The sequence below is a fragment of the Gordonia sputi NBRC 100414 genome (genome assembly GCF_000248055.1).
In the GTDB taxonomy this organism is placed as follows: Bacteria; Actinomycetota; Actinomycetes; order Mycobacteriales; family Mycobacteriaceae; genus Gordonia; species Gordonia sputi.
Window position 1 is genome coordinate 56873 of the sequence record NZ_BAFC01000123.1, and the last position, 45404, is coordinate 102276.

Here is a 45404-nt window from a genome sequence, read left to right on the forward strand (position 1 = left end):
TCCCTACGCCGTACTTGAACATCTTGTCGACGAACGCTTCCGTGATCGCGTGACGGTCGTCGTCTTGAAGAATGTGGATCGACGGATCGTAGGAGAGTGTGTGCCCAGCTGCGATGAGCCGAAGGACCAGGTCCGACTCTTCGCCCGCGCCGCGAAGTCCGGGTGAACCGACTCCGATGCTCTCGTCGAATGGGGCGCGCGAAGGCAGCGTCGCCGTGCGGAGGAAAATCGTGCTCGCGATACTTGTGCGTGGAAAATTCAGTCGCGACACGGTCGTTGGTCGTCGCAACCAGCGTTGCATTGACGGCCGCCCATCGGCGGTGACCTGCATACCACTTACTCCGGCAAGTTCAGTGTCGGTCTCGAGGAGCCGCGTCGCCGCTTCCAGCGTGTCCGGTCTGTACCAGCAGTTGTCGTCCGGATAGGCCACGATCGGCGCGGTGACCAATCGCGTACCCGCGTTGCGCCCGGTCGAGGCGCCGCGTCCACTCCGAGTGGCTTTGACGGGGCCGGGCAGCTCTGCTGACGTCACCAGGGCCGCACACTGCTGGTCGTCGCTTTGATCGACGACGATGAACTCGACGTGTTCTGCAATCGATGAAGCGGCGACCGAATCGAGTAGTCGACGGAACTCACTGGGTCGACCGATGGTGGTGCATACGAGTGAAATTCGAGGTGAGGTCATTGCGGATCAGGCCGAATCTGCTGTAGCAACTTCACGCCGGACACCTGCGGGAACATCGGCTGACTCGCCTGCGCCGTTTTGGTCGGTGTCGGTGTCGGTGTTGGTGTCGGTGTCGGTGTATTGAGTGTTGTCGCCCCGAGCGCTTTCTTGGCGGTCGTCGTCGGTCACACTCGGCGCATGCTCGGGTTCGATGACGGCCGACTGCGACTCGCGCGGCTGCTCCGTCTCCTTGCTATTCGCCAGCGCCAGCCGCCACTGCTTACGTGTCACAGCAATGAAGCCCGATTCGGGTACGGGCAACAAGTTCAACGTGGACGTGAGGGCGGGCAGGCGATCAACATACTGCTGCGCAACGACAACAACGTAGTCGGCATGTCTGAGGTGGTCAGCGAGATCAGGGTCGACGCCGAGTGATAGGCACTCGACAACTTGCACGGCGTCGTGATGTGCGGATGCTCCCGCGATTAGTTCGCCCACGCGACGTGTTCCTGATTCCGGGGATGCTCCCACGACGACGATCGTGCCGCTGTCTGGAGAGCCCAGTTGCGCGAAAAAGCTTCTGGCCGCAGCTTTTTCGGACTCAGAAGGGAAACTGCCGGGTCGGCCGATGGCAAGGGTCGGGGTGAAGGTCTTGGCGATATCGCTGACGTCAGACGAAGAGGTGATGAATCGCTTGCGATTGCGCCAGACGACTGCGCCACCGAGCGCGACGAGCGCGCCTACCACGGCGCCGATGATCGCGGTAACTCCCCAGTTCGACGAAGATCCCGAAGTCGGGGTCGCAGGCTGTACAACGATGGCTGGTGCGCCGGCCGCTGTCTGCAATTGCAATGCCGAGGCCTGCGTGCGTAGTTCTTGGACGCCAGCGCCCCGGCCGGTGCTTTGCTGCTGGGTAATCAGATTGTTGATCGAATTCAGGGCGGCAGTGTTTCGATCCCGCAACTCCCCCGACGAGTGATCCAAGTACGTCGTTATCGCAGTTTCGACGATGCGTTTCGCCTCGATCTCTGTGGGCGCAGTCGCCGAGATCGTCACCACTGCGGAATTGCTGTTCTGTACCGCGCTGATCGACGGATCGGTTTCTGAGCCCAACGTCGATTTCACGCTCTCTCGGAAACCTGAACCCGAGAGGTACGCGATCTCGCCACTGACATAACTCTGCAGCTCGTCGGTCGATGTCGGTTGGCCACTCAACACGGCAGACACGCTGGCGGGCTGCTCGAGCCGCACCATCGCCTCGGCTGAGTGCGCGCTGTTACCCGTTTGCGTCAGTGCTCCGGCCAGGCCCCCCAGGACAGCGCACAACAGTGTGACCGGCCACAGCGCAACCACCCCACGGGTCAGCTGGGCACGATTTAGTACGTGCATCAAAAGAACTCCCCCTATTTACTCGCTGCTACCTTATCCGAGATCGCCAACTTTGCTGAAAAATATCGCCTCAGGCGACGAAACTCACATGAATTCCTCACAGTTCGGTCGGATTTGCGTAGACCCCCCGCGCGTGGGTTGCCGGTGGATGCAACCCCACGATGCGACACGGGAATGCACAAGGTCAGCTGAAGCGTTCCCGCAGGGCGTGTCGGTCGACCTTGCCCGGGCCGCGTAGCGGGAGCTCGTTGAGCTCGATCACCTCGCGCGGCGCGGCGTAGCGGTCGAGTCGTTCGACGACGGCGCTTCGGATGCGGTCGGCGTCGAATCTGGTTCTGCCCGAGGGCACCACGAAGGCGACGACCTTCTCGCCGAGCCGGTCGTCTGGCAGTCCGACGACGGCGCACTCGCGTACGGAATCGTCGTCGAGGATGACGGCCTCGACCACCTGCGGTACCACTGTGAGTCCGCCGGTGGTGATGGCTTCGTCGGCGCGGCCGATGATGCTCAGGACGCCGTGGTCGAGGCGGCCGAGGTCGTCGGTGACGAAGGTCCCGGGAGTTGCGAATGCGGGATGCTCCGGCAGATGACGGTAGCCATGCGCGACCATCGGGCCCGAGAGTGCCACGCGCCCAACACCTTCGGGATTGGGGTCGAGGAGGGTGACGGTGACGCCGTCGAGCGGGATGCCGTCGTAGACGCAGCCGCCGCCGGTCTCACTCATGCCGTAGGTCCGGATGATGGGCAGTCCGGCGTCGAGTGCGCGACGTAGCAGGGGTGTGGGAGTCGCCGCACCGCCGACGAGGAGGGCGTCGGTGCTGCGGAGTGCTGCGGTGGCACGCGGGGAGTCGAGGACTTTGATCAGTTGCGTCGGCACCAGCGAGGTGTAGCGACGCGGACCGTCGAGTGCGTCGAGGGCGTCGGCGAAGGCGTCGGGTTCGAAGCCGGACGAGACGTCGAGGACGCCTGGCGTGAACCCGGCAGCCAGTGCGCGGAGGAGAACCTGGAGTCCGGCGATGTGGTGCGGGGCGAGCGCGAGGAGCCAATTGCCCGGTCCGCCAAGGTATTTGTGCGTCGCGGCCGCTGACGCGGTGAGGGTGTGGGGCGTGTGTTGCGCGCCCTTGGGGGTGCCGGTGGTGCCCGAGGTGGAGATGACGAGCGAGATGACGTCGTCGATGGGGGCGTCGGCGGCCAGGGCGTCGGCGAGGCGCGCCGCGTGCGCGGGGTCGGCGGCCGGGGTGGGCAGGGCGGCCGGGGTGGTCTCGACAAGCTCGACCAGCGGTTGGGGCTCGACCAGCGGAATGGGGGGCGTGGTCTCGACAAGCTCGACCAGCGGTTGGGGCTCGACCAGCGGTTGGGGCTCGACCAGCGGTTGGGGCTCGACCAGCGAGGCGGGCCTGAGCGGCGGTTGGGGAGTGACCATCGCGAGCAGGGTGTCGCGGAGGTCGAGGACCGTCGAGTCGGCAGGCAGGGGGAGTGGTCGCAGGATGCGGGTCACCGCAGCAAAACTACTCCGGCTCGGCGCCGTCGGACGGTGGCGGGTCGAGGGGGTGGTCGTCGAACGGCCAGCCGCGTGACTCGAGGTAGGTGCGGACGCGTTCGATGTCGGCCTCGTGGGGGAGCTCATGGGTGACCTTGGAGATCTTCACCCCGGCGTCGATCTTGGAGATCGGCTCGGGCGGCGGCGCCGACTCGCGGATGAGCTCGCCAGAGACCTCGTCGACTTCGTCCTCACTGAGTTGTCGACGCAGGAGTGCGACGAGGGGGATGTAGTCATCGGTGGGTACGCCGTCGGGATACCCGGCGCGCAACCAGTCGATGATCTTCTTCAGAAATTGCGGCCGATCGGCCACGCCGTCCCCCTCTCGCACACACAGACGCCTTACGCGTTCTGGTCTGCGATTCTAAGCGGTCCGCGCCTGCTCGTGGCAGGCGCGGACCGGATACTCGTGATGGCTGAGGAGTCTCAGCTCACCGTGATCTCAGCTCGGTGAGCTCAGATCCTCGGCGTCGTGTTCAGAACTCTTGGTCTCCGCCGCCAACGGCCACCCGACCGCGGCGAGCCGAGATGCCACCTGGTTGACCTCGTACTCGGTCGGCGGTTGGTCGGAGACCTTGGTGATCGCGCCCGCGATCTGCTCCTCGGTGAGTGGGGTTCCGATTCCCTGCTCGGCGGCGAGTTCCATGCACACGCGCATGATCTGGTCGTCGTCGAGCACCTTGGTCAGCAGAGCGAGCAGCGGCGGGAAGTCGGTGGGTGGGACCCCTTCGGGGTAGCCCTTGCGAATCCAGTTGACGGCGGATTCGAACAGCGACGTGGTGGCCATGATGCCTTTCGGTTCGAAATCGAAATGTCGAGTGGCGCTTGGGTTTACTTGTATGCCCAGGAGGGGAAGAGCTTGATGTCGAAGTAGTAGTTGAGCGTCTGGCGGCAGATCCACAGCAGGCCGATGACGATCACTGCCGCGACGATCGCGAACAAGACGTAGCCCAGCGCGCGCAGCGCGGGATTGGGTGCCGAGGTGGTGCCGTCGGCGTTGAGTCCGCCTTCACCGCGCGCCTCGCAGACCATGCCTACCGCGAACAGTGCGGGCAGACCTGCGCCGAGAACCAGACCGATTGCGAAAACCTTGAGAATCGATTCGAGGATGTCCATGAGATTCAGCTTTTCCTTTAGTCGTCCGTCGTCGTCTCTGGTTGCCTACGTCATCGCTGTCGGATCGGGGACCTGACGCGGACCGTCCTGCGCACTCGGCGGGATGATCGAGTTGGTCTCGTCGTCCCATTCGTCGTTGACGTTGTTGGAATCGACCTTGTTCTGCTGTGCACGCCAGTACATGTATGCCGACGCCGCGACCAGTAGGACGAAGATGACGACAGCGCCGGCGACGTCGCCGAGCAGGTGGCCGAGGCCGTAGCAGACAGCGCCGACGATGCCCGCTGCGGGAAGCGTTGTGACCCAGGCGATGACCATGCGGCCTGCGACGGCCCAGCGGACCTGGGCGCCCTTCTTGCCGACGCCGGAGCCGAGGATCGAGCCGGTGGCGACCTGCGTCGTCGACAGTGCCATGCCGGCTGCCGAGCTGGTCAGGATGATGGCGGCGGAGCTGGCTTCAGCGGCCATGCCCTGCGGGGAGCTGATCTCGACGAGGCCCTTGCCGAGCGTGCGGATGATGCGCCATCCGCCGAGGTAGGTGCCGAGGGCGATGGCTCCGGCGCAGCTGACGACGATCCAGACCGGCAGGCCGTGCTTGACCGACGATGCGCTGAGGTGACCGGTGCAGATCAGGGCGAGTGCGATGACGCCCATCGTCTTCTGTGCGTCGCCGGTGCCGTGAGCAAGGGAGACCAGCGATGCGGTGACGATCTGTCCGCTGCGGAAGCCCTTCTCCTGCTTGGAGACCAGGATCTTTGCGGTGATCTTGAAGATCAACCAGGTGCCGACCGCGGCGACGGCGCAGGCGATGAAGGGCGAGGCGAGCGCGGGGATGATGACCTTCGACAGCACGCCGTGCCAGTCGATGCCGCTCGCGCCCAGCGCGGCGATACCCGAACCGATGAGTCCGCCGAACAGAGCGTGGCTCGAGCTCGACGGCAGACCGAAGAGCCAGGTGAAGAGGTTCCAGAGGATGCCACCGACTAGGCCGGCGAAGATGATCAGTAGAGCTTCGTTGGCGTCGATGCCGGAGATCAGGGCTCCGGACTTGTCTTGTAGGTGAAGGATGTTCTTGGTGATTGTCGCCGCGACCTCGACCGAGAGGAACGCGCCGACGAGGTTGAGGATGGCCGCGATCGTGACCGCGACCTTGGGCTTGAGTGCGCCCGTGGCGATGGATGTCGCCATGGCGTTTCCGGTGTCGTGAAATCCGTTGGTGAAGTCGAAGCCAAGTGCTGTGATGACCAGCAACACGAGGACAAGCATCTCTCCGCTCATGGGCAATATCATGCTGCCCGGATTAAGGTTTCGCCTAAATTAAGTTCGACTGCCGTATGTTTGTGACCTGCGAGTTTGCCTATCTGCACACGGTGTTCACCTAGTGTTCACCGAACTGACCGTGGGCGGACACCGTTTGCGCAGCTAATGTCCGATTTGTGTGCGTGGGGGTCTCGACAAGCTCGACCAGCGGGCGGGGCGCTCGACCAGCGGGCGGAGCTCGACCAGCAGTGGGGGCGAGCGAGCGCTCGGGCGGGTCTCGACAAGCGGTGGGGGCGCTGTGGAAGAATCCGAAACCATGACCGCTTCTGCCATCAAGCTCGGTATGCCCATCAATTACGCCGGTGATTTTCGCGAGACGATCGACAACCTCGTCGACTTCGAGTCGGCGGGTGTCGCTCGAATCGCGGTGCCCGAGGCATACAGCTTCGACGCCGTGAGCCAGCTCGGCTACATCGCAGCGCGCACCGAGAAGATGGAGCTGCAGTCGGCGATCCTGCCGATGTACTCGCGCACACCGTCGAACTTGGCGATGACCGCGGCGGGGCTCGACTTCATCAGTGGTGGTCGCTTCGTGCTGGGTATCGGAGCGTCGGGGCCGCAGGTGATCGAGGGCTTCCACGGTGTGAAGTACGACTACCCGGTGGGGCGCGCGCGTGAGAACGCCGACATCTGTCGACTGATCTGGCGTCGGGAGAAGACGGAGTACCGAGGCAAGCACTACACACTGCCGTTCACCAAGGAGGACGGCGGCACAGGGCTTGGCAAGCCGCTGAAGATCATCAATCATCCTGTCCGCGAGAACATTCCGATGTTGCTCGCTGCTATCGGTCCGAAGAACACCGAACTCGCGGCCGAGATGTTCGAAGAGTTCCAGCCCTTCCTGTTCCACCCCGAGCACGTCGACGTCGCGTTCGGTGAACCGCTGGCAGCGGGCAAGGCGAAGCGCGATCCTTCGCTGCCCGAGCTGGGAATTGTGGTGCAGGCAACCGCACGGGTGACCGAGGACGCCGAGCAGATCGAGAACGCGTCGCAGATGGTTCGGCACCAGGCGGCGCTCTACATCGGCGGAATGGGCGCGCGCGGGAAGAACTTCTACAACCAGCTCACCGTCCGTTACGGCTACGCCGACGCGGCCAAGGAGATCCAGGACCTCTACCTCGACGGCAAGAAGGTCGAGGCTGCCGCGGCGGTTCCCGCAGATCTGGTCGAAGCGATGAGCCTGATCGGTCCGCGTTCACTGGTGACCGAGCGCGTCGCGGCGTTCCGCGCGGCGGGTGTCACGTGCATCCTCGCTGCTCCGGTGGCGCCGACGCATAAGGAGCGGGTCGAAGACATGGCTCAGCTCGCGGAGATCTTCGCGAGCTGAGCCAGCCTTCGTCCGCATTCAGCGGTCAGTTGGTTTTCGTTGATGTGCCCGCCGAGCTCTTGGTTGCGGTTGCTGCTGCCGTTTGTGTAGCGGTCGGCGTTGCCGTTGCCGTCACCTTGGGTGTCGCCGTTGCCGTGGGTGTCGCGGTTGCCGTGGCTGTTGCTGTTGGCGTTGCAGTAGCCGTAACTGTCGGTGTTGCGGTTGGCTTGGACGTTGCAGTCGCAGTCGCCGTGGGTGTTGCAGTTGCAGTAGCCGTGGGCGTTGCGGTTGCACTCGGCGACGCGGTGGTCTTTGTCGTCGACGGACTTGCCGCGGTCGGTGTTGCCGTCGCGGTCGGTGTTGCCGTCGCGGTCGGAGTTGCGGCGGCCGCCGAGGTGGTCGTCGGGGTGGCCGTCGGCGCGGCGGTTGTTGTCGCCGTGGTTGTTGTCGCCGGGACCGTCTCGCTACTTGCTTGTGCGGCAAGCTTTGTGACGGTCGTGGTCGTGGCGGCGTTAGTGCCGTACGCATTGCCCAGCGCTGCCGCCAAGTCGTTCAGCATCTGCTGGAACTGGGCGGCCAGTGCGGCCATCATCTGCTGCAGAGCATCGTTGAGCGCTGTCGACGGGTCCGTGGTTCCGCCGCCCGTATTCCCGCCGCCCGTATTTCCGCCGCCGGTGTTGCCGCCGCCGGTCGACGGTGTACCCGGATTCGATCCGGATGCATACTTCGCGATGAGTTCCGCCAAGACCTGAGCCGCTGGTTTCGCTGTCCAGTCGGTGTGGAAGAGTCCGAAATTGTCTTCAGTGGTGCCGTCTCCGGTCTTGGTGTCACGCGTCTCGTAAATGTAGATCGGTCCGGCGCCGGTCTGCTTCTGCCAGGTCTCGATGAAGTCCTGGATGAAGGCTGCCTGCTGGGCTTCGGTGTACGCGCCGGAGGTCGGTTGGCCGTACTCGGTGATCCAGATCTTCTTCGCGGAGTCGCCATACTGCGTCATCAGCGCTCGGATGGCCGCGATCTGCAGAGAGGGCGCGTCCGGATGGTCGTTCGTCGAGTACGACGCGTCGTACTGGTACGGGTGGTACGAGAGGGCGTTGAAGTATCCCGCCGCGCCTGCCGCGTACATCTGAGAGATGAAGTCGATGGGGTTCAACGTGTTGCCGCTCGTCACGGCAGCGCCGACGACGCCGGCGATCACGACGGCGTCAGGGTCCGCGGCCTTGATGGCGGCGTAGGCGGCCTTGAGCATTGCCGTGTAAGCGGCAGGATCGATTGGGTTGTAGAAGAGGGTTGAGTTGGGCTCGTTCCACACTTCGTACCCTGAAATCTTGCCCTTGTAACGCGTTGCGACCGCAGTCGTGAAACCTGCGTACACGGCTGGATCAGTGTGACCATTGATGATGTTGCCTGCCCACCACGGTGTTGCGGCGATCGTCGCCACCAGGCTGATCCCTCGTGACTGTGCAGCGTTGACAAGCTGGTCGAGTTGGGTCCAGTCGTACACGCCCTGACGATTTTCGACGCTGGCCCACGGGATGAGCACCCGCACGCTGGTCACGCCGAGTGATTGGATCTTGTCGAGGGTCGTGTTCATGTCGGCACTGCTCAACGAGTACAGCGACGAGTCGGCTATGCCGATGGTGGTTGATGATTCATCGATAACCGCCGCCATGGTGTAGGGCAGGGTTACGGTGCGGATCTGAGAAACCGAAGACTTGCCCGCCGGAGAGACGGCAGGGAAGTCGATGGCAACCAGACCGGTGCCGAGAAGTGCTGCAGCGCAGAGCGTTAAAGACCTGGTACGAAGACGTGATGCGGGCATCGGGCAGATTCCTGTCAGTTGCCCCCCTTGACTACAGAGTAGATACAAAAATCGATTCGGGTGAGTTAATTGGGGGTTACTGAACGGTTCGGAGCGGATTCGACTGCGGATTTGTGGATGGGTTTCATGTTGCGGGTTCACAGAAGGGTTTCAGGTTGTCCCGGTTTCAGGTGGGGAGTCGCGCCACAACGCAAAGATGCCCCCGCCGGTGAAGGCGGGGGCATCTGAGGTGGTGCAGCAGGTGGAGCCGAGTGGCGACCGACGTGTCGGGCGGCGTGCTGTCAGATGGCGACGGCTTGGCTGGGCGACTCGATGGAGACGTCTGACTCCACCATCATCCGGACCAGCGACTTGAAGTCGACGCGAGGTTTCCAGCCAAGCTTCTCGTGCGCCTTGGTGGAGTCACCGATGAGGAGGTCGACCTCTGCGGGGCGGAAGAACGCAGGGTCGGTCTCGACGTACCGCTCCCAGTCATCGATTCCGACGGTCTCGAAAGCGACGTCGAGCAACTCGCGAATCGTGTGCGTCTCCCCGGTCGAGATGACATAGTCGTCGGCCTCGTCCTGCTGGAGCATCCTCCACATCGCGTCGACGTAGTCTCCGGCGAAGCCCCAGTCGCGCTTCGCGTCCAAGTTGCCCAGAACCAGCTTGTCCTGGAGGCCCAGACTGATGCGTGCCACGGCCTGTGAGACCTTTCTGGTCACGAATTCAGGCCCGCGCCGCGGGGATTCGTGGTTGAACAGAATGCCCGAGCTCGCATGCATGCCGTACGACTCGCGATAGTTGATCGTCATGTAGTGCCCGTAGACCTTGGCGACGCCGTAGGGCGAGCGCGGCCAGAGCAGCGTCGACTCACGCTGAGGGACGTCTTGCACCTTGCCGAACATCTCCGAGCTCGACGCTTGGTAGAAGCGCACAGCCTTGCCGGAGTCGTCGGAGTAGAAGCGTACGGCCTCGAGCATATTGAGAACGCCGAGACCTGTTACTGCACTTGTCAATTCGGCGTTGTCCCAGGAGTATGCGACAAACGACACCGCACCGAGGTTGTACACCTCGTCGGGCTGAGCCTTTGCCAGTGCCCTGATGAGGCTCGCCAGGTCGAGAAGATTGCCGCTGAGGATCTTCACGTACGGGTGACTGCGTCGCAGTGCCGGCAGCTTGGGGTTGTTCTGCCCACGGATCAGTCCGTAGACCTCGTAACCCTTCTCATGCAGCAATTCGGAGAGATAGAGCCCGTCCTGGCCGGTCACGCCCGTGATCAGTGCGGTTTTCAACGTGTGTTCACCTCAATGCTTGCCAGCAGCCGTGTAGATCCGGCGTCTGAGTGTTTGGACTAAGCAGGAGCAACAACAGAGTCTGCATAGTGTGCGCGCTTGAATTACAACTGATTTCTGCCACCCCGGCAACCGTAGTGGCAGTAGTCACAGACGATGGCAAAACTGTATCAGGAAATATGAAACATTCGCGCGTTCAGCAGCGATATGAACTCAATGCCTACGATCCGTTTCACTCAAACTCACAGGAAACCTGCGGTATCGGGAGGACTGCATAGGAATTGCTTGTCACTCCAATGTCGATCTGACCCCAGGCAGCCAGGCGTGACGCACTGCAGATGTTCCCTTCTGTTCACTCAATGGAAACACGGGATTAGCTGGGGCGAAACGCAACGTGACGTCGACATTCGTCGATGTCAGCGCTAAACGTGATGGTCCGCACATGGCTGTAACGACCGCGATTCGTCGGTCGAATGGTGTGATAGACACGTGGAGACGGTGACAATGTCCGATTCTGTCGTCTGCGCGCGTCAAGCATCTCGGCTGCCAGATTTTAATGTCGGAGCCGCTCGCTGGAAGGAATACTCTCCGCGACTGGGTTACGCTTGCGCGGTGTGTAACGGGAGATGATCTTCGGATTCAACGATGAACCGAGCAGAACACTGTGTATTGCCCTCTTGAGTCAACGTCCACGAATGGCGGTTTCTAAGAAATCATGCGCCTCGCAATAGCTCATGACTACCTCACGCAAAGGGGTGGCGCCGAGAAGGTCGTCTTGGCACTGGCAAAAGCGTTCCCCGACGCGCCCATCTACACCACCCTCTTCGATGCGGACGGTACGTATCCCGAGTTCTCCTCCATGGACATTCGGCCCAGCTTTCTCAACCATGTGGGCCCCCTGCGTCGAAACCATCGGGCGGCACTCCTCGCGCTACCGCCTGCGGCACGGTCGGTGAAGATCGACGCAGATGTCGTGATCGCGAGTTCGAGCGGCTGGTCACACGGGTTTCAGACGACCGGGCGCAAGATCGTCTACTGCTACTCGCCTGCCCGATGGCTCTACCAGACCGATGCGTATCTCGGTGACGGGGCCGGACTGGCCAAGCGGGTCACGCTGGCACTCATGGCGCCATCACTACGTCGCTGGGACCGTAGAGCAGCAGCGCAATGTGATCAGTACCTCGCCATCTCACGCGCCGTCGCAGGCAGAATCAACGACGTGTACGGCCTCGACGCGGCCGTGCTGCCGGCGCCGGTCACACTCACCGCACTGCCGGATTCCGCGATGGAGACTGTCCGCGAGATCGAGCCACTTGTGCGAGAAGGGGACTCGTTCTACCTGTGCGTTTCTCGATTGTTGGCCTACAAGAACGTAGACAAGGTGCTCGACGCTTTCGCCGGCAGTGGACGCAAGCTCGTCGTGGTCGGGCGTGGACCCGAGCGCGATGCGCTTGTGGCAAAGAACCTTCCGAATGTGACCTTCCTCCAGGATCTTTCGGACGCGCAGATGTCGTGGCTCTATCGGCACTGTCGTGCAGTGGTCGCGGCCAGTCTGGAGGACTACGGCCTCACTCCTCTCGAGGGCGCGATCTACGGGAAGCCCTGCGCCGTGCTGCGTTGGGGTGGCTTCTTGGACACAGTCGTCGAAGGTGTGACTGGGGTCTACTTCGACAATCCCGATCCGCGCTCGATTGCTCAGGCGGTGTCCTCGTTGGAGGAGATCGAATGGGATCCACGCGTGATCGCCAACCACACGTCCCAGTTCAGTGAAGAGATGTTCAGTTCGCAGATGCGCCACCACGTCGACAAGCTGGTGCAGTACGCATGAGCGCGTCAGCGCCGATAGCGCTCATCACAGGTGTCGAGGGCCAGGACGGCTGGTATCTGAGCCAGTTGCTGAAGTCCCAGGGTTACGAAGTGCACGGTACGGTTCACCGCAAGCCGAGCATCGGGGACGAGACCGTCGAACAACTGATCGCGAACAGAGTGGGCATCCACGTCGCTGATGTGGTCGATGCCGACAGAATGCGAATGCTGTTCGACGCTGTGCGGCCCGATCACGTCTTCCACCTCGCAGGCGTGTCATCGGTTGCGCGGTCGTGGGAAGACCCGGTCGGCACGACTCGCACCAACTCCATGGGCACAGCTGTGGCGGTCGCCGAGGCCCTTCGGTTTCAGAGCGTGTCCGGTAAACCCGTCACGTTCGTCAACGCGTCGAGCGCAGAGGTGTTCGCGGGATCTGGCCGCGTTCCGATCGACGAGACGGCACCGATCGCACCGATCACTCCGTATGGCGCGTCCAAAGCGCTCGGTCACACGCTGTGTGTTGCCTACCGGGCCAAGGGCCTCGCCGCGTCGAATGTGATCTTGTTCAACCACGAATCGCCGAAGCGGCCCAACACCTTTGTGACCGGTCGGATCGCGGAAACAGTTGCGCGGATCGCGGCAGGGAGCTCCGAGACACTCTCGCTGGGCAACTTGAGCGCGCAGCGTGACTGGGGGTGGGCACCCGACTACGTCGATGCGATGCGTCGGATCGCACTGACCGGACGCGGCGAGGACTACGTCGTCGCTACCGGAACGCTGCACTCTGTCGCCGATTTCGTTGCCGCGGCGTTCGCATCCGTCGGTATCGAGGATTGGGCGCAGCGAGTCGAGGTGGCAGATCACCTCGGGCGACCCAACGACGCCGCGGTGCTCGTCGGCGACTCGACGCGGTTGCGTACCGAGTTGAACTGGGCACCGACGCGGACGTTCGAACAGATCGCAGAGTCCATGGTCAATCACTATGCGCAGAAAGAGATGGCATGACGGTGGAAAGCGCCCGGCAGGATGAAACGGGTTCTGAGCAGAGCGAGCCGACGATCACGCTGCCGCAGCGAGACGACTTCACGCCGCGCTACGACTTCAACGACATCAGTAAGTTGGGCAAGGCGCGCAACAGGATCGGCATCCTGCTGTACAACTCGTTGATCACGCACATCCCGTCGCACACTGTGCGGCAGGGGTTTCTGCGAGCCTTTGGCGCGAAGATCGGGAAGGGCACATCGATTCTTCGTGGCTGCCTCTTCTTCGACATCGACCAGGTGCGGATCGGCGACTACTGCTCCATCGGATTCCGATGCCTGTTCGACGCTCGATCGGGCATTCTGATCGGCGACAACGTGGTGATCGCATCGGACACACAGATCATCGCCGGGCACCACGACCCCAACAGTCCAACCTTTGCGCCGATTCTCAATCCGGTGCGGATCGGTGACTACGTGTGGCTGGCAAGTCGGTCGACCGTGCTCGCGAACGTCGACATCGGTCGAGGTGCGGTGGTTGGTGCGTGCGCACTGGTGACGAAGCCGGTGCACGACCTCGAGATGGTTGCCGGTGTGCCTGCGAAGGTTCGCTCCATGCGAGACCCTGATGCGTTGCAGTATCGGCCGTTCTATCGGCCGCTGCTGTACTGACGATCAGAACCCGGAGAGGCGATCGGAACACGGAGAGGATGCCGCTGCTGTGAATGCAGGATCGGTGAATGCAGGATTACGAGTGATCTACGTTGCGCCCGAGGCTGCCGCGGGTGGCGTCGGTGCATTTGCTGACCTCTTGCTGCCTGCAATCCGTGACCTGGTCGGCGACGTCGTCGAGATCCGCCACGGTAAGCCGGGATCGGACACTGTTGCGCAACTGCGTGCGCGTCGTGCTCAGGTCACCGAGGCGATCGCCGGTGCAGGTGGTCGCGACGTGATCGTGCACAGCGAACTGTCCGGCGGTTCGGTCGAATCTCTGTGGCCGACTGCGCGTCTGGGCGTTCGGTCGACGGCAGTGGTACATGACCCACCCAATCTGGTGTGGTGGCCATTTCGGACCAAGTTCTTGGCGGACCGCCGGGTACTCAACCACGGCCTGCATTTCGGTGCGCGCCCGGTGTCACATCAGGTCGAGAAGTACCTCGGTGCCCGACGTGAGTACTTTGCGCTCAGTGAGATCGGCGCCGAGTCGATTCGCCGCCGATTCCCCGGGGCCACCGTGAAGCGGACCTACCACCCGACCACCACGAGCGTCGAGCTGCCAGAGCCCTCGTTGCGGCCGCGTGCAGTGGGACTCTTCGGGATCGTGTACCGGGGCAAGGGTTTTGAGCACATTGCCCGAATCCGTGAGGTGCTGCCCGACGACATCGAGATCCGCATCGCAGGTCGCGGGACGGAGTCGATTCCGTCATCGCCGGGCGTCACCGTCCTCGGCACGCTCGACGAGGAGCAGCTCGCGGAGTTCTTCGGCTCGATCCAAGCGCTGCTGATGCCGTACGGGCGACGCAGCCCGTACGGGATCGCATACCCGGCGTCAGCGGTTGCGGCGCAAAGCATTTCCCATCAAACGCCCTACATTGCGACCGATCACGGAGCGCTCGGTGAGCTTGGCGCCGAGGGCGGAGCCATCGTCGTGCCGGGCGAAGCGGACGACCTCGCGGGACTCCTGGCCGCGCAGGCGACACAGTTGCTCGACGATCCGGCCCGCATCGGAACCCTCCACGACGAACTCGTGCGCATGTGTAAGGAACGCACACCCAAGCAGGTTGCGGAAGTGCTCGTAGAAACGTGGTCACGGTGAGCCCGTTCGCGGCGGCTCGCGATCTGGCACAGTCGCATTCGCACATCACGAAGGCAGTCGTCGCGGCCATGTGGACGTATGGCGGACGTGGGATCGGGCTGCTGTGGACGCTGATCCTGATCGCCAAGCTCGGCATCGGTGGCTACGGGCAGTACGCCATGGCGTTCGCCCTTGCCGCCATCGCAGCGGCTCCCGTCGACAACCCGTTCAGTGTTCGCGCCATTCGGGAGAGCGAGTCCCGCTTTCTCTCGGAACGATCGGGTCGCGTTCTGGTCGGTCTGACGGCAATGGTCGCCGGAGTGGCGCTCATCGGAGTCAACTACCTCGCATGGTTCGCGTTGCTCGTCGGCGGCGGCGAGGTGGTCTTCAATGCCTACAAGAGCCGTGCCTTCCGCGACGGCGACCCACACCGCGTCATGCGGATGGACACGATCAGGCAAACGACCAGTATCGCGCTGGGTACTGGCTACCTCATGCTGGCGCCGCAGCCAAGCCTTGTCGGTGCCAGTTTGCTCTATGCCGCACCGTATCTGGTGATCGCGTGCGCCTCTGTTCGGATGGTCTGGGGTGTCGCGCCGAAGGCTCCCGGCACACCGCGCATCATCGCGATTCTGTTCACCGAGCACCTTGCCAACGCGGTCTACATCCAGGGCGACATCCTGCTGCTGGGATTCCTCACGAACAGTGACGTGGCCGGCTACTACTCGGTGGCGAGCACATTCGCGTGGGCGGTCGCACAGATCGGTCAATCGTTTGGTGTGACCTACCACGAGAAGCTACGGGCAGCGGGAGGTCACGCGTCCGCCGGGCCTCCGAAGAAGCACGTGTTCATCGTCGCGACGGGTGCGTCGCTAGCGCTTCTGATCGTGGGCGTCGTGCTCCTGTTCACTCCGGTCGCGACCGAGCTGGCCGTGTCGATGATTGTGATGTCGGCGTTCGTGTTCTTGCGGGTGTTCAACTTCGTCTATACGACGCTGCTGTATCTGCAACGGCGCGACGCGGTGCGCACCATCTCGGCGGGCGCTGTCGCGCCGGTCAAACTCGGACTGGTCGCCGTCTTGGCGATGGCAGGGCTTGGTGCTGTCTCGGGCGCGATTGCGTCGGTTGTCGCCGACGCACTGTTGCTCGTGGTGCTCAGCCGTGCCTCTCGTTCTCGCCCACTGGAATCGGGCGACGTTGCAGAGAAGCCGGGCGCTACCGCAGAGATGCTGAGCGATACCGCAGAGATACCAGTGCAAGTACGCGGCGGTCGACATCGTCGTGAAGATCTCGAAAACGAGAGGGGGGTGCTATGGAGCGGGTGACTTTTCTGCTCTCCAAGGATCCGACGACCGAGCACGGCGGCGATATCGCGCTGTCGCGAATCTTGATTCAGATCGCATCCGAGCACTACGACGTCGAGACGGTGTGTCTATCCGGAGAGTCGGGTCCAGCTGCGGATCGTAGCGTGACGCGCGTGCCCAAGCCGCCCGTCAGCGCTCGCTCGCTGCTGACTCGTAGCGCGCGGCGTATGCAGAGCCTCTGCCATGTGCGCTACGACGTCGAAGCGCTTGTCGCCGAATTGAACTCGCGCGAATCGGATGTCTTCATCGCCGAACACAGCTATATGGCCGAGTCGTTTCTCCGCTCGCGGCACGCGGGCACGGCTCCGTTCGTGGTCAATACGGTGAACACCGAGTCGGAAGTCTGGAAGGCCACCCGCGGCTGGATCGGGCGGGTGGAGGCGCCACGAATACTGCGGGACGAGGTCCGTGTGGCGAGGGCTGCGGACGCCGTCGGAACCTACGACCGCGAGGAGGCCGAGTTCTATCGCGATCGGGGAGTTCGGATGGCGCGCTGGATCGACCTGACATTGCCGCCCGCGCCCCGATTGGATCTGACGAGCACCGCGAGGCGATTGGTGTTCATGGGAACGAGAGACTGGCCCCCGAACCAGGAAGCGTTCCTCACTGCACTGCGGCTGTGGCCGAAGATCTCCGACGGCATCAGTGACGCCGAACTGTGCATCATCGGCGCGAAGAAGCCGGGCGCGGTCGATCCGGAATATCCCCAGGGGGTTCAGGACCTTGGCTTCGTCGACGATCTGCAGGAGTTCTTGGGCACGTGCCGCGCGCTGATAGCGCCGGTCTCGACCGGCGGCGGTGTGCGGGTCAAGATCCTCGAGGCCGCAGCCAAGGGCCTGCCCGTGGTGGGGACTTCGGCGGCGATCGGATCGCTCGGGCCGGTGCTCGGGCTCGACCCGCGTGATTCCGACGACGAATTCATCGCCGAGTGTCGACGGTTTCTCCTCGAAACCGACTATTCGACCAAGAACGGCTCGGAACTCTATGAACGGAACGCCTCGCGGTGGGAAGCGGGTGTGCCGCAGGAGTCCGTGCTCGGTTTGATAGCACGTAACCCGGTGCCCGCAGGTAGATGAGACCATAGAACCACCGCATTCACGGACCCCTCACATTCACGAACCCCTCAGACTCACGAACCCCCTCAGACTCACGAACCCCTCAGACTCACGAACAAGGACTGGATATCGCAATGAAGGCGATCGAACGACGAGATCACCAAGGCCCCTCAGCGTCGAAGAAGGGGGGTGTCTCCCGTGTGGCTCCTCGCTGGGCACGGCCGATGATGGTGGTAGCGCTCCTGATCGCGGTAGTCGGTGCTCTCACGACCGTCGCATCCGGCCAGGCACACGCATTCCCGCGAGCCAGCTTCGGTTTCAGTGAGGGCGGGTATTCGCTGAAGAGGTCGAATGCCCAGTTGGCTGCGACGTACAACTCGGCATCCGAGTTGGGAGCCACGTGGTCGAGAATGGTCGCGTACTGGCCCGATATCGAGCCGTCGCCCGGCAAGTTCGATTGGTCGAACACCGACCGACTGGTGAACGGCGCCCGAGCTCACGGATTCCGCGTCGACATCATTCTTCTCGGTGCGCCGACGTGGGCCGGCGGTAACGGTCTGCCCGGCACTCCGCCCAATGCCGCAGCCTTCGGCAACTTCGCTGCGGCTGCGGCGCGGCATCTGGGCTCCAGGGTCGATGCGTACGAGATCTGGAACGAGCCCAACCTCGTCAACATGTTCACGCCGGTCGATCCCGCGCGCTACACGTCGATGCTGCGTGCCGCCTATCCGCGGATCAAGGCGATCGATCCTTCTTCCACTGTGCTCAGTGGTGGACTGGCGAGTACGACTGCGTTGAACCTCGGTGCGTATACGACTCCGCCCGTCGAGTTCCTCAGGCAGATGTATCAGGCCGGCGCTCGAGGTTTCATGGACGCTGTTGCCGATCACCCGTACACATTCCCCTACACCGCCGACCGAGATCCCAACGCGCGGTGGGCGCAGACCACCGCGATGCACGACATCATGCGCGCCAACGGCGACGGCGGAAAGAAGATCTGGATCACCGAATTCGGCGCACCGACAGGGTCGGGTGGCGGTGCAGTGAGCGACGCCGCGCAAGGCGCGATCCTGACCAGTGCGCTGCGCGAGGGCGCGTCGAGGCCCTACATCGGTCCGATGTTCTTGCACTGCATTCAAGATCCGGGAGCCAACCCGTCGAACGTCGAGGACAACTTCGGCGTCACGCGTCTCAACAACTCCAAGAAGCCGGCGTTCTGGGCGGTCAAATCCCAGATCCGGTGAGCCGGGCATCGCTCCCGCAGCACCTACTCGTCGCACTGGCGGCAGTGGTCGCTGTCGTGAGCTCGGTGTCGTGCGGAGCGGTGGGGACATCGAATCAGACGAGCGGTGTGTCTTCTCAGAAGGTGCACGCGCAGACGACGCCGCTCGCAACACCCGAACTGGCGTTCTCCGGAGGCGGACGGTTGCTGTGGGCATCCGACGACGAACTGCAGCGATACGTCGCGGCGGTTGTCGACTCCGGTGTTCGCATGCTCCGCATGGATTTGTCCTGGCCGCTGCTGGAACCCGCTGAGGGGGTGTTCAATTGGGCTCCGTTGGATCGCGTGGTGAACGCACTGAGGTCGAGTGGTATCAGCATTCTGGGCATCATCGACTACACGCCCGCGTGGGCGTCGGGACACAGCGACCAGGTGACGTATCGCCCGACCACCGCGGCCGAGTACGGCGATTTCGCGGGAACCGTTGCGTCGCGCTACAAGGGACGAATCAAGGCGTACGAGATCTGGAACGAGCCGAACGGGACTCCCTACTTCCGTCCAGAACCGGACCCGGAGTTCTACACCTCGATGCTGCGCGCTGCCCATACCGCCATCAAGGCGGCGGATTCGGCGGCGTTGGTGGTCGGGGGTGCTGTGGGATTGGCGCCAGACACCGAGATCAGCATGAACGCGCGCACGTTTGTCGATCGCATGTATCAGGCGGGCGCGGCAGGACATTTCGACGCGTTGTCGGTGCATCCCTACAGCTACCCCAACGGGTTGACGGCCAACGCGGACAACAAGGTTTCGGTTGTGTCGATGCTCGCTGATATCCGCGCCGAGATGGTCGCACGCGGCGATGGTGGTCGCAAGATGTGGGCCACCGAGGTCGGCTACCCGTCGGCGGGACCAGGCGGCAGTGAGTCGCGCCAGGCCGGCCTGATCACGAAGTTGGCCGCAGACTGGGCGCAACTGCCCTACGGCGGTCCGGTCTTCATTCACGAACTGGTGGATCGTGGAGCGTCGGATGTCGACAAAGGGTCGACGACGGACTTCGGCTACACCACGTTTGCGGCTGAGACATCGTTCGGAGTTGTGCGTTCGGACTTCACACCCAAGCCTGCCTTTGCCAAGGTGAAATCGCTTGTCGCGCAGAACACGATCAGCGATCCGACGGTAGACAGGGTGCGCACGGCTGCAGCGGAGGGCGAGCGCATGCTCGGCGAGGCGAGGACGCCCGTGTACCAGACGACGTCGCGCAGAGGGATTGCCCAAACGGTGCAGCGTTACGCGTCGGGACGGGTGATCTGTGGGTCGGCGGGCTGCTACGCGGTGCCTGCCGTCCTGGTCGATTACGTCGCACTCCTGGGTTACCCACCATCGGGCGCGTTCACCGGGACAACGCAAGACATCGATTCGCCCGGAGGTACCAGGGTGTTCTACAAACCAGCGACCGGAGTGCACTCGCTGTCGGGCGAGATGCTGAAGGCATGGTCGCCCGAGGTGGGGTATCCGGTGGCCGAACAGCAGGTCGTCGACGGCACGACAATCGTGCAGTGTGAGAACGGTTCCATTGCGTACAGGCCCGGAGGTAAAGCGGTGGTGAGGTTTTCGTGAGGAAATGGGTGCGTAACCTTCTCATCGCGGTGGTCATTCTTGTGGCCGTGTTCTGCCTGCTCATAGTGGTGGCGATCGCGCGACCGCTGCTTCATCGTGGGAGTAACGATCTGGGAATCCATCAGAGCGTCGACGCTCCCGGCGCGGTCATCTCGGCGCGCGAGGTCTTCGATATTCCGCTCAGGTTGAAACTCGCCAAAGTGCATGCCGTACATGTTCTCTACGCGTCACGTGATGCCTCCGGAGTGATTCAGCGGGTATCGGGAACAGTGTTCAAACCAGACGGCGCCGCCCCGGCCGGGGGCTGGCCGATCATCGCGTTCGGCCACGGGACAAGCGGAATCAATCAGCCGTGCGCGCCGTCGAGCAGCTCGGGTATGGACGGTGCTGCGGCGCTGGCGTTGGGCCTCACATCTGCGAAATACGCTGTGGCAGTGCCTGATTACCAGGGGCTCGGCGCGCCAGGAGTACACCCGTACCTCGACAATGTCACCGAGGGTCACAATGTGATCGACTCGGTGCGTGCATTGCGCACGGTTTTCCCTGAATCGTCCAAACGGTGGGCGGCATACGGCGGATCACAGGGTGGCGGTGCGGTGTGGGGGGCGGCAGATGCGGCGCCATCGTATGCGCCGGAACTCGACCTGCTCGGAGCGTCGGCGCTCGTACCTGCGGCAGACCTCACCGGGCTCGTCGACAAGGCCCTCGCCGGGACCCTCACCCGTGACCAACAACTCGTTCTGCAATGGGTTGTCGAATCCCGGGCGCGGACGGACCCGAACTTCCATCGCGACGACTTCCGCAAGGGTGGAGCTGTCGCGGGCTGGAATACGTTGTCGGCGTGCGACAGGTCGCTCGCCAAACAGCGAGATGAGATCGCCAAGAACCTCGGACCGCACGATATCGGTCCGCAGAATCCGGCAGCAGCACAACAGTTGCGTGACGTGCTGGCTGCGTACGCGATGCCGAAGAACCGCTCAGCCGCGCCGTTGCAGATCACCTACGGGACGGCCGACACGTTCATCGATGTGGCATGGACGGACGCCGCCATCCGGCGAGCGTGTGGGCTTGGAGATACGATCACCATCGATCGGCAGCCGGGTAAGGGACACGGAGACATCAACGGCGATGCCGTGATCCCTTGGCTGCTCGACCGATTCGCCGGAAAGCCCGCGCCCAACAACTGTTGATCGGACGAGACCGTGCAGGAACCGAACACAGACACACCCGCATTCGATCTGACGCCGGGTTCACCCGATCAGATTGCGCGCCACGGCGATTCCAGTCGACGAAGGCAGGCTGTGCGCCGAGCCAAGGACGAGGTGCTGCGACTGCTGGCGACCGGCGAGACCGCGCCGAGGGTAGACGCCCCGTATCTGGTGGTCCCGATTCTCGGTCAGTCGAATGCGGTGGGCGACAACGAACTCGAGCCGGACGACTTGTCGCCGGGAGTGCTGCCCGTACACCAATGGCCGGGGTGCGGAAGACGCAAGGGGCAGATCCTCCTCGCCACTGACCCGCTCCTGCACGAGATGCCTGCGCGCGGCGTCGGCTTCGGTCGGTCGTTCGGCGAACGGTTGGCCGCCGAAACCGGCGGGCCGGTGCTGCTCGTTCCGTGCGGGCGTGGTGACACGTCGTTCTATCCCAAGAACGGCTACAGCTGGGACCCCGCAGATAGGTCGGCTCGGGTCAACCTGTTCTCCTTCGCGCTGACTCAGATCGAAGCTGCGTTGGCGGCGGCGGGTCCATCGGCTCGCGTAGCAGCATTTCTCTGGCACCAGGGCGAGTCCGACGTCCCACTGCTGGCGCCGGATGCCTATCGAGCGCGGCTCGAATCCGTTGTCACCGGGCTCCGGTCTCGCTTCGGCGATGCTCCATTCATCGTGGGACAGATGGTTCCCGAGGAGATCGAGAGCAGACGAGCCGAGTATGCGGGCATCGACGACGTGCACAGGACCCTGCCTCGGACAGTTGATCGCTGCGTATTTGTGCCGGGACCCACCGGGATGGCCAAATCGCCGACCGAACTCATTCACTACAGCCGCGCCGGTCAGCGTGAACTGGGTGCGCGAATGTATGCGGCGTATGCCGACCTGTCGTCGACGGGCGACCCCAGCTGACAGTCTGCTATCAGTACGCGCCGTCGCTGGAGATCACTGCGCGTGCTGTCCTCCACATGATCATCAGATCGTGTGTGATCGACCAGTTCTCGACGTAGGAGAGGTCGAGGCGCACCGACTCCTCCCACGACAGATCCGATCTGCCGGACACCTGCCACAGCCCGGTCATCCCCGGACGGACGAGCATGCGGCGCGACGTCGGGTCGTCGTAGGTATCGACCTCTTCGCGCAGGGGAGGGCGGGGACCAACGAGGCTCATCGAACCGAACAGGACATTGAAGAGCTGCGGGATCTCGTCGATGCTGTACCGCCGCAGGAACGCCCCCACCCGGGTGACCCGAGGATCGTCTCGGATCTTGAACAACACCCCGTTTCCTTCGTTCTGGTCGGCGAGCTGGCCGCGGAGCCTGTCGGCGTCGACGACCATCGACCGGAACTTCCACATCTGGAACGGGATGTTGTTGAGTCCTATGCGTTCTGCGCGATAGAAGACAGGCCCGCGGGAGTCGATCTTGATGGCGATCGACACCACGAGAAGCGCGGGAGCGAAGGCCAGGAGCAAGAGCGCGGCACCGATACGGTCGACTGAAGCCTTCAGCAGCCGGTTGGCGCCGTGATACTGAGGCTTCTCGATGTGCAGAAGCGGAAGGTTTGCCACCGGACGGACCGACATCCGAGGTCCGGCGACGTCGGTGACGCCGGGGGAGACCAGGATATCGACGTTCATCCCCTCCATGCTCCACGACAGCTCCCGCATGGCGGAATGACCGAGAACCTCGGCGGACGTCACTGCCACCGTGGTAGCGCCGCTCAGTGCCACGGCCTCACGTGCGTCGTCGAAGGTTCCGATGATCGGGATTTCGCGCTCGCCCACGTCGAGTGTCGACTCGTGCGCTTTCGATGAATCCTCGGGAACACATAGCCCGACCACGTGGTAGCCGAGCCGGGGATGAGCGGAGAGGTGTTCGATGAGTGGCGCGGCCGAGCGGCTCGATCCGACGACCAACACCTGGTGCTGGTCGACACCCTTCTCCCAGCGACGTGCGATCGCTTTGCGCCACAACCAATGTGCGATGAGCAACGTCAGCGTGCCGAAGGGTAGGGCGATGGCGATGAATCCCCGCGCCACGTCGAACTTGAAGACGAGGTCGAGCATCGCGATGACGCCGAACGCGATGACACTCGATTTGAGAATGCGGGTGTACTCCGCGTGTCCGGCACCGATGACCCGTCGGCTGGACGTGCCCGAAACCTTGAGGACAATACTCCACAGCGCGATGAGAGCCAATGGAAGAATGACGAACGGAAGATGAATATCTCCCACTGGATTCAGCAGTCGGGGCGCGCCGTATTCTGCCGCAGGGCCGCCGTAGCGCGCGACGGTCGCGGAGGCCACGCTGATTGTGACGATGATCAACTCGGTGGCACGAAGTCGTGACGAATACTGATCCAGCCATGACCGGTCACCGGTGGATACGGCTGGTCGGAATACTCGCAGATACCGAGGGTAGGGGCCATCGGTACGGGGCGATGAGGGCAATGGACGAATGGCCACATGTACTCCGACGGGTCAGTAATCGCTCGTGAAACCTGCCGACGGTCGGACAGGCTTTGTTGCAAGCGCAAATTCTTTGCAGGCAGGGGTTTGGGGCAGGCAGAGATTTGGTGCAAAGCAATGCGGTGTCTCTATTGATTCACGCCTTTGGGGCTTCACCAACGCTGAGCGCCCGCTGAGTAAATCTTAACGATTCGCACCGAAGGCGCAACTCCGAATTTGTGTGAAATATGACGCGTAACGTTCTCTGTCGCTGCTTCGATAAGGACCTGATTGGTGCGCTCGGCAGGCTGCCCAACCTCAAATCGGGTAGCCTGAGCCGGTGGTGGCATCGCGATCGGAGTCGGCGACGTATGCCATGCGACGGCAGACCGTGCTGGTGGGTGTCGGAGCGGCTTGTGCTGCGGCTGGTCGATATCTCGTCGATCGGTACTTACCGGTGTCGCCGATTCTTATTGCTACGGTAGCGCCCATATGCGCTTGCTTCATCTATGCACTGGTTCGCATGTCCGGGCAGCGCTCGGAATTCTTTGTTGCGGGCATCGTGGTTGGTTTATCGGGATTTGCCTCGACCGCGGTGCTCGGATTGATGTACTACCCCATCTGGCAGGGGATCGTGGTTCTCGCAGTTACTCCACCTGCGTCAGTGATCGCCTACGTTGCAGGCAAGGTGGTCGCAGGCAGGGTGGTGTCGCAGCGATGATCGTCGCGGTGTCAGGTCTGGTGCTCACGGGTTGCATTGCGGCAGTGGTGTGGTGGTATCTCGCGGCGTCGCGAGGTGAATCCGATGTGCTCGGCAGAGTGCTACTCCTCGTTGTGCTCGCCGCTGCGTGTGCCGGCGCCGCGTGGGGGCTGCCATTCTCCGGGCAGGTGCGTTCGATTCTGGTGCTGGGGGGATGTGCCGTTCTCGCGCCCTACGCGCTGATTGTCGCAGCCACGGTCGAGGCGACGGCGAGCCGCACCCGTCGCCTCTCAACCGCTTCGGGATCCAGACGACGCAATTCAGAGGTCGCGCAGTTGCTGGTGACGACGCTCATGTCCGCGGCACTCGTGATGCTTTACATCCTCGCGGCAGCGTCGGTTGCCCTCCTCGTCTATGTGGTGGTGAGTCAGGGTTTCGCTGAAGTGAGATGAGGACTCGTCAGCCGGGCGGGCATCCGGTGAGCGCTGCCCGCGCAGTTCCGGCGAACTGGTAGGCGTAGACGAAAGCCCAAGCCCCCAGCGAGAAGTGGTAGGCGCTGGGAACGGCGACGAGCTCTACGTCGATGCCGAGGCACTGCCGGAATATCACGCCCGCGCGAAACAGGTGGTGGCGCCAACTCACTACTGTCACTCGGTTCCAATGATGGGCGCGCGCCTGTTCGCGAGTGAACAGGGCCTCGCCCGTTGTCGTCGACGGCCGCGGTGCGAAACATACAATTCTGACCTTCCGGTCCGACGGCTGGCAGGCCGCACGCATCGTGGCGTCCTCCGCGGGATACGGGTTCGAGAGCAGTACGGTCTCCGCGAGACCTGCACGGGCGAGATCGATTCCGAAAGACTCGCGGCCATCGTGCGCACCGCCGAGTACCACGATGGCGTCTGAATGGACCGGCGGCTCTGCGGGTGGATCGGTGAAGAGGCGATAGCCGACGACGGCGCCGGTGAGTTGTATGACCATCAGCGCGGCAACCAGGATGCCGATTACCCGGACCCCGCCGGTCACGGGACCAGGACCATATCAGCGACGGCGGGACCGAATGGCGTAGTTGATCGCAGGCTTCTCGACGAAGTAGAACGACAGCGTCGCGAGCGCGATGCTGACCGCTCCGACCACAACGAAATTGAACGCCAAGCCCGACCAGGTGTCGCCGTGCATCCATCCCCACCTGCCAAGGACCAAGAGGACGGGGAAATGCCAGAGGTAGATGCTCAGCGATACCCGGCCGCAGTACTCGAAAGGTTTCCAGTCGAGCGCCCGGGCAAATGCCGAATCCTCGCCTCGCGCGAAGGGAATGACGATGAACAAGATGATCATGCCGGAGGCGAGTGCCGTCGCGGTGCTGGAGAAGGGCGAGCCGAGGGCGATGAGCACATAGGTGATCGGAATCAGTGGGAGGATGGCGAGGCCGGTCCACGGTCGCGCTCGTTTCAGACGACGACGCGAGATGAGCCCGGTCTCGGCCCCGACGAACAGAATCGCGGCGATCATGCCGAATGCGAAGTTGTCAGACGAAGCGATGAAGCTGCGCAGCACGACGGCCACCCAGTTGGGTCCCCAGTTCGCCATGATGAGGTCGGTTATGCCGAGCCGGTTCGCGAGCCACAGGGCAAAGAACTTCCCGGCGGTACCCAGAATCACCAGGACGACGGGGCCGATGAGAGCCAGCACGATCGGATTCCACCCGTAGCGGCGTCGTAGCGTGAAGACGAGCAGGCCGATGAGCGGCAATGCCACGTAGAACACGATCTCCATGGTCAATGACCACGACGGGTTGATGCCTGTTTGAAGCATCGACGGGATGTAGCTCTGGACGAGCGAGAGGTTGGCGGCGATCATGGCCGGATCTGTCATCATCCCGATCCCGGCGAACTTGCCGCTTGATTCCGCAACCGCGGCGTTCTCCAGATATACCGCGCGCATGAGGTAGCTCGCGACGAGGAAGATGAACAGATATGCCGGGAATACCCGCAGTATCCGGTGTCGGGTGTACGACGCTACGTCAGGCTGTGACTGTCCACCGGTGAACAGGCGACGAAGAATGGGGAGATACAGCAAAAAACCGGAGAGCGCAAAGAAGAAGATCAGTGATTGACCGAAGATCTGCAAGTGGCCGGAAAAAAACGTGTTCGGCGAATAGTGGCCACCGACGTGTTGGGCCAGCACAAGCATGCACGCAATTCCGCGAGGACCGTCGAGTCCGCGAATTCGTGCTCGAAAAGGCTTGGCCCCTGCGGTGTTTGTAGCCTCGGTGACCTGCTGGTCCCTCGATCGTGGGGGATTGTGTGTGTGGTTTTCAGGAATGCGGTGACGCCCTGATGATGCGCTCTTTTCGACAGACTGCTCAGGTGCTGTCGCGGAGTGATCACTCACTTGTCAACAATACAACGAGAATGGAAACGTGTCGCGTCAGATGTTCGTGCATCCCGATGGACTCCCCGATCCTTGCATTTGTTGTTCGAGCCAGGAGATGGCAACGCCGGGATCGACGTCGGCGTGTCCGCGGTCGGGTTGGAAGGACACCACGAGATCAGCGCCGGCTGAGCAATTCGCACCTATCACGGCAGTGGTCCACGCGGAGTCGATCAAGGTGTCTTTTCCGCCGTACATCACCAAAATCGGGGCGGTGGGCAGGCCTTTGGGGAGGCCCCGCTCGCGCAAGAGTCGTTCGAGTTCTTCGCGGCTCGTGGCCGAGTCCGGCCGAAGGTCCGCATCGGTGAGTGCGTCAGCTGCCTGCTGTCGTTCCTGGCTGTAGCGGGATGCGCACTGCGACAACGCGGTCCAGTTCGTGGTGGCGGAGCCTCTACGATAGCTGTCGAGATCAAGGCTGGGATTCTCGTGCTTGAGCGCCAGCAGCAACCACTGGTAGAGCCCGTACTGATCTTTTGTCAGATTCGATGACCACGCCTTGTCTGACAGCTTTGAGATGTCCGCAGGGGGCGAGATGGCGACGGTGCCGACAAGGTTGAGGCCCTTACCGTACGAAGCCGCGAGAACGTTCGACGCCCACGCGGCTTGGCCGCCCTGCGATACGCCGAATCCCGCCCACTTGTCGGAGGTGTTCGAAGGCGACATCTGCCTCATCGCACGCACCGAGTCGATGATGTTGTGTCCCTCGGTCGTCGCATCGAGGTACGGGTGCGTTGGCTCCGCGTCGCCGGGGGTGCCCAGGCCCTGGTAGTCGCTGACTGCCACGGCGTATCCCTGAGACAGCAGAACGTAGACAAGGTCGGCCGCGCCACGAAGGCTCGAGTCCAGCGTCGGCCCGCATTCGCTGAGAACACCGACGGTCGCGTGGCCGAATCCGATGATCGGCCACCCGCCCTGGGGTGCCTGGCCCGCCGGCACGAAGAGGCCGCCGGTGACAACGGTTGGTTTGTTGTCGTGATCGGTCGAGGAGTACTCCACGCGCACAGCGAGACTCGTCGCCGCCGAGATCCGACGGTCGAGAACCGGCATGGTTTGTGCCCACGACACTGTTCCGGGCCCGGTGGCGCCAGCGCGTGGCACGTCGACCGGAACGCCGGGAGGACGGCCGGATGATGTTGTCGCAGACTGCTCGTCGGAGCCGCAGGCGGTCAGTGCTGCAGCGACCGCGATGGCCAGCGCCAACCAACTCACGAAAATCCGCACGCGTACGGTCGGGCGATTCACTGCGAATTCTCCAACTCTCGACTCGATCTGAGGGTGTTCGATGCACCGAGCGCATCGTCGACTCTGTTGCGTAGCAGGCTGAATGCGAGGAGCGCCACCGCGGAGAACACGACGGCAACGGCGGCGCCAAGGCCGATATAGGTGAGCAACTTCGGCGAGGTCACTCCCATGTCGGTGGCGGCGTCGATCGTCTTCAGCTCGTAGGGTGCACGCCCGTTCAGGTTGTCGACTTCGACCACCAGCTTGGGCATTTCACCGGCAAGCGCCGCGGAAAGTTGTTGTGCGGCTTGCGGTGTATCTCCGGTTGTCGTGATCGTCAGCACAGCGTTCGTTGGTTCTATCGAAGCGACGACGCGCTCGCGGAGGTCGGCAGGGGGAGTCTGAGGATCGATACCCGGCCACTGTGCCGCAGCGACGCGCATCAACAGTTGGTCGCTGGTGGCCAGTTCACGATAGGAGGGTGCGCGTAGCTGTCCGGCCAGGCCACTGGTGCGAGCGCTGGACACCGTCGCGGAACCCGGGGCGACGATGAGCAGGCGTGCCTGCGACTCATAGGTCTTGGGCGTCATCTCTGCCGCGAGCCATCCCGCGAGTCCGCCTGCGATTGCGGCGCAGATCAACACGATTCCGCCGCGCAGGAGGATATGTGCGTACTCGCCGACGGTTCGCGTCGATGGTGATCTCATGGGCGATCGTCGCAATTGCTCTGGGGTTTGTCGCCGTTCAACACGCCCTTCATCCAGGGAATTGCCTGGGAAGAATCGAGTCCGGCGTGGGTATCGCCAACGCGTTTGACGATTGTGAGGTTTTCACCTTCCTGGCAGGCTTTGCCGATGACCCGTTCCGTCCACTGCGGAGGGATGAGCGGATCGTCTGTGCCATACATGACGAGAACGGGCGAGTTGTTGCGGCCTGCGGGCAGGGCGTAGTCGGCGAGTTGATCGCGCAGCGCGTCGGTGGCCGCAACGGTCTTCGGCTTCAGGTCTTGTGGTGTGAGCGAGTTCAGCGCGCGCTGGGTGGCCGTCAGATCTCCGGTTGAGTCGGGAACACACCGAATCAAGGTCTCCCACTCTGACTTGGCACGCTCGGAGCGATAGTCGTCGAGGTTGAAACGGTCAGGGAAGGTCTTCGACAGCGAGTCGAGTGCATAGACGAGAAGAGGGTATTGATCGCGTGTCAGTGTCCCCTGCGCAGCTCGGTCCGCAAGGCCCCTCATATCTCCGACGGGAACCAGCGCGACCGTCGCATCGAGATCGGTGTCGCTCCCGTATTCGGGTTGGCGGTCGCCGGCTGCCCACGCCGCCATGCCGCCGAGCGAAACACCGAATGACACCCAATGCTTGCTCACGTCGGGCGCGATCGCCTGTGCAGCTCGGACGGCATCGATCTGGTTGTTGCCGTAGGTCTTGGCGCTGAGGAAGGGATGGTTGCCCTTGCCGTGGCCGAGGCCCTGGTAGTCGGACATGACAACGGCATAGCCGTTGAGCCGGAATGCCTCGATGATGGTGTCGTTGCCGAGTAGATTGCCGTATTCGGAAGGGCCGCAGGTGCTCTCGGTGCCAGAGTTGCCGTGGCCGAATGCGATGAGTGGCCAACCGCCCGCGGGTGGGGTGCCCTTGGGGACGACCAGAATTCCGGACACCTCGGTTGCCGAGTTGTCGATGCCAGAAGTCGAGCGGTAGATGATTCGCTTGACGACGGCGTCACGATTGTTGATGGCCTTGACGGGTCCGCGGGGCGGATCCTCGACGGCCAGAACCGCACCCGGTTTGCCGGTGTCGCGGGGCGTCGTCAGCGAAGCGGAGGGCAGCGGTGACTCGGGATATGCAGCAGCCGACGGCGACAGCGTCAGCGGGGTGTCGTCAGTCGATTGTGCGCATCCCGACACCGTGATCGCCAGAAGGCAGACCACGCCGACCGCGAGCGCAGTCGCTGCGCGACGTGAGGTGAAGGTCGAGATCACTGCGGCAGGGCTCACGAGTCCGCGTGCACCTCGGCTGCGTCGACCCTCGATGCCGACACCCGCTCGGCGGCGAAATCGCTTGTCGGTGAACCGCTGTCAGTGTCCTGTGTGCTGCTGTCGGTCTGCTTGTGAGCGACTTTGGCCGTGAAGGTGAGCACCACGCCGAGCAGCGGAGCATTGACACTCTCGATCGCCTTTGTCGACGTGCGAAGTTGCTTCCTCGTGGTGACGCCGCGTCGAGTCACGAGCAGTGCGCCGTCGGTGCGCGCGGCGATGGTGAGTGGTTCCGGCGACGCCGACAGCGGACCGGCATCAATGATGACGTAGTCGTAGGAATGGATCGCAGCCGCAATGACGGCGTCGAAGCCGTCTCCGCCGATGGCGCCCCACGGGTCAGACGTAACCGGACCACTCGGCAGGAGGTCGACGCCGTCGTGAAGACTCAGCGTCGCATCGTGAAGCGAGATTTCGCCCACTGCCACGGTCGTGAGACCCTCGGTCGGCGGCTGACCGAGGTCGTCGGTGAGGGTGGGATCGGCGAGGTCGGCGTCGATGATCAGCACGGTTTTGCCGCGTGCGGCGAACGACGACGCGAGATTCACCACGGTGGTCGTCGCGCCGACGTCGCGGGTCGGACCGACGACGGTGATCGCCGACGGAGCGGTGCCATGCCGAGTGCTTCCCGAGGCGATGAATCGCAGATTGGCGTCGAGGCGGCGGTACGCATCGGACGTCGGTCCGGTCGCGGGCTCCAGAGACGAATTGTCCTTCAACTCCGAGTCGGTGGGGATCACGGCGAGAATGCCGGACTTCTCGGTGGCGTCGGCGATGTCTGACTCAGAGTCGATCCGTCGACGTTGGTAGATGCCGATCGCCACGGCGGCGAGCACGCCGATCAGTAGCCCGCCGACCGCTCCGATGATGAGCCAGAGCCACCACGACAGCCCGCTCTTGGACGACGGGAGGCTCGCGTCATCGTAGAGAACCGCTGTCGCAGAGGGGGAGTCGCCGCGACGCGAGGTCTCGAGCTCCTGAACCACTGCGGTCGTCGCATTGGCAACGGCCTGGGCGTAGGCCTGGGCTCGCTTCGCGTCGTCCGCGGTGGCGGTGATCGTCAGGATCACGGTGTCTTTGACCGGGACAGCCGTAACGCTCCCGCGTATGTCGCCGGCGCCCACCTGGCCGCCAAGCGTTTCGGCAGCGCGCTGTGCGACCTGGTCGCTCGTCGCAATTGTCGCGTAGCTATTGACCCGATCCTGGGCGAACAGGTTGTTCTGGTAGCTCTCGCCGACTGACGTTCCACCCTCTGCGGTCACGAACAACCGAGCGGTGGATTCGTATTTTCCGGGAGAGATCCACGTGCTGTAAGCAAAAGCGGCGAAAGCGCCAACGAGCGCTCCCACTACGAGAACCCACCAAAACCGCACAATGATGCGCCAGTAATCGCCGAGTGGCACCTGACCGGTTCCCTTCTCTGGGGTAGCGCCGCGCGGGCGCTTCGTTCAACCGTTGAACAATGGACAGTTGATTGGATCATGGTTCTCGGGCAATTGCTGTGTGGGATTGCCCTCAGACATTGGTCGGTCGCGATCAGCTCGGTGTTACACGACCGGGTGTGCCACTATATGGCTCGTGGAATCAGCTAGGCGCTCATGGATCGTCGGCACCCTGTTGGTGCTCAGTGCTGCCGTGGTGGCGTTCGGTGCGTTGATGGCAGGAGCCAAACCCGCGTTTCTTGTCATCGTGTTACTGCTGGTCGTCGTCGGTGCCTACGTTGGTCTGGCGCATCCGACCTGGTTTCTCTGGGCGTTCGCCGCTGTTCTCGGATTCATGCCGGTCGCGCATTTACCTGGTGTTCACGTTCCGTTGACATTGGCGTTCGCTGTCGCTGTGATTTTGGCGACCGTGATACACCCCATCGAGATGCGCTCACCGACCACGATGGACTGGTTTGTGATCGTTCTCGTTGTGGTCAGTGGAATCTCGATGCTGGCAACATATGTCGGTTTCGCCGACATATCGCAATATGTGAAATGGTTCACGGTAACGATTCTCGTAGTCGCGCTTCTGCGACTCCCGCGGCTTCAGCTGCGGACGTTCGGACAAGTGTATGTGGTTGCCAGCGCTGCCTGTGCGGTTGTTGCAGCAGGTGTGCTTGTCTATCCGGGAGTGATGAAGCCGTTCAAGCTATTCGGTTACGACCCCAGCGCGCTGCGCTTCGTTTATCACTCAGGGGGCGCGACGCAGCGGCTCGCGGGGACGTATATCGATCCGAATGCCGCCGGAATCGGATTCTTCGTGGCGCTGGTGATGTGTGCTGTCTTGTTCGACGGGCGTGCGCGCAGCGTGCTCGGCGTGATCTTGGCGTTGGCCCTTCTGCTCACGCTGAGCCGTGCGGGTCTCTTCTCGGTGATCGTCGGCGTCGTGCTCATGCTGGTGTTCCAGACGATGTCGAATCGCAAACGCCTCGCCATCGTCGGGCTGGGCGTCGCCACCTTCGCCGCGCTGGCCGCGGTGCCGCAGTTGCGCCAACGTGTGTTCTCGTCATTCGGTAGCCAGGACGAGGGTTCGAGTGCGCGCCTGGATGCGCTGAAGGAGTATCCGAGCACTGTCGCCGGGCACTGGATCTTCGGCAAGGGCTGGGGACTGGCGGAGTTCATCGATCCGGAAACCTCGTTCACCACCAACTACGTCGCGAACGCGCCGCTGCTGGCTGTCTATCGAGGTGGCATTCTGGTCGGTCTGGCATTTGTCGCGATGCTGATCTACGGCTGCTATCTCGGTTACCGGTGCCTGCGTTCACGCCGCTGGGAATGGGGTTTCTACGGCGGTGGATTCATCGGATTCTCCGTGGTCGCATTGCAGCTCGACTTTTCGACGATCACGATCCCGGTCTCGACCGCAGATCTCTCGCTGCTCATCGTATTTCTGGTCTACACGTCGGAACTGGTGCGAGCCGACTCGCGCACTGTTACATCGACGGCCGAGAACGGGACGTCAACAGCCGAGAACGACAGCCTTGGCCAATCCGACGTACTGGTAGGCGAAGGTCGCCGTCCATAGGGGAATCGACCGGCCGTAATCACGCGGCACGGATCGCATGACGACCTCGCCGGCGAAGCACTGGCCGAAGATGTAGCGGGCGCGGAAGAGGTGGTAGCGCCAGCTGACCACGATGACAGAGCGCCAGTGTCGCTCCTTCGCCATGCGTTCGGTGAACATCGCCTCGCCACGCGTCGTCGAGGGATCCGGGTTGAAGCAGATGACTTCGATGGACTCGGTGCTCGCCGAGCAGACTCGTCGCATCAGCTCTGCGCCGCCCCGGTGATAGCCGTCATTCAGATAGGGGTCGGAGATCAGCACCGTGTTCGCGTAGCCCTCGCGGGCGAGTTGTAGACCGTAGTCTTCGCGGCCGTCGTGCTCGCCGCCGAGCACGACGATGGCATCGACCTTGCGGAGTGGGTCGGAATGGTCCCGATAGAAGAGCTGATAGCCGAGGCCGTCGAAGGCGAGTACGACCACAACGACGATCACGAGCACCCAGCTGATGAGACTGCCGGAGAGTCGCCGTCGACGACGGCGTGTCTCATGGCTGCTGCGGGGCTCGAAGACGTAGGAGTCCGTCGGGTCGGGCGACGTCACGTGGCAAGTCCTCCGGCCGGGAATCTGACTTCGTCGACCTTAGTCGAGACTCCCCTCAGTGGCTCGAACGGCGGACGTACCACCACGAGGAATCGCTTGATGAAGGGCTGAAAGTCGCGTATCTCCCAGACGGCAAAACTGCAGCTCAGAAGCACAATTCACTAGACCAAACAGGTGATCAATTGAACTTGACCGGCGGTACTTGGATCCAATTCACACCTGGCCGCCGGGATGATCGTAAACTTCTCGCGTGGAGAGGGCGGCGTTCAAGTACGGGGGACACGACGTTCCTGGAATCGTCGTTGCCATTCTCGCTGATCCCCAGCGCCGGGCGTGCGCGGTCTATGGCCGTGAACAGACCGAGGCGGCGGCGCGCACAGTGGTTTCTCAACTCGTGGACAAGATGGGGTCAGACGTAGGTCTGGACGCCCGGAACCGATTCGAATGGCTCCTGAGGCTTCCGCATGGCCCCGGCGTCGACGCGATTCTCGTCGACCTACAGGCGGGTCTCGCTGCCTCGACGGTCGATGTGGACGGGGTACGCATCTTCGTCGACTTCGCCTATGGGATCTCAAGTGAATCGGTGTCAGGTGTCGACGCCGACAGACTCGTCCAGGCGGCCGACGCCGCGCTCTGCCTGGCTCTGGAATCGCAGCGTCGAATGGCGATCGCCGGACCCGAAATCTATGAGCGACTAGAAGGCGACCTCGACCTCGCAGTGAGGCTGACCAGTTCGTCGGAGGCAGACTTCCGACAGTTCTACCAACCGATCGTGCGGATGGCTGATGGCGTGACCGTGGGGTTCGAGTCACTGCTGCGGTGGGTCACCGCCGACGGCGTTTTGCTGCCCGGCGACTTCCTCGCTGTCGCCGAACACACATCCGCGATCGTGCCCATCGGCCGCAACGGGGTGACGCAGGCGATTCGGGCGCTCCACGAGTCGATCCAACCCCTGTGCGGCCCGAGCGGATTCGTCAGCATCAATCTCTCGCGGCAGCAGCTCGTCGACGAGACGATCGTCGATCACGTGGTGACCGAGATCGACAAGTACGGCCTCGGCCCTGGTCAGATCTGGATAGAGGTCCAGGAAAACGAGGTCATCGACTTCGACACGGAGGCGCAGCGTGCCGTCGAGCGACTACACGAGAGCGGCTGCACCATCTCGATCGACGACCTCGGCTCGGGATTCTCGGCGCTGCGATACGTGCGGGACCTCCCGGTCGACGTCGTCAAAGTCGATCGGGCGCTCATCTCGGCTATCGCCGACGATCCAGCCGACCGCGCTGTGGTGCGCGCGATCTGTGAGATGGCCGAGACGATGGACATCTCGACGGTCGCGGAGGGCGTCGAACGCAAGGCAGACTTCGACAGCGTCGTAGAGCTGGGTTTCCAGTTCGCGCAGGGCATCTACTTCGGTGCGCCCGGGCCGTTCGGGGCGGAGCTGTAGCTCCGGTGCACGCTCAGTAGTAGTACGGGAAGGCGTCCCACTCGGGAGAACGCTTCTCCAGGAACGCATCTCGACCCTCGACGGCTTCGTCGGTCATGTACGCCAGGCGGGTGGCCTCGCCGGCGAAGACCTGCTGACCCATCAGGCCGTCGTCGGTGAGGTTGAACGCGAACTTCAACATGCGCTGGGCCGTCGGCGATTTGCCGTTGATCGCCCGCGCCCACTCGATGGCCGTGCGCTCGAGGTCGGCGTGGTCGACGACCCGGTTGACCGCACCCATGCGGTGCATGGTCTCGGCGTCGTACGCCTCGCCGAGGAAGAAGATCTCGCGTGCGAACTTCTGACCGACCTGCTTGGCGAGGTAGGCGCTACCGTATCCGGCGTCGAACGAGCCGACGTCGGCGTCAGTCTGCTTGAAGCGGGCGTGCTCGCGTGAGGCGAGCGTCAGGTCGCAGACGACGTGCAGGGAGTGTCCGCCGCCCGCAGCCCAACCGTTGACCACCGCGATCACGACCTTGGGCATGGTGCGGATGAGTCGTTGCACCTCGAGGATGTGCAGTCGGCCGCCCTCGGCCTTCACGCGCGCCTCGTCGACCCCGGTGGCATCGGCGCGAGTGACGTCGGAGTCGTGGCTGGTCGCGTACTGGTAACCCGACCGCCCACGGATGCGCTGATCGCCGCCGGAACAGAAGGCCCAGCCGCCGTCCTTGGGGCTCGGGCCGTTGCCGGTGAGCAGGATGGTCCCGACGTCGGGGCTGCGTCGAGCGTGGTCGAGGGTGCGGTAGAGCTCGTCGACGCTGTGCGGCCGGAACGCGTTGCGGACCTCTGGCCGGTTGAAGGCGATGCGCACGATTCCGTCGGCGCGGGTCGTGCCGACGTGGCGGTGGTAGGTGATGTCGGTGAGGTCGTCGAAGCCCTGAACTGCGGTCCACTGGCTGGCGTCGAACGGCTGGTCGGATGCGTGCTGAGTTGCGCCGGAGGTCATGGATATCGACCTTAGTAGCCGGTTCGGTCGCATTCGGCACGCCGTGCATGGCACCCTGGATACATGTCATTCGAGCTGATCGCGATCATCATCGTGATCTGGGCGGCGGTCTCCGTGGTCGTCGCCCTGGTTGTCGGTGCCGTGATCAGGCAGCGAGACCGTCGTGAGGCGCCCCGTCCGCCCCAGCTCGCCAGCGGTTCGGAATCCGACAGACACGAGCGCTGACCGGCCATATACGGTGGCCAGATGGCATCTGACACGCGCGACGGTTGGGACATCCGCTCCGAAGACGAGTCGCCCCATGAGGGCGGATTCCGCGCACGGATCGAGGTCACGACCGACCGCGGCGGACCCCGATACGGCGAGTTGAACGAGCAGATCCGACGGCTCATGGACCTCGCCCGCTACGCGAGCCCCGAGGGCGCGGAGACCGAGGAGCTACTCGAGCAGATAACCGCCCTCAACGAACGACTGGCAAAAGTGCAGGTCGACGAGTGGCACACCCCCGCGGGAACCCGCGTCGACCTGCCTGCGCGTGGCAATATCACCCTCCCGCCGTACGTGATCTCGTCGGCGAGCGCCGATGGAGTGGTAGCCGAGGTCACCTTCCGGCCGTTTCACCTCGGTGGCAACAACGCGGCGCACGGCGGCCAGGTAGGGGTCGCGTTCGACGATCTCGGGGGTATGGCGTCGGCACTCGCGATCAACGGCGTCACCCGCACCGCATACCTGACGGTTCAATACCGCTCGCTGACACCTCTGTCGACGCCGCTGACCTGCCGAACCTGGGTCGACAAGCGCGAAGGACGCAAGGCCTTTGTGAAGGGCACGCTCCACGACGGCGACCGTCTCTGTGCCGAATTGGATTCGCTGTTTATTGAGTTGAAGCCTGGTCAGCCGTAGCATTCCGAGGGGCGAGGGCGTCTGCGTCCGGGGATTGTCCATATCCCACGCTTCGTGTGTACCAAGGGGAGCGACAGCCATATGGACAGACATTCGGTGGTCGACGACCGGCTCGCGATCACGGTGGCCCTCGGAGCGGCGTTGTTCGTCGTGGTCACGGCTGTGCAGGTCACGCTCGATCCAACGCCGGGGGCGCGTCCTGCGTCATCAGTTGCGGCGGTCACGGCCGTCGTGCTCGCGGCTATCGCGTGGACGCTCTGGCGACGACCGCGGCTGATCACGTCTGGTTCTGCGCCTGCGCTGGTGACCGTGGCTGCGCTGCTCATTGCCGCGAATCCTCTCGTCTACGTGCTCTGCACGCAGGTCGCCTACCCGTCGATCGGGACGCTGCTGGTCATCGTCGGGATCGGGGCGCTCGTCCCGTATCCGCGCATCGCGCTTGTGCTGATCGTTGGGCTGAACGTCGCGGCGCTGCTGTTCGCATGGTGTTATCCGCAGGCCGCCCCGCTCGGCGTCGTAGCCGTGCAACTGGTCAAGGCTGACGTGCTCGCCGTCGTGATCGCGCTGACCTGGCGACGCACCGAGCGCCGCCTGGAGGCGGCCACCGCGACCATCGCGCACATGGCGGTGACCGACGAGCTCACGGGTCTGCTCAATCGCCGAGGACTGAACGAACGCGGGCAGGCATTTGTCGACGAGGCGCTCGCGTCGGGAAACCATGTGATCGTCGCCTTCATCGACGTCAACAACCTGAAGGGCATCAACGACTGTCACGGACATTTCGTCGGTGACAGTCACCTCGCCGGTATCGGCCAGTGGTTGAGGTGGGTGTTCGACGATGGCGGACTGGCGGCACGGGTTGGCGGCGACGAGTTCGCGTTGATCGCGCGTGGCGGACCGGATGAGGTGTCGCAGTTCCGATCGCGGGTGGAGCATTTACGTGCACGAGTTCCGCACTTCGGCGTCGCGATCGGGTGGGCACAATGTGGGCCGGATGACGCCGGGGCGCTGCGGGTGCTGATCAACGAGGCGGATCGAATGATGCTGCGCCACAAGCGGCGACCGAACTAGGGATCGTCCTGGCCGCGGGCGGCTGGCTGCAGGCGTGGTTCGGTGACCCGGTGCGGTTCTGGGTTTCAGTGCAGTTCGGTGACCTCGATGGTGGCGCCCGCGGTGCGGAGTCGGTCGATCAGTGCGTCGCCCATCGCGACTGCGGGCGTGAGAACGCCTGCGCGCGATGGTAGTTGGTGGCGGTTCAGTGCCAGTGTCAGTGCGCTCTCGCCGAGCATGACGGCAGTGGCCTTGTACCCGGGGTCGCCCTTCATCGAGAAGGTGGAGCGGAAGCGTCGAGCAGTCGTCGTGCGCGTGTACGTGCGGATCACGAAATAGCCGTTCTCCCGGGTCTTCTCACTCGGGCCGGAACCCGGTTTGGGGAGCACACGGTCGAGGAGTGCGCGTGTCGGTGTGAACGACATCGCGCCGAGGAACGCGCCCGACCCGACACCGACCGCGCCCGCGATGACCGTCGACACTCCCGGGACGCCGCCGACAGACATGGTCTCGGCGTAGTGGAAGTCTTTGCCGTATGCGCCGTCGAGGAGTGCGTTGGAGCGTCGGACGATACGTGTGTTGTGCGAGGCCATGAAGAAGGGTGCGAGGGTGCCGCGCAGCGATTCGTCGACCTTGTGCGCGTTGATGATTCCGATATCGCTCGGCTCCGACGACAGTGCTGCTCGCGGGGTTTGGGCGGGTGCGCCGGACAGTGCCTGCGGGTTGAGCAGTAGGCGTCGGACGCTGGAGTCTTTTGCCTGTTCGGCGATGACGCGCATCGAGTCGATGGTGCCGCCGGAGACGCCGCCGCGCATCGCGGCGACGACCATCGTGGTGTCGGTCATCTCGCCGACGTCGGCGTCGGTCACGCCGCGATAGAGCTCGTAGGCGGCGAGATCCGAAGGGACGGAATCGAATCCGCACGAGTGCACGATGCGTGCGCCGGTGGCCTCCGCGACCTCGTGGGCCTTTTGGATGGAGTAGTGCACGAAGGGGACCTCGCCGGTGAGGTCGACGTAGTCGGTACCCGCGGTGGCCGCGGCGACGACGAGGGCCTCGCCGTATCGAAGGTATGGGCCAACGGTGGTGCAGACGACGCGCGTGCGGGCGACCATGGCGTCGAGCGACGCGGGTGACGACGAGTCCGCGACGATGAGCGGCCAGTTGTGTGCGGCGTCGGGGAGTCGGCGTCGGGTGTCGGCGAGCTTGGTCTCTGACCGTCCCGCGAGCGCGACGCGCGTTCCGGCGGGGGCGTGCTCGGCGAGGTAGCGGGCGGTGAGTTCGCCGACGAATCCGGTGGCGCCGAAGACGACGACGTCGAACTCGCGGATCTCAGGTGCCTCGGACGAGCTCGTCGGAGCTGACGACGGGGTGTTTTCGGGCTGGCTTTCACCGGTCATGAGTTCAATGTATATGCGACTGAAGTCACAGTAACAATGGGCTGCATCGCGCTGGTGGTGGAGCGTCGCAGGTCAGTCACGGGTTTCAGGAGGTGAGCCTGCGGGCGGCCGCGCGTGCCGCGAAGGGCGCGACGAACAGCATGAGCAGTACGCGCAGGATTTGGGCCGCGACGACGAATGCGACGTTGGAGCCCGCGGCCGTTGCTGCCGCGAGCACCGCGTAGATGCCGCCCGGGGTGGTGGCGAGGTAGCAGTCGAACATCGACTCGCCCGTCCACCAGGAGAGCAGCACACCGAGCAGCGCGCAGCCGACGCCGATCGCGAGGATCAGCACAACCGCGGCGGGCAGGATGCGGCCGATGGCGCGAAGTCGGGGAAGGGTGAATCCGAGACCTGCCTGCCAGCCGATCACCGCATACGCGATGGCGAGCAGGACCGACGGGACGGCGGCGTCGCCTGCGATCCCGGTGAGTTCTGCTGCGGTTGCGAGCGCCATCGGTCCGAGGAGGCCGGCTGCGGGGAGGTGGATGAGTTTGCCGAGCGGGATGCCGACACCTGTACAGATTGCGAGGAGTGCGACGCCCGCGGCCTGCTCTGTCCATGTTGGCCGAGCCACAACGACATTCGACGACGACGCGTGGAACACCAGCGATGCGACGAGTGGAATGGTGCTGGTCACGAGCGCGACCCGGACGTACTGGACGACCGCGACGACGCGCTCGTCACCACCGAGATCGCGGGTCAACGCGACGAGGCCCGACGCCCCGCCCGCTACCAGAGCGAGCGAGCCGGTCAGGGCGTCGACCTCACGGTGCAGGCCGAGGAGCGCGCCGCCCGCGACCGACAGCGCCAGCGTGCCGAGCCCGACGACGAGGACCGGCAGCCAGGCGGAGCCGAGGCCGGAGATGGTCGTCGGATCGGCCATGGTGCCGATGTAGACGCCGACCGTGCCCTGCGCCGCCAGCATCGCCGCGCGGGGGACCGTCGGCGGATCGGTGGCGGCGGGCTGTGTGGCCTTGTCGGCGGGTCCTGTTGCGCTGTCGGCGTGTGGTCCGGTGGCGGTGTGGGTGCTTGTGTCGGCGGGCGTGCGCGGGCGCGGGGCATATCCGATGATCGCGAGGAGTGCGGCGACGAGTAGTCCAGCGAACAGCGGTGCGGCGTCGACGTCGATGAGGTCCAGCAGGAGACTGACGCCGACCGTGAGGGCGGCGAGCAGGAACCAGCGGGTCATTAGTTGAGCGTAGCGACGCGGCGAGCGGGCGGTCGGGTGGAGCGAGCGGGGTGTGATGAGCGTCGCGAGGGGGTGGGTCAGGGGGTGGTTGCGCTGCCCAGGCTGAGTGCGGCAAACGGCCGGGGTGCGCCGTGTTGGTAGAACTGGTCGAGTGCGGTGAGGTCGAAACCGTTGTGGGTCAACAGTTTCGGAATGTCGCGGGTGAGATGGCAGCCGCCCGCGGTGCGTTTCTGGATCGGTTCGAGGCGTAGCTGCCAGCGTCGGACGGCGTCGTCGGGGGCGGTGCCGTGCTCGAGGAAGGCGACGGTGCCGCCGGGGCGCAGGACGCGGGCGATCTCGGCGAGCGCGGCGTCGACGTCGGGGATGGTGCAGAGGGTGAAGGTGGAGAGCGCGGCGTCGAACGTGTCGTCGTCGAAGGGCAGGCGCTGGCCGTCGAGTCCGGCGCGGCGGATCGGGATGGGCGAGGAGGTGACGCGGTCGGCGGACATATCCCAGGCGACGTCGGAGGGTTCGATCGCGTCGACCGACGTGACGGCTTCTGGGTAGAGGCCGACGTTGCGGCCCGAGCCGAATCCGATCTCGACGACGCGGCCGGAGAGTGGTGCGCAGGCGCGGCGTCGAAGTGGGTCGAGCATCGACGAGCCGCACGTCACGTTGATGACGCGCGGCAGAACGTGATCGGTGTAGAAGCCCATTTGCCCACCTTCCGTCGAGCCGGTGGCACGTATCGGTGATCACTTTAGGTGCGGACATAGGCTGGAGCTCATGAATTCCTCGACAGGGTCAGCGACTTTTGCGGCAGAGGGGGACGGGCCGAATCCGTCGACGTTGCAGGCGCGGGTGATCGTCGACGAGATGATCCGCGGGGGTGTGCGGGAGGCCGTGCTGTGTCCGGGGTCGCGCAATGCGCCGCTCGCCTATGCGCTGTATCTGGCGGATCGGGAGGGTCGGCTGCGGCTGCACGTGCGGATCGACGAGCGGTCGGCAGGGTTTCTCGCGTTGGGGTTGGCGGTGTCGTCGAGGCAGCCGGTGCCGATCGTGATGACGAGCGGCACGGCCGTCGCCAACATGGGACCCGCGGTGTTCGAGGCCAATTACGCGCGCGTGCCGCTAATTGTTGTCAGTGCGAATCGGCCGTATGAGCTGCTGGGATCTGGTGCCAACCAGACTGTCGAGCAGTTCGGGATCTTCGGAACGCAGGTGCGGGCGGCGATCAGCATCGGGCTGGCCGAGGAGGGGCTCGACGCCAACAGCCAGTGGCGTTCGGCCGTCGGGCGTGTGCTGGCGTCCGCGCGCGGTGCGCGGACGGGAAACGCCGGGCCGGTGCAGTTCGACATTCCGCTGCGCGAGCCGCTGGTGCCCGACGTCGCGAGTGCGTCCGAGGATCTCGGTGCGTTCTCCGGTCGACCCGGCGGCGTGCCGTGGACGCAGGCGCCGGTGGCCAAGCTCGACGTCCCGCTGCCGATCGATCTCTCGCTGGACACCGTGGTGATCTCGGGGCACGGGTCGGGTGTGCATCCGGAGTTGGCGGGCGTGCCGACCGTCGCCGAGCCGACGGCCCCGCACGCCGCGACGCCGTTACACCCGCTGGCGCTGGGGTCGATCAAGCCGCAGCAGGCGATCATCTGCGGACGTCCGACGCTGCATCGCGGGGTGTCGAGGCTGCTGGCCGACCCGGAGGTGCGCGTCTATGCGCTGACCACAGGGCCCCGCTGGCCGGACGTGTCGGGCAACGTGTATGCGACCGGAACGCGCGCGGATGTCAGCGGCGAGCCGCGCGAGGAGTGGCTCAAGGAGTGCGCGTTTTTAGAGCAGCGAGTGCTGGGGGCGGTGGATTCCGTGCTCGACGAGCCAGGCCCGCCGACCGGGCTGCACGTCGCGCGCGTGGTGAGCGGCGCGTTGTCGGCGGGTGATCAGTTCGTGGTCGGGGCGAGTAATCCGATTCGCGACGTCGCGCTGGCGGGTCGGGTGTCCGAGGGGGTGCGCGTGCTGTCGAACCGCGGCGTCGCGGGGATCGACGGGACCAATTCGACGGCGATCGGGGCTGCGCTGGCCGGGGGCGCGGCGTCGGTCGGTGGGGCTGCACGGACCGTCGCGTTGATGGGCGATCTGACGTTCATCCACGACTCGACCGGGCTGATCATCGGGCCGGGGGAGCCGCGCCCCTCGTCGTTGCGGATCGTCGTGGCGAACGACGATGGCGGTGGGATCTTCGGGCTGCTGGAGCAGGGCGACCCGCGGCTCGACTCCGGCGCGTTGTCGGGGGCGTACGAGCGGGTCTTCGGTACTCCGCACCGCACCGACCTGGCCGCCCTGTGCGCCGGGATGCGGGTGGCGCACCGTCGGGTGTCGCTGGGCGAGCTCGCCGCCGTGCTGGGCGAGGAGCTGCCGGACGACGCAGGGGGCATCGAGGTCGTCGAGGTGGTCACCGACCGCAGCCGACTGCGCGACGTCCACGCCGCCATCGCCGCGCGGGTGTCGGGGTAGGGCCTGGCTTTCGGGCTGGGCCGAGCGGCTTGGGCTGGCTGGCCGAGTGCGCGCAGAAAAGTGCACCCCTGGGGTGGTCGGGGTGTACCGGTACAGGTCGACGGCCCACGGGACGTAGTTTTCTGCGCGGGGAGCCGCGCCCGACGGGGGCGTCGGGCCCGGCGGTTATCCTGGCAGCCATGAATCCGACCATCCTGCGACGTGTGCAGAAGGTGTTGCTCACGCTCGGGATGGTCGTGACCGCGATGTGCCTGGTGCTCATCGTCGCGTGCTTCCGCAACGACGCGGAGATCGAGAAGCACAAGGCCACGGTCACCGCCGACGTCGTATACGCCGACAGGCTGCACGCCAATGCGTACTTCCAGACGCCCGACGGCTCGGTGCACAGTCCGCGGCTCGGACTGCTGTATCCGACGGAGTTGACCGCGGGACAGCGGATACGCGTCGACTACAGCACCGCCAATCCCGACCTCGCCAAACCGACCGGGCGCACCGCGGTGCTCTCGATCGTGCCCGCGGTGTCGGTGGCGGTACTCGGCTGGATCGTCGTGGGGGCGCTGATGCTCGGCGTCGCGGAGTTCTCCCGACGCTGGGGCCGACGCCGCGCCGCCCTGCGCACCGCGCGGGACGATGCCGACGACGAAGCGGTGGCCAAGCCCGACGCTCAGGCTGACGACGGAGCTGAGGCCAAGCCCGACGACCGGTCCGACCGCGCGGGGGACGGCGGGGCGCGGGACGACGCCGACGCTGACTCCGAAGGCGTTCAGTCCGACGGTGACCGGGCGGAGGCCCAGTCCGACGGTGACCGGGCGGAGGCCCAGTCCGACGGTGACCGGGCGGAGGCCCAGTCCGGCGACGCCCAGGTCAAAGCCGAGGTCCAGTCTGCGGGCTCAGAATCCGGCTCGTCGACCGCCGAGACTTCACGCGGAGTTTCGAGACCCGACACGTCGGCCGAGGTTGCCGGAAACCTCGGCCGCTGATTCTTGCGGCATGCGCGTCGCAATCGCCGCCGAGAGCTTCCTTCCGCAGGTCAACGGGGTCGTGAACTCGGTTCTCCGGGTCATCGACCACCTCGAACGCCACGGCCACGAGGCTGTGGTGATCGCTCCCGACTCGGCGCGCGGCGTCGAACGTGGTCCGCGACTGGTGGGTCGGCGCACGCCGGTGCACCTGTTGCCGTCGGTGAAGGTGCCGCGGGTGTCGTCGTTGCCGGTGGGGGTGCCCGCGCCCGTGTTGTATCGGACGTTGCGTGATTTTCAGCCCGACGTCGTGCATCTCGCGTCGCCGTTCGTGGTGGGCGGGGCCGCGGCGATGGTTGCTCGACGCCTCGACATCCCGACGGTGGCGGTGTTTCAGACCGACATCGCGGGGTTCGCCGACGCATACCGGCTCGGGATGGCTTCGCGCGCGGCGTGGCGGTACACCAGGCGCCTGCACGAGATGTGCGACCGCACGCTGGTTCCCTCGAGTGCGACACTGGAATCGCTTGGCGCACATGGTGTTCCGCGCCTGTATCGATGGGGGCGCGGCGTCGACACTCAGTTGTTCAATCCGACGCGACGGGACGAGGCGCTGCGTCGTGAGTGGATGGGTGATCGGGAGCGGTTGGTCGTCGGATTCGTCGGGCGGTTGGCGCCGGAGAAGCACGTCGAGCGGTTGGCGTCACTCGCGCACGACGACTCGGTGCGGGTGGTGATCGTCGGCGACGGACCGGAGCGTGCGAGGTTGACGCGGCTGCTGCCCGACGCGGTGTTCACCGGGGAGTTGCGGGGTGTCGAGTTGGCTCGTGCGTACGCGAGCCTCGACGTCTTCACGCATGCGGGCGAGCACGAGACGTTCTGCCAGGCGATCCAGGAGGCGATGGCAAGCGGGCTGCCGGTCGTCGGGCCGGACGCAGGTGGGCCGCGTGATCTGGTGTCGGCGTGGCGGACGGGATATCTGCTCGAGCCGGCGTCGTACTCGGCGAAGTTGCCCGAGGTGATCGACGTGCTGCGCGACGA

Annotated in this window: 42 protein-coding genes (1 of these 42 cut by a window edge); 21 read left to right on the plus strand and 21 right to left on the minus strand. The window is 64.2% G+C overall.

Going from position 1 to position 45404, the window contains the following annotated elements:
• The 7 genes from GOSPT_RS20480 to GOSPT_RS20510 form a co-directional block, all read right to left on the minus strand.
• Positions 1-685: the 5' portion of a glycosyltransferase family 2 protein gene (locus tag GOSPT_RS20480; RefSeq protein WP_064861447.1), read on the minus strand. It extends 173 nt beyond the left edge of the window; the window shows 685 of its 858 coding nt (coding positions 1-685); the start codon lies at positions 683-685; the stop codon falls past the left edge of the window.
• Positions 686-691: 6 nt separating this feature from the next.
• Entirely contained in the window at positions 692-2053 is a 1362-nt protein-coding gene (locus tag GOSPT_RS20485; protein ID WP_005208582.1) for a YveK family protein, read from the minus strand.
• Between the two features lie 184 nt (positions 2054-2237).
• Positions 2238-3551 carry an o-succinylbenzoate--CoA ligase gene (menE, locus tag GOSPT_RS20490; protein WP_005208584.1) on the minus strand — a complete coding sequence of 438 codons (1314 nt, stop codon included), beginning with the start codon at positions 3549-3551 and terminating at the stop codon, positions 2238-2240.
• A 10-nt stretch (positions 3552-3561) separates the two neighbouring features.
• Positions 3562-3906, minus strand: a complete 345-nt coding sequence (locus tag GOSPT_RS20495; RefSeq protein WP_039856885.1) for a DUF3349 domain-containing protein — start codon at positions 3904-3906, stop codon at positions 3562-3564.
• A gap of 129 nt (positions 3907-4035) precedes the next feature.
• Positions 4036-4380 carry a DUF3349 domain-containing protein gene (locus GOSPT_RS20500; RefSeq protein WP_005208588.1) on the minus strand — a complete coding sequence of 115 codons (345 nt, stop codon included), beginning with the start codon at positions 4378-4380 and terminating at the stop codon, positions 4036-4038.
• Positions 4381-4424: 44 nt separating this feature from the next.
• Entirely contained in the window at positions 4425-4709 is a 285-nt protein-coding gene (locus GOSPT_RS20505) for a hypothetical protein (protein WP_005208589.1), read from the minus strand.
• 45 nt (positions 4710-4754) lie between these two features.
• Positions 4755-5987 carry an inorganic phosphate transporter gene (locus GOSPT_RS20510; protein WP_231894724.1) on the minus strand — a complete coding sequence of 411 codons (1233 nt, stop codon included), beginning with the start codon at positions 5985-5987 and terminating at the stop codon, positions 4755-4757.
• Between the two features lie 298 nt (positions 5988-6285).
• On the opposite strand from GOSPT_RS20510, the gene GOSPT_RS20515 reads away from it, so the two are divergent.
• Positions 6286-7356, plus strand: coding sequence for an LLM class F420-dependent oxidoreductase (locus GOSPT_RS20515; protein ID WP_005208595.1), 1071 nt, complete (start codon positions 6286-6288; stop codon positions 7354-7356).
• A 25-nt stretch (positions 7357-7381) separates the two neighbouring features.
• Here the strand turns inward: GOSPT_RS20515 and GOSPT_RS20520 are convergent, their stop codons facing one another.
• Together GOSPT_RS20520 and GOSPT_RS20525 are read right to left on the minus strand one after the other, a co-directional pair.
• Complete coding sequence (locus GOSPT_RS20520) at positions 7382-9154, minus strand: cellulase family glycosylhydrolase (RefSeq protein ID WP_005208597.1); 1773 nt, start codon at positions 9152-9154, stop codon at positions 7382-7384.
• A gap of 281 nt (positions 9155-9435) precedes the next feature.
• The gene (locus GOSPT_RS20525; protein ID WP_005208598.1) at positions 9436-10428 is read right to left on the minus strand and encodes a GDP-mannose 4,6-dehydratase; all 993 of its coding nucleotides are present in this window, start codon (positions 10426-10428) and stop codon (positions 9436-9438) included.
• 715 nt (positions 10429-11143) lie between these two features.
• Between GOSPT_RS20525 and GOSPT_RS20530 the strand changes: the two genes are divergently transcribed.
• From GOSPT_RS20530 to GOSPT_RS20575, 10 genes are all read left to right on the plus strand, one after another.
• On the plus strand, positions 11144-12256 hold the full coding sequence (locus tag GOSPT_RS20530) for a glycosyltransferase (RefSeq protein WP_005208599.1): 1113 nt from the start codon (positions 11144-11146) through the stop codon (positions 12254-12256).
• Complete coding sequence (locus GOSPT_RS20535; RefSeq protein ID WP_005208601.1) at positions 12253-13239, plus strand: GDP-mannose 4,6-dehydratase; 987 nt, start codon at positions 12253-12255, stop codon at positions 13237-13239. Before GOSPT_RS20530 ends, GOSPT_RS20535 begins: the two co-directional genes overlap by 4 nt.
• Positions 13236-13886, plus strand: coding sequence for an acyltransferase (locus tag GOSPT_RS20540; protein ID WP_005208603.1), 651 nt, complete (start codon positions 13236-13238; stop codon positions 13884-13886). Before GOSPT_RS20535 ends, GOSPT_RS20540 begins: the two co-directional genes overlap by 4 nt.
• A gap of 82 nt (positions 13887-13968) precedes the next feature.
• Positions 13969-15030: a glycosyltransferase gene (locus GOSPT_RS20545; protein ID WP_005208605.1), complete on the plus strand. Its 1062-nt coding sequence runs from the start codon at positions 13969-13971 to the stop codon at positions 15028-15030.
• Entirely contained in the window at positions 15027-16334 is a 1308-nt protein-coding gene (locus GOSPT_RS20550; protein ID WP_231894893.1) for a lipopolysaccharide biosynthesis protein, read from the plus strand. Before GOSPT_RS20545 ends, GOSPT_RS20550 begins: the two co-directional genes overlap by 4 nt.
• Positions 16322-17449 (plus strand): glycosyltransferase, encoded by a 1128-nt coding sequence (locus tag GOSPT_RS20555; RefSeq protein WP_005208609.1) that lies wholly within the window; start codon positions 16322-16324, stop codon positions 17447-17449. Before GOSPT_RS20550 ends, GOSPT_RS20555 begins: the two co-directional genes overlap by 13 nt.
• A 179-nt stretch (positions 17450-17628) precedes the next feature.
• A complete protein-coding gene (locus tag GOSPT_RS20560; RefSeq protein WP_168431210.1) occupies positions 17629-18672 on the plus strand; it encodes a cellulase family glycosylhydrolase in 1044 nt (347 codons plus the stop codon).
• Positions 18673-18779: 107 nt separating this feature from the next.
• Entirely contained in the window at positions 18780-20267 is a 1488-nt protein-coding gene (locus GOSPT_RS20565) for a cellulase family glycosylhydrolase (RefSeq protein ID WP_168431207.1), read from the plus strand.
• Positions 20268-20275: 8 nt separating this feature from the next.
• Complete coding sequence (locus GOSPT_RS20570; RefSeq protein WP_231894891.1) at positions 20276-21457, plus strand: lipase family protein; 1182 nt, start codon at positions 20276-20278, stop codon at positions 21455-21457.
• Positions 21458-21469: 12 nt separating this feature from the next.
• The gene (locus tag GOSPT_RS20575) at positions 21470-22387 is read left to right on the plus strand and encodes a sialate O-acetylesterase (protein WP_005208617.1); all 918 of its coding nucleotides are present in this window, start codon (positions 21470-21472) and stop codon (positions 22385-22387) included.
• 10 nt (positions 22388-22397) lie between these two features.
• Here the strand turns inward: GOSPT_RS20575 and GOSPT_RS20580 are convergent, their stop codons facing one another.
• The gene (locus GOSPT_RS20580; RefSeq protein ID WP_231894890.1) at positions 22398-23783 is read right to left on the minus strand and encodes a sugar transferase; all 1386 of its coding nucleotides are present in this window, start codon (positions 23781-23783) and stop codon (positions 22398-22400) included.
• Positions 23784-24447: 664 nt separating this feature from the next.
• Here GOSPT_RS20580 and GOSPT_RS20585 point away from each other — a divergent pair.
• Complete coding sequence (locus GOSPT_RS20585; protein ID WP_005208620.1) at positions 24448-24645, plus strand: hypothetical protein; 198 nt, start codon at positions 24448-24450, stop codon at positions 24643-24645.
• Positions 24642-25076, plus strand: coding sequence for a hypothetical protein (locus tag GOSPT_RS20590; RefSeq protein WP_005208621.1), 435 nt, complete (start codon positions 24642-24644; stop codon positions 25074-25076). Before GOSPT_RS20585 ends, GOSPT_RS20590 begins: the two co-directional genes overlap by 4 nt.
• A gap of 7 nt (positions 25077-25083) precedes the next feature.
• On the opposite strand, the gene GOSPT_RS20595 is transcribed toward GOSPT_RS20590, so the two are convergent.
• From GOSPT_RS20595 to GOSPT_RS20620, 6 genes are read right to left on the minus strand one after another with little or no spacing between them, the layout of a single operon-like run.
• The gene (locus GOSPT_RS20595) at positions 25084-25647 is read right to left on the minus strand and encodes a YdcF family protein (RefSeq protein ID WP_005208622.1); all 564 of its coding nucleotides are present in this window, start codon (positions 25645-25647) and stop codon (positions 25084-25086) included.
• Positions 25648-25662: 15 nt separating this feature from the next.
• Positions 25663-27015 carry an acyltransferase family protein gene (locus GOSPT_RS20600; RefSeq protein ID WP_005208632.1) on the minus strand — a complete coding sequence of 451 codons (1353 nt, stop codon included), beginning with the start codon at positions 27013-27015 and terminating at the stop codon, positions 25663-25665.
• A gap of 36 nt (positions 27016-27051) precedes the next feature.
• Positions 27052-28296: a lipase family protein gene (locus tag GOSPT_RS20605; protein WP_005208634.1), complete on the minus strand. Its 1245-nt coding sequence runs from the start codon at positions 28294-28296 to the stop codon at positions 27052-27054.
• Positions 28293-28982: a YveK family protein gene (locus GOSPT_RS20610; protein WP_005208637.1), complete on the minus strand. Its 690-nt coding sequence runs from the start codon at positions 28980-28982 to the stop codon at positions 28293-28295. Before GOSPT_RS20610 ends, GOSPT_RS20605 begins: the two co-directional genes overlap by 4 nt.
• Entirely contained in the window at positions 28979-30274 is a 1296-nt protein-coding gene (locus tag GOSPT_RS20615) for a lipase family protein (protein ID WP_005208639.1), read from the minus strand. Before GOSPT_RS20615 ends, GOSPT_RS20610 begins: the two co-directional genes overlap by 4 nt.
• Positions 30271-31716, minus strand: a complete 1446-nt coding sequence (locus GOSPT_RS20620; RefSeq protein WP_005208641.1) for a tyrosine-protein kinase domain-containing protein — start codon at positions 31714-31716, stop codon at positions 30271-30273. Before GOSPT_RS20620 ends, GOSPT_RS20615 begins: the two co-directional genes overlap by 4 nt.
• 175 nt (positions 31717-31891) lie before the next feature.
• On the opposite strand from GOSPT_RS20620, the gene GOSPT_RS20625 reads away from it, so the two are divergent.
• Complete coding sequence (locus GOSPT_RS20625) at positions 31892-33322, plus strand: O-antigen ligase family protein (protein ID WP_141630959.1); 1431 nt, start codon at positions 31892-31894, stop codon at positions 33320-33322.
• On the opposite strand, the gene GOSPT_RS20630 is transcribed toward GOSPT_RS20625, so the two are convergent.
• Positions 33257-33901 (minus strand): YdcF family protein, encoded by a 645-nt coding sequence (locus tag GOSPT_RS20630; protein ID WP_005208644.1) that lies wholly within the window; start codon positions 33899-33901, stop codon positions 33257-33259. The genes GOSPT_RS20625 and GOSPT_RS20630 overlap by 66 nt on opposite strands.
• A gap of 250 nt (positions 33902-34151) precedes the next feature.
• Here GOSPT_RS20630 and GOSPT_RS20635 point away from each other — a divergent pair, with 250 nt between their 5' ends.
• Positions 34152-35348 (plus strand): EAL domain-containing protein, encoded by a 1197-nt coding sequence (locus GOSPT_RS20635; RefSeq protein ID WP_005208646.1) that lies wholly within the window; start codon positions 34152-34154, stop codon positions 35346-35348.
• A gap of 13 nt (positions 35349-35361) precedes the next feature.
• On the opposite strand, the gene GOSPT_RS20640 is transcribed toward GOSPT_RS20635, so the two are convergent.
• A complete protein-coding gene (locus GOSPT_RS20640; RefSeq protein ID WP_005208648.1) occupies positions 35362-36333 on the minus strand; it encodes a 1,4-dihydroxy-2-naphthoyl-CoA synthase in 972 nt (323 codons plus the stop codon).
• A 63-nt stretch (positions 36334-36396) separates the two neighbouring features.
• Here GOSPT_RS20640 and GOSPT_RS23985 point away from each other — a divergent pair, with 63 nt between their 5' ends.
• The 3 genes from GOSPT_RS23985 to GOSPT_RS20650 all read left to right on the plus strand — a co-directional run bounded on the left by GOSPT_RS23985 (position 36397) and on the right by GOSPT_RS20650 (position 38307).
• A complete protein-coding gene (locus GOSPT_RS23985) occupies positions 36397-36558 on the plus strand; it encodes a hypothetical protein (RefSeq protein WP_168431204.1) in 162 nt (53 codons plus the stop codon).
• 21 nt (positions 36559-36579) lie between these two features.
• On the plus strand, positions 36580-37236 hold the full coding sequence (locus GOSPT_RS20645) for a PaaI family thioesterase (protein ID WP_005208650.1): 657 nt from the start codon (positions 36580-36582) through the stop codon (positions 37234-37236).
• Positions 37237-37317: 81 nt separating this feature from the next.
• Positions 37318-38307, plus strand: coding sequence for a GGDEF domain-containing protein (locus tag GOSPT_RS20650; RefSeq protein WP_005208652.1), 990 nt, complete (start codon positions 37318-37320; stop codon positions 38305-38307).
• Between the two features lie 65 nt (positions 38308-38372).
• Here GOSPT_RS20650 and GOSPT_RS20655 read toward each other — a convergent pair whose 3' ends face one another.
• The 3 genes from GOSPT_RS20655 to GOSPT_RS20665 all read right to left on the minus strand — a co-directional run bounded on the left by GOSPT_RS20655 (position 38373) and on the right by GOSPT_RS20665 (position 41612).
• On the minus strand, positions 38373-39686 hold the full coding sequence (locus tag GOSPT_RS20655; protein WP_005208654.1) for a saccharopine dehydrogenase family protein: 1314 nt from the start codon (positions 39684-39686) through the stop codon (positions 38373-38375).
• Positions 39687-39771: 85 nt separating this feature from the next.
• Positions 39772-40917, minus strand: a complete 1146-nt coding sequence (locus GOSPT_RS20660; RefSeq protein ID WP_005208656.1) for an AbrB family transcriptional regulator — start codon at positions 40915-40917, stop codon at positions 39772-39774.
• 77 nt (positions 40918-40994) lie between these two features.
• Positions 40995-41612 carry a class I SAM-dependent methyltransferase gene (locus GOSPT_RS20665; protein ID WP_005208657.1) on the minus strand — a complete coding sequence of 206 codons (618 nt, stop codon included), beginning with the start codon at positions 41610-41612 and terminating at the stop codon, positions 40995-40997.
• A 70-nt stretch (positions 41613-41682) separates the two neighbouring features.
• On the opposite strand from GOSPT_RS20665, the gene menD reads away from it, so the two are divergent.
• From menD to GOSPT_RS20680, 3 genes are all read left to right on the plus strand, one after another.
• A complete protein-coding gene (menD, locus tag GOSPT_RS20670) occupies positions 41683-43404 on the plus strand; it encodes a 2-succinyl-5-enolpyruvyl-6-hydroxy-3-cyclohexene-1-carboxylic-acid synthase (protein ID WP_051994112.1) in 1722 nt (573 codons plus the stop codon).
• 179 nt (positions 43405-43583) lie between these two features.
• The gene (locus GOSPT_RS24695) at positions 43584-44384 is read left to right on the plus strand and encodes a DUF3592 domain-containing protein (RefSeq protein WP_373278578.1); all 801 of its coding nucleotides are present in this window, start codon (positions 43584-43586) and stop codon (positions 44382-44384) included.
• Positions 44385-44394: 10 nt separating this feature from the next.
• A partial coding sequence (locus tag GOSPT_RS20680) for a glycosyltransferase family 4 protein (protein ID WP_039856861.1) occupies positions 44395-45404 on the plus strand: 1010 nt, incomplete at its 3' end.

What these genes read in the sequence shown, in the direction of transcription:
- GOSPT_RS20515 (WP_005208595.1), top strand. Translation starts at nt 6,286, where the DNA reads ATGACCGCTTCTGCCATCAAGCTCGGTATGCCCATCAATTACGCCGGT.
- GOSPT_RS20655 (WP_005208654.1), bottom strand. Translation starts at nt 39,686, where the DNA reads ATGACCGGTGAAAGCCAGCCCGAAAACACCCCGTCGTCAGCTCCGACG.
- GOSPT_RS20645 (WP_005208650.1), top strand. Translation starts at nt 36,580, where the DNA reads ATGGCATCTGACACGCGCGACGGTTGGGACATCCGCTCCGAAGACGAG.
- GOSPT_RS20505 (WP_005208589.1), bottom strand. Translation starts at nt 4,709, where the DNA reads ATGGACATCCTCGAATCGATTCTCAAGGTTTTCGCAATCGGTCTGGTT.
- GOSPT_RS20610 (WP_005208637.1), bottom strand. Translation starts at nt 28,982, where the DNA reads ATGAGATCACCATCGACGCGAACCGTCGGCGAGTACGCACATATCCTC.
- GOSPT_RS20510 (WP_231894724.1), bottom strand. Translation starts at nt 5,987, where the DNA reads ATGAGCGGAGAGATGCTTGTCCTCGTGTTGCTGGTCATCACAGCACTT.
- GOSPT_RS24695 (WP_373278578.1), top strand. Translation starts at nt 43,584, where the DNA reads ATGAATCCGACCATCCTGCGACGTGTGCAGAAGGTGTTGCTCACGCTC.
- GOSPT_RS20650 (WP_005208652.1), top strand. Translation starts at nt 37,318, where the DNA reads ATGGACAGACATTCGGTGGTCGACGACCGGCTCGCGATCACGGTGGCC.
- GOSPT_RS20530 (WP_005208599.1), top strand. Translation starts at nt 11,144, where the DNA reads ATGCGCCTCGCAATAGCTCATGACTACCTCACGCAAAGGGGTGGCGCC.
- GOSPT_RS20665 (WP_005208657.1), bottom strand. Translation starts at nt 41,612, where the DNA reads ATGGGCTTCTACACCGATCACGTTCTGCCGCGCGTCATCAACGTGACG.
- GOSPT_RS20500 (WP_005208588.1), bottom strand. Translation starts at nt 4,380, where the DNA reads ATGGCCACCACGTCGCTGTTCGAATCCGCCGTCAACTGGATTCGCAAG.
- GOSPT_RS20535 (WP_005208601.1), top strand. Translation starts at nt 12,253, where the DNA reads ATGAGCGCGTCAGCGCCGATAGCGCTCATCACAGGTGTCGAGGGCCAG.
- GOSPT_RS20540 (WP_005208603.1), top strand. Translation starts at nt 13,236, where the DNA reads ATGACGGTGGAAAGCGCCCGGCAGGATGAAACGGGTTCTGAGCAGAGC.
- GOSPT_RS20485 (WP_005208582.1), bottom strand. Translation starts at nt 2,053, where the DNA reads ATGCACGTACTAAATCGTGCCCAGCTGACCCGTGGGGTGGTTGCGCTG.
- GOSPT_RS20640 (WP_005208648.1), bottom strand. Translation starts at nt 36,333, where the DNA reads ATGACCTCCGGCGCAACTCAGCACGCATCCGACCAGCCGTTCGACGCC.
- GOSPT_RS20590 (WP_005208621.1), top strand. Translation starts at nt 24,642, where the DNA reads ATGATCGTCGCGGTGTCAGGTCTGGTGCTCACGGGTTGCATTGCGGCA.
- GOSPT_RS20660 (WP_005208656.1), bottom strand. Translation starts at nt 40,917, where the DNA reads ATGACCCGCTGGTTCCTGCTCGCCGCCCTCACGGTCGGCGTCAGTCTC.
- menD (WP_051994112.1), top strand. Translation starts at nt 41,683, where the DNA reads ATGAATTCCTCGACAGGGTCAGCGACTTTTGCGGCAGAGGGGGACGGG.
- GOSPT_RS20520 (WP_005208597.1), bottom strand. Translation starts at nt 9,154, where the DNA reads ATGCCCGCATCACGTCTTCGTACCAGGTCTTTAACGCTCTGCGCTGCA.
- GOSPT_RS20555 (WP_005208609.1), top strand. Translation starts at nt 16,322, where the DNA reads ATGGAGCGGGTGACTTTTCTGCTCTCCAAGGATCCGACGACCGAGCAC.
- GOSPT_RS20585 (WP_005208620.1), top strand. Translation starts at nt 24,448, where the DNA reads ATGTCCGGGCAGCGCTCGGAATTCTTTGTTGCGGGCATCGTGGTTGGT.
- GOSPT_RS23985 (WP_168431204.1), top strand. Translation starts at nt 36,397, where the DNA reads ATGTCATTCGAGCTGATCGCGATCATCATCGTGATCTGGGCGGCGGTC.